The organism is Stenotrophomonas terrae, assembly GCF_039674165.1.
GTDB classification, from domain to species: Bacteria; Pseudomonadota; Gammaproteobacteria; order Xanthomonadales; family Xanthomonadaceae; genus Stenotrophomonas; species Stenotrophomonas terrae_A.
Window position 1 is genome coordinate 1 of the sequence record NZ_JBDJMY010000019.1, and the last position, 54927, is coordinate 54927.

Here is a 54927-nt window from a genome sequence, read left to right on the forward strand (position 1 = left end):
ATGCTCGGCAGAAGCTTTACCAGCAATGCCCAATGCCGAGCATGGCTCGGCACTACAGGTAACGCGCAATGCCGAGCATGGCTCGGCACTACAGGTGACGCATCAATGCCGAGCATGGCTCGGCACTACAGGTGCCGCAAAAAAGGGCCGCGTTGCGGCCCTTTTCATTCCTGCTGCGGCCGGTTACAGCCCGGCGGTGGTGCCGTCGTTGCGCAGCTCGCGGCGCAGCCAATCGTCGAGCATGCGCTTCTCGTAGCGCAGCGGGTCGGTGTTGCTGGGCAGGCTGCTGTTGAGCAGATAGCCGGTATCGGACAGCTTGCGCTCGCCCTGGCTGATGATCTGGCCGTTGGCGTCGGTCAGGGTGAACTGCAGCGAGATTCGCGGCGGGTAGATGTCGCGCATGATGCGCACGTCGTCCAGGCGTGGGCCATGCCACGGCTCGTAGTCACCGGCACGTTTGATGTCGGTGATGGTCACGTCCAGCTTCTGCCCTTCCGGCAGCATTTTGCTGGCCTGCTTGCGCAGGTGTTCGGCCAGGGTTTCCACCCAGTCGCCGCGCTGGGCATCCCAACGGTTGCGGCTGTGGCGCAGTTCGGTGAACTGTGCCGGATCTGTCCATTGCACCTGCACCGGGCCCTCTACGTTCAGCGCACGCGGGGCTTCGGGGTCAGCCACCGTGCGCGATTTGGCGTCGGCGCCGCCAACGGCCAGCAGGCAGGCCAAGGCAAGTCCGGTGATGGTCAGGGTTTTCATGACGTACTCCTGGGGACTTTGATGACTGAAGTGTGCGACTGATAAACAGGGGCTTCAATGCGCCCGAGCCGGTATTCTGCAGTGGATTGCGCGATGGTTCATCATCACGGTCTGTGGATCGGCCCTCGCCCACACTTGTGGCTCACTCCCGCCCCTTCCTGCCGTGCCCCCCTCCCTACAGACAATGCCTGCTCCCAACCTGGAATCCGCCCTGTCAATGATGTCCCTGGACGATGAGGATCTGGAAAACTCCGGTCTTTATCGGGAGGTGTTCAATGCGGTGGGCAGCGGCCTGTGCGTGATCGAGCTGGTGCTGGAAGAGGGTGTCGCGGTGGATTTCATCTACCACAAGGTCAATGCCGGTTTCCAGAAGGTCACCGGCCAGAGCGATGTCGTCGGCCGCCGCGCCAGTGATGTGGTGCCGGCGATGGGCGCGGACTGGTTCGCGGCCTTCGGCCGGGTGCTCAGCGATGGCGGCATCAGCCAGTTCGAGCGCGAGATGTCCGAGCCGGCACGCTGGTATTCGGTTGAGGCGGTGCGCATCGGTGAGCCGGACAAGCACCGGGTGGCGGTGTTTCTTTTTGACATCTCGGCACGCAAGCGTATTGAAACCGAGCTGGCCGAGAGCGAGGCGCGCTTCAGCGCCCTGGCCGACGGCCTGCCGATGCCAGTGTGGGTGGTGGATGACATTGGCCAGCTGCGTTTCGTCAATACCGCGTTTCTTACGTTCTTCGGGCTGCATGCCGATCAGGACCTCGGCCCGGATCCGTGGCGGCGGCTGCTGCATCCGGACGAACAGGCATCGTTCGGATTCCAGTTGCAGGCAGCGTTGAGCGGGCGCACCGAGCTGCACACCAGCACCCGCGTGCGCCGTCACGACGGGCAATGGCGTTGGTTGGAAATGAATGCGGTGCCACGTTTTTCTGCCGATGGGCGCTTCATCGGCCTGGCCGGCAACAGCCCGGATATCACCGAGCGGCGCGAGATTGAAATGGCCCGTGAGGACCTGCTCACCGCCGAACGCGTGGCCCGCAACACCGCCGAGGGCATGGCGCGGATGAAGGATGAATTCCTCGCCACGCTGTCGCACGAGCTGCGTACGCCGTTGACCACGGTGCTGGGTTGGAGCGAGCTGCTGCTGCAGCGCATGGAGCCCGATCACCCGATGCGGCGCGGCATGGAAGTAATCGCCAGCAGTGCGATGACCCAGAAAAACCTGATGTCGGACATGCTCGATCTGAGCAGCATGCTGCTGGGCAAGGTGCAGCTGGAAGTGGAAGTGGTGGATCTGGCCGAGCAGGTGCGCGAAGCAGTGCGCGCGCAGGAGCTGGTTATCGAAGGCAAGGCGCAGACGCTGCAGGTGCTGTTGCCGGAGCTGCCGCAGCCGGTGCTGGGTGATGCCACCCGCCTGCAGCAGATCCTGGGCAATCTGCTGTCCAATGCAATCAAGTTCACTCCGGTGGAAGGGCGGATCGAAATCAGCCTGCTGCATGAAAGCGGCCACCTGGTGGTGCAGATCAAGGACGACGGTGATGGCATCGCAGCGGAATTTCTGGAGCACCTGTTCAGCCGCTTCAGCCAGGCCGACAGCACCACCACCCGTCGCCATGGCGGCTTGGGGCTCGGCCTTGCCATCGTCCAGCAGTTGACCGAGCTGCATGGCGGCACCGTCTCTGCCGTCAGTGCCGGGCCCGGGCAGGGCGCCACGTTCCGCGTGCGGCTGCCGGAGTTCCAGCCGCAGAAGGCGCTGAGCCACCCGCGCCGGCGGGTACAGCGCGGGCGCATCGGCGAACAGGTGCTTGTGCCCCATGCCCTGCAGGGCGTGCGGGTGCTGGCGGTGGAAGACCAGGTCGACATGCTGGGTTACATCCGGCGTCTGCTGGAGGAACAGGGCGCGTCGGTGGTAACCGCCAGCACCGCCGCCGAGGCACTGGAGCTGCTGGACCTGCGCGGGCATACCGCGTTTGACGTATTGATCAGCGATATCGGCATGCCGGGCATGGATGGTTACGGCCTGATCCATACCCTGCGGCAGACCCTGGGCGTCGGCGCTGAAGAGCTGCCGGCGGTGGCGGTGACCGCGCTGGCGCGGGCTGACGACCGCCGCCGCGCGTTCTCCTCCGGCTTCCAGGCGCACGTGGCCAAGCCGTATAGCGTGGCGCAGCTGATTTCGGCCATCCGCGACGCGCGCCTGCCGCGTTGATTTCTTTGCGTGGGTTTCACGCGGAAAAACGGTAATGTGACGGCGTTCACCCATGGACGCTGCCATGCCCTTGTACGCGCCCCATGTTTATTCCGACCCGACGCTGATCGCTTCGCTGGAGGCCTTGCTCGGCCAGTTGCCTGAGCAGGCGCGGGTAATGCTGGTACTCAAGGACGGCAGCCGGGTGGCCGGGACGGTCACCACGCAGCCGGCACTGCAGCATTTTGCCGACCACAACGAGCAGCCCGGGGTGAACGCGACCGTGCGCCTGGAAGACCTGCTGCGGGCCTGCCAGCAGCATGTGATCTGGCTGGACAGCGTGCTGCAGGTACTTCACCTGCCGGCTGCCGAACCCTGATCCAACCCGGTTCGGGCAGGCCATTCAGCTGCGCGCGGCCGGTGGCAGCGGCCGGCCCGGTAGAATGGGCGGCCCTGCTAGACGAATTACCGGCATGCCTGCTCCGCACGACGCTCCGTTGGAAACCCTGTTCCTTCCGTTCACCAAGGCTGGCCTGCGCTGGCCGCAGGGGCCGGTATTGTTCCTGCGCGCGCAGGACGGTTGGCCGCTGCGCGAGCATGCCGACAGTGCCCAGCTGGTCTGCGCGCAGAGCTTCCGCCCGTTTGCCGATGCCCTGCAGCGCAGCGGCTGGGAAGTGCGCGATGAGCAGGCGCTGGAGCAGTCAGACGAGCGCTACGCGCTGGTGCTGGTGCTGCCACCGCGGCAGCGCGACGAAGCCCGTGCGCTGTTTGCGCAGGCGCTGAGCAAGCTGGCCCCGGGCGGCATCATCGTCGCCTGCCAGTCCAACAATGAAGGCGCGCGCTCCGGCGAAGGCGACCTGAAGCAGCTGGCCGGTCTGGGCGGCACGCTGACCAAGAATCACTGCCGCGCCTATTGGTCGGTACCGGCCGAGGGCAAGCATGACGAGGCGCTGCACAAGCGCTGGGCCGCGCTGGATGCGCCGCGCAAGATTGTCGACGGGCGCTTCCTGAGCCGCCCCGGCGTGTTTGCCTGGGACCGCATCGATCCGGCTTCGGCCCTGCTGGTGGAGCAGCTGCCGGCCGATCTGGCTGGCCGTGGCGCCGATCTGGGTGCCGGTTGGGGTTATCTGTCGTCGGAGGTGCTGGCGCGTTGCCCCAAGGTCACCGCGCTGGATCTGTACGAAGCCGAGGCGCGCGCGCTGGCCTTGGCCCGCCACAACCTGGCCGAGACCGGTACCCAGGCGAAGCTGGACTTCCGCTGGCATGACGTCACCACCGGCATTGATGCCCGCTACGATTTCATCGTGTCCAACCCGCCGTTCCACACTCCGGCGCGCGAAGACCGGCCGGACATCGGCCGCCGCTTCATTGCCATGGCCGCGCAGTCGCTGCGTCCGGGCGGGCAGTTGTTCATGGTGGCCAACCGCCACCTGCCGTATGAGCAGATCCTCACCGAGAGCTTCGGCCAGGTGCGTGTGGCTGCCGAGCGCGATGGCTTCAAGGTCATCGTCGGCACCCGGGGCCGTGCATGAAGCTGGTCAAGCACATCGCCAACCTGGGCTACGGTAGCCGCAAGCAGGTGCAGCAGCTGTTCCGCGAAGGCCGCGTCACGGATGCTGCGGGCGAGGTGCTGTATGCCGATGACAAGGTCGAGCACGACAACATCCGCATCGATGACGAGGTGCTGGACCCGCCGCCGGGTCTGATCCTGATGCTGCACAAGCCAGCCGGCTACACCTGTTCCACCAAGGACCATGGCCGCTTGATCTATGAGCTGCTGCCGGATCGCTTCCGCGACCGCGACCCGGTGCTGTCCAGCGTTGGTCGGCTCGATCGCGATACCTCGGGCATGTTGCTGATGACCGATGACGGCCAGCTGCTGCACCGCATCGTGTCGCCCAAGTCGAAGCTGGACAAGGTTTACGAAGCGCAGCTGGCGGAAGATCTAAGCGGCCGCGAAGCGGTGCAGTTCGCCAGTGGCACGCTGTTGCTGGAATCGGACGACAAGCCCTTGTTGCCGGCCGAACTTGAGGTGCTTGGCCCGCGCGCGGCGCGGCTGACCCTGCATGAAGGGCGTTATCACCAGGTGCGGCGCATGTTCGCTGCGGTGGGCAACCACGTGCAGGCACTGCACCGCTCGCGTATTGGCGGCCTGGGTCTGGATGACCTGGGCGAAGGCCAATGGCGGCAGTTGGATGCCGCTGATCTGACCGTACTGTTTGGAGAACAGGCCTGATGGAGTTGCTGGCCCGCCCGCAGGCGGTGGTGTTCGACATGGACGGCCTGATGCTGGACAGCGAGCGCGCGCTGATGGGCTGCCTGGAGCAGGTTGGGCAGGCGCAGGGCCATGTGCTGCCGCGCAGCCTGTTGTTGTCGTTGATTGGTTCCTCCGATGCCACCACCCGGCAGAAGCTTGCCGATGTGCTGGGGCTGAAGCGCACCGATGCGCTGCTGGCCGATTCCTACGCGCGTTATGCCGGCATCGTCGATGCCGGGGTGCCGCTGCGGCCGGGCATCATCGAGTTGCTGGAGTTGTTGCGCGAGCACGACATCCCGCGTGCGGTCGCCACCGCCACGCGTTCACCGCTGGCGCAGCGCAAGCTGGCGGCGGCGGGTCTGCTGCCGTACTTCCAGTTTGTTGCCACCAGCAGCGATGTAGCCCATTCCAAGCCGGCGCCGGACATCTACCTGCATGCCGCGCACGGGCTTGGCATCGCACCGGCGCATTGTCTGGCGTTGGAAGACTCACCCACCGGCGTGCGCGCGGCACTGGCCGCCGGCATGACCACGATCCAGATTCCCGACCTGCTGGAACCGGACGAAGAAGTGCGTGGCTACGGTCACCACATCACCGCCTCGCTGCATGACGTGCGCGAAATGCTGCAGCAATGGTTACCGGTAGGCGCAGCGTAGGCTTCACCTGTAGTGCCGAGCCATGCTCGGCAGAGGCCGTGCCAGCAATGCCAATGTAGTGCCGAGCCATGCTCGGCATGAGGTATTACCAGCAATGCCAATGTAGTGCCGAGCCATGCTCGGCAGAGGCCTTACCAGCAAAGCCAATGTAGTGCCGAGCCATGCTCGGCATGAGGCATTACCGGTAACGCTTCTGCCGAGCATGGCTCGGCACTACAGGTGCGGCCGGGCCGAGCATGGCTCCGCACTACAGGTGCAGCCGGGCCGAGCATGGCTCGGCACTACCGGTCATCTCTCAGGTATTGCCTTCACCACCGCCGAGCACGCGGTGCCAGCCTTCCACGCCGAGCTGGTCCAGCGTGGCGATATTGCGTTCGACAATCACGTCCGGGTCCGGGAACGCGGCTACTGCGCGCTCCACGCTGTCTTCGCGCAGCAGGTGCAGGGTGGGGTAGGGCGAGCGGTTGGTGTAATTGCTCACGTCGTCAACGGCCGCGCCGGCGAACTGGTACTGCGGGTGGAAGCTGGCCACCTGCAGGATGCCCTGCAGATCCAGCGCTTCCACCGCGGCATCGGCGTTTTCGAGGAAATCGTTGTAGTCCAGGAAATCCTCCAGCACCTGCGGGTGGATGATCAGCGTGGTGTCGATCTGCTCGGCGGGGGTGTCGCGCAACAGCAGCAGCTCTTCCGCCAACTGCTCCAGCAGCGCCTCCGGCGTGCTGGCATCGCTGAGCACGAAACGCACCTGCTGCTTGACGTAGACCGCCTTCGCAAACGGGCACAGGTTCAATCCGATCACCGCCTTTTCCACCCAGTTGCGGGTGACGGCGATGGGATCGGTGGCGGTGTGTTCGTTCATGGCTGGCGCTCGCGCTGGCAGGGCAGGCGATTGTAGTGGGCAACCGGGCCTGCTGCCGCGGGACTGTCATCGCGCGGGTGTTCACTGTCCACAAACTGGACACAGCGCATTGTTGAAAACCCCATGGTTTCAGCGGCTTGTGCTGATCTCGCCGATGGCTAATAGGCAGCTGCCGGGTGCAGGTATTCAATGTCGGCACCGACCACGCAAGGAGTACGGCAATGGCAAAAGAGGCGTTTCTTCCCCCGGAGTTGTGGGTGGGCAAGCAATTTGATGGTCAATGGCAGCGCGGCAGCACGCTGCAGGATGTGATCGAGCCGGCCACCGGCAAGACCCTGGGCAACATCGGGCTGGCGGACCCGGCGCAGATCGCACGCTCGGCCGCCGCCGCGGCAGCAGCGCAGCGCGACTGGGCCAACGCGCCCTATGAAACCCGCGCGCAGGTGCTGCGCCGCGCCGCGCAGCTGGCCGATGAATACGCAGCCGACATCATCGAATGGATCGTGCGCGAGTCCGGCTCTACCCGGCTCAAGGCCGGCTTCGAGAACAAGGTGAGCACCAAGGCCCTGCACGAGGCCGCAGCGCTGCCCTCGCGCAGCGTGGGCGAGCTGCTGCCGTCGGTGCCGGGGCGGCTCAATCTTGCACGCCGCCGCCCGCTGGGCGTGGTGGGGGTGATTTCGCCGTTCAACTTCCCCTTGTATCTGGCGATGCGCGCGGTTGCGCCGGCGTTGGCGCTGGGCAATGCGGTGGTGCTCAAACCCGACCCGCGCACGGCGGTATGCGGTGGCTTCGTCATTGCCCGCCTGTTCGAGCTGGCGGGGTTGCCGGCCGGGGTGCTGCATGTGCTGCCGGGTGATGGCGCTGCCGGTGCGGCGCTGACCAGCGACCCCAACATCGCCATGATCCAGTTCACCGGTTCCACCGCTGCCGGGCGCAAGGTTGGCGAGGCCGCAGGCCGGCATCTGAAGAAGGTGTCGCTGGAGCTGGGCGGCAAGAACGCACTGATCGTGCTCGACGATGCCGACATCGACCTGGCCATCGCCAACACCACCTGGGGCGTCTACCTGCACCAAGGACAGATCTGCATGGCGACCGGCCGCGTGCTGGTCCAGCGCGGCATCTATGACCGCTTCCTGGAGAAGCTCATCGCCAAGGCGCAATCGCTTACTGTCGGTGACCCGGCCGTTGCCGATGTCGCCTTGGGCCCGTTGATCAACGCCCAGCAGCGTGACCATGCCGCGCGCGTGGTCGCCGAGGCCGCGGCTGCCGGCGCAACGCTGGAAACCGGCGGCACCTATCAGGATCTGTTCTTCGAGCCGACCGTGCTCAGCGATGTGAGCCCGAGCAACCCGGCCTTCCATGAGGAGATCTTCGCGCCGGTGGCGGTAGTGGTGCCGTTCGACAGCGATGCGGACGCCGCCGCGCTGGCCAACGACAGCGAGTACGGCCTGTCGATGGCCATCGTCTCCAGCAACGTCGGCCGTGCCTTGAAACTGGGCGAACAGCTGCGTACCGGCATCCTGCACATCAACGACCAGACCGTGAACGACGAGGTCATCAATCCCTTTGGCGGCGTCGGTGCCTCGGGCAATGGCAGCAGTATTGGTGGCCCGGCCAACATCGAGGAATTCACCCAATGGCAATGGCTGACCATCAAGGGCGAAGCCCCCGCCTATCCGCTGTGAACAGGAGAAACCCATGAGTGCATCTGCAGAACTGCGTGACATCACCGTGGCGGTGGTGCGTGAGAAGGAGAAGCCTTTCAGCATCGAACAGGCGCGCATCCGCGGGCCCAAGGATGACGAGGTGCTGGTGCGGGTGGTCGCCACCGGGCTATGCCATACCGATCTGATCGTGCGTGACCAGTATTACCCGGTGCCGTTGCCGGCGGTGCTCGGCCATGAGGGTGCCGGTGTGATCGAGGCGGTAGGCCCTGCGGTCAAGGACCTGCGGGTGGGCGACCATGTGGTGCTCACCTACGGTGCCTGCGGTCACTGCAATCCCTGTAGTGGCGGCCACGGTGCGTACTGCAAGGACTTCTATGGGCTGAACTTCGGTGGCGGTGAGCTGGACGGCAGTACCGCCATCCAGGACCCGCACGGCCAGCCGCTGCATGATCATTTCTTCGCCCAGTCCTCGTTTGCCACCTATGCGTTGAGCCGCGAGAACAATGCGATCAAGGTGCCCAAGGATGCGCCGATCGAACTGCTCGGGCCGCTGGGCTGCGGCATCCAGACCGGCGCCGGTGCGGTGATCAATTCGCTCAAGGTCGGCGTTGGCAGCAGCTTTGCGTCCTATGGCGCAGGTGCGGTGGGCCTGAGCGCGGTGATGGCCGCGCGCGTGGCCGGTGCCACCACCATCATCGCCATCGACGTGGTGCCGTCGCGCCTGGCGCTGGCCACCGAACTGGGCGCCACCCATGTGATCAACAGCCGCGAGGTGGATGTGATCGAAGCGGTGCGCGGGATCACCGGTGGCGGCGTCGAGTACGCGTTGGAGTCCACCGGGCGTCCGGAAGTGCTGGAACAGGGCATCGCCGCGCTGGCCGGGCTGGGTGTGATCGGCGTGGTAGGCGCGCCCAAGCTCGGCACCAAGGCCGAGTTCGACATCAACGACCTGCTGCTGGGCGGGCGCAGCATCCGCGGCATCGTCGAAGGTGACAGCGTGCCGAAGGTGTTCATCCCGCAGCTGGTACAGCTGTACCAGCAAGGCCGCTTTCCGTTCGACAAACTGGTCAAGTTCTATCCATTGGAGCAGATCAACCAGGCCGCCGAAGACAGCACCAAGGGCATCACCTTGAAGCCGATTCTCAAGATCGGCTGATGGAACAAACCATCGCGGGTCATGCCGGCCCGCGATGGTGAACCAGTCAGCGGGCGCGGTGTAGGCTGGGGCCAGTTGTCTGGAGGATTCCCATGGCCACCACGCTCGTGCAACAGCAGCAACGTCTGGCTGCCGCGCGGCACCGTTTTGCCGAAGGCGGGCGCCTGCCCGCGCAGTTGCTGGCACCGGCGCTGCTGCGCTCCTGGGAACGGTCGCGGCAGGCTGGCGTCCGCCCGCAGCATGCGCCGCAATACGCACCGCTGGGGCAACGGCGGCTGCGCCTGGACGATCCATCCGACCGCCTGTTGGCGCGTTGCGTGCGGCAGGACATGGACGATCTATGGGCGGCCTTTGGCGGCCGCCGCTGGACCTTGCTGTGCGTCAACCGCGAGGGCCTGATCATCGCCCAGCGCGAACATGGTCTTGCCGATGAAGCGATCCTGCGGCCTATCCAGATCGGGCGGCGGGTACGCGAGATCGAGATCGGCACCACCGCGCCGTCCTGTGCGCTGGCCGAGGACGCCGCGGTACTGGTGCGTGGCAACGAGCACTACCTGGATGAGTTTTCCCGCGTCTATTGCCTGAGCGTGCCGTTGCGCGGGGTGGACGGTGAAGTGCTGGGCGCGCTGGACATCACCGGCATCGGCGAACGTGACAGCGAGTTGCTGCGCGGGTATTTCCGGCAGGCGGCGCTGTCCATCGAAAATCAGTTGATCCAGCAGCAGCGCAACTGCCACTTGCTGGCGCTGCAACATGACGCGCGCTGGTTGGGGACGCCATTGCAGGGTGTGCTGGCGGTGCGCGAAGACGGCCAGCTGCATGCAGCCAACAGCGTGGCGCGGCGCATCCTCGGCCTGCCGCGCAGTGGCGCGTTGCCGTTGACCAGCCTGGACAGCCTGTTTGCCGATGCCAGCGTGCACCAGCGCCGCCGCCTGCTGCAGGCCGGTCCGGTGCATCGGGTGCAGCTGCACGCCGATAGTGCCTTGCAGCTGCAATACCTGCGCGGGCCGGTGCGCGCACGTGCCAGTACCGCCAAGCCGGCGGTGATCAAGGAGACGGGTTCATTGCGGGCGCAGGGCACGCAGGTGGTACGCCAGGCGGTTGCGGCGCATGCTGGCAACCTCAGCGCGGCGGCGCGGCAACTGGGCATCTCGCGCACCACGCTGTACCGCAAACTGCAGCAGGCCGGTTGAGCCTGCTGCAGCAGCGGGGCTGCATCAATCGCGGAAGTTGTCGAACTGCAGCGGCTGTTCGAAGTCATCCTTCTTCAGCAGCGCCATCACTTCCTGCAGGTCATCACGCTTCTTGCCGTTGACGCGCAGCTTGTCGCCGTTGATCTGGGTGTCGACCTTGATCTTGGATTCCTTGATCTTGGCGGCGATCTGCTTGGCCAGCTTCTGCTCGATGCCTTGCTTGACCGTCACCTGCTGGCGCGCGCCACCCAGGTTGGTTTCGATGTCGCCAAATTCCATGCAGCGGAAATCGATGCTGCGTGCAGCCAGGCGCTGCTTGAGGATGTCGGCCATCTGCTTGAGCTGGAAATCGGTGGGCGCGATGAGCTTGATCAGCTTCTCGCCGTCCTGCTCGAAACTGGCAGCCACACCCTTGAAATCGAAGCGCGTGGACAGCTCGCGGTTGGCCTGGTCGATGGCGTTGGTCAGCTCGTGCTTGTCAACTTCGGATACGACGTCAAAGGAAGGCATGGGCCTGCTCCAATCAGAAAACAGCGGCCATTCTAGGCGATTGGCGGCAAGGGCATGCTGCAGGCGGCTACGGTGCTGAAGCCAGGGGCCGCTGTTGTCTTTGCGTCGCGGATTCCAGATGGGAGACGCGGCTGGAAGGGGCAGGCGCCGCTGCGATCCGCGCGCCCGCTCACATGCCCAGGCGCAGTTTCACTTCGGCGGCGATCCGGGTGGTTTCGCGCAGGGGCGCAACCGCCAGACTCAGATCAGCATCAAATGCCGCCAGCCCATCCAGCAACCTCCCGCGCTCACGCAGGGCGCGCTGGAAGTGCGCCATGCGCTCCTGCGCACGCTCGCCCAGCAGCACGCTGACCGGCACGCGGGTGGCGCAGGCCTCCGACAACAGGTTGACCGAGTCCGGCGTGCAGACAATACGATCGGCCCAGCCCAGCAGCCCTGCATAGGGATTGGAGCCGTCGCCGCCGTCGGCCCAGATCACCCCGGGCACGTCGTCGAAGGCACGCAGCAGGGCGGCCGTCGCCGCGCGCGGAGTGCGCCGCGAGGTGGTGGCCAGCACGCTGCCGCCTTCGGCACGGATGCGCGCGGCCAGCTGCTGGAACAGGGGTTGGATCTCGCTGTCCTGCCACGGCGCGTGATCGGTGGGGCCGCCGACCAGCAGCGCGGTGCGTGGCCCGGGCAGCTGTTCGAAGCTGGAGAACGCGGCGCGGCCCCAGGCCAGCCAGTCATCGCTGACCGGGTTGAGGCTGCCCAGCAGGGTGAGCACATTGCCTGCGCGCAGGCGATCGTGTTCGGGGACGACCAGCAGGTCCCAGTGGCGCGGTGCGATGCGCGGGTCGAGGATCTGCACGGTGCGGGTGGCGCGTTGGCCCAGCACCCGCAGTGCGCCTGCGGCCTGCCGGCCACAGCCGATCGCCAGTTCCGGCGGGTTGCCGGCCAACTGGGCGAACTGTGGGCCAAAGCCCCGCGCTGCGCCCGGCAACAAGCGCGGCGCCAGCCAGCGCCACGGCGCCTGCGGCCGCAGCTGCAGGCGCTGCTGGCCGCCCAGGCCCAGCGCAGACGCCAGCGCCACGGCCTGGCGCACGTTGCCGGCGCGGCCGTCGGTGATCGTCCAGGGGAGCGTCGATCGTTTCGCGTATGGCATTAATTCGTTTCAATAAGGCTGGGTGTTGCAACAGCCAGAGGGCTCTACACTGAGCCCTCTGATCGGGGGTCATTGTCCGGGGCTTTCCGGGGCAATGTCACGACCGTAGCCAATTCATCACGGAGTTTCCATGTCCGACATCTTCAACGATGCCGCGCTTGACCAGCTGTTCCGCACTGCCCGTACCCAGAATGCGTTCCAGGACCGTCCGGTCGAGGACAGCCAGCTGCGTGCCCTGTACGACCTGTTGAAGTGGGCGCCCACGTCCGCCAACACCAGTCCGGCGCGCTTCGTGTTCGTCAAATCGGCAGAGGCCAAGCAGAAGCTGGCGCCGGCGCTGTCCGAGGGCAACCTGGCCAAGACCATGGCGGCACCGGTCACCGCGATCATTGGGTTTGATCTGGATTTCCACGAAAAGCTGCCTTACCTGTTCCCGCACGCCGACGCCAAGGCCTGGTTTGACGGCCCGCGCGAAGGCCGCCACGAGGCCGCGTTCCGCAACAGCAGCCTGCAGGGCGCCTATCTGATCCTGGCCGCACGTGCGCTGGGACTGGATGCCGGCCCGATGTCGGGCTTCGACCCGGCCAAGGTGGATGAAGCGTTTTTTGCCGGCACCGCCATCAAGTCCAATTTCCTCGTCAATCTGGGCTATGGCGACTCGTCCGGCATCTTCCCGCGGCTGCCGCGGCTGTCCTTCGATGAAGCCGCGCGTATTGCCTGAGTACCAAAGCGTTCCACGCGGCGTCCGTCACATCGGCTGACGCCGTGCTTGTTGAAACTGATTGCATTCCGTCTATCACCTCCAAGGAGAGACCCATGTCCACCCTGTCCAAGCTGCTGCTCCCGCTGGCCCTTGCCGCTGCCATCACCGCCTGCTCCAAGCCGGCCGACACCGCTGCCCCGGCTGCCGCCCCGGCCGAAACCGCCGCTGCTCCGGCCGATGCCGCTGCTGCTGCCGCGCCGGCTGCCCCGGAAGCCGCTGCAATCCAGATCGCGGCCGGTACCTACAAGCTCGACCCGAGCCACACCGACGTGCTGGTGCAGTGGAACCACATGGGTTTCTCCAACCCGACCGCGCACTTCGGCAATGCTGACGGCACCCTGGTGTACGACGCGGCCGATGTCGGCAAGTCCAGCGTGGAAGTGACCCTGCCGCTGTCGGGCCTGAACAGCTTCACCGCCAAGTTCGACGAGCACCTGCGCAGCGCCGATTTCTTCGACGCCGCCAAGTTCCCCACCGCCACCTTCAAGAGCACCAAGGTGGAAGCCGCCGGTACCAACAAGCTGAGCGTGACCGGTGACCTGACCGTCAAGGGCGTGACCAAGCCGGTGGTGCTGGACGTGACCGTCAACGGCGCCGGCGAGCACCCGATGATGAAGGTGCCGTCGGTGGGCTTTGATGCCACCACCACCATCAAGCGCAGCGACTTCGGCATCGGCGCCTATGCCCCGGCCGTGAGCGACGACGTCAAGATCCGCATCACCACCGAAGCCTCGATCCCGAAGGCCGAGGAAGCTGCCGCCAAGTAATCGCAGCCGCGGTTTCTTCGTAGCAGGCAACAAGCACAAAGGCCCGCCATTGGCGGGCCTTTGTCGTTCCGGTGTTCCGGCTCTTTGTGGCTCTTTGTGGGAGCGGCGTAAGCCGCGAAGCTGGCACATCATCAACTCGCACAGATGCCAATGCTTTCAGCTGCCTCAGCTTCGCGGCTTACGCCGCTCCTACAGCAACCTCAGCTTCGCGGCTTACGCCGCTCCTACAAAAACGAGCGCGCAGGCATCCCGGCAAGCCGCACATGCCCGCTCAGCTGCCGCAGATAGCCGCCGGCAAAGCACAGCAGCGCAGCACCAACCGGCTTCAGCACGTGCCTGCCCCAACGCTGATGGCCATGCCGCGCGTATGGCAGCAGCACATCCGAAAAGATCACCATCAGTTGCGCGGAAAAAAGCGCGAGCAGCACTTCCAGCCCCAAGGCATCCAGCACAGGAACCAGCGTAGCCAGCTCGGGGTTGGAGACAATGCACAGAATCACGACGGTGGTAAGCAAGGCCGCCGCGCGGCCGCGCCAGTTGCGGGTTTTCATGCGGGCATCATAAGCGCCGTTTGAACACAGTGCGTTTCAATGCAGAGCGGTAGCCCGGGTAAGCGCAGCGCACTCGGGGAACGATGCTCGGCAGGATTGCGGCTGTGCTGAAAAAGCCCCCAATGAGCTGCGCCTCCCAGGCTTACGACATCCAGCGTTCTGGTGAAATGGCCTGATGGTTCTTGTGGGAGCGGCGTAAGCCGCGAAGCAGATACATCGTCAGCTGGCACGGGTTCCAATGGCTCCCGCAACATTAGCTTCGCGGTTTACACCGCTCCCACAAGGGCAGTAGCCCGGGTAAGTGCAGCGCACCCGGGGAACTCTGATCGGTGAGTAGTGTGGCTCTGCGAGAAATGCCCCGGGTGCGCTGTGCTTACCCGGGCTACCAAAGCGGGGCCATTGCCGGTTCACCGATTCGAGCAGGCATCGATTGCTCGGGGCAACTTCCGCGTCGGTTCGTCAGCTTGCCTGCGCTCACGCCCATCACGCAGTGGCTTGCCCGCAGTAGCGGTGTCCTCGCGGGCGGGGGGCGCGGCAGCGTCTCCGGCCAACTCCCTGGCCAGCGCCACATTGGTGATGTGGCCATGCATGAACAACAGATCGGTATAGATGTTCATTTTCCTGCTCCGTCTTGAGAGAGGTTGAGGTTAGTTCCGCGCTATAGTCCGTAAAAGCGAGCATTCCTCAAGCAAGGGTTGAGAATTACTAAAGGCATATGAGCGGGCCACCACTCCAGTTCCTGCGCGGCTTCGTGCTTGCCGCGCGCATGGGCAACATGTCGCGTGCCGCCGAGGCGATGAATGTCACCGTCAGCGCGCTCAGCCATCAGATGCGGCAGCTGGAACAGCGGCTTGGCTACCCGCTGCTGCTGCGGCAGGCGCGTGGCGTCGAAGTCACGCCGGAAGGGCGGCGCCTGCTCGATCAGGTCGGGCCGCACCTGGATGCCATCAACGAGGCCTTCCGCCCCTTCCAGGCGCGGCGCGATTGCGTGTTGTCGATCAGTGCGGTGCCGACCATGGCCTCGGCATGGCTGGTGCCGCGACTGGGTCGCTTCGTGGCGGCGCATCCACAGATTGAGATCAATCTGCAATCCAACCAGTTGTTGATCGATTTCGAACGGCAGCTGCAGTTTGATGGGGCGATGCGTATCGGCGATGGTCGCTGGCCGGGAGTGATCGCAGAACCCTTGATCGATGAGTGGCTGGTACCGATGGCCAGCCCGGCACTGGTGGAGCGCATGGGCGGCATCGGTGCGAAGCCGCTGGCGGACTGGCCGCTGCTGGGTGACCCGGATGGCGAATGGGACCGCTGGTTCGCATTGACCGGGGCAAACGCGCCCAAGCGCTATGTCGCGATCTTCGATGATTCCGAATCGCACCATCGTGCGGCCTTGGAAGGCGTGGGCGTGGCACTCGGGCGGGTGACGCGTGCACAACTGCTGCTGCAGTCAGGCCAGTTGCGGTTGCTGTCCGATCACCGTCTGAAGACGGCGTGGTCGCACTGGCTTGTCTATCCCGAACGATCGAAGAGCCATGGTGGCTTTCAGGCATTCCGGCAATGGCTGCATGCGGAAGCCGCCGAGTATCGAGTCCTGATGGGTGAACAACACCAACAGTGAGCCGCGCGTCGGAGCCTGCAATCGCAGCATGCCGTGAGCGACTCGCACGCCTAGCTGATCCACGGTGCCAGAACACGCAGGCGCTGTGGCCGCGACGACAAGGTGAACGCCACCAACAACGCGCCACCGCTCAAGGCCATGACCCATACCAGCACCGCCATGGTTGCGTGGTCCACGCTCAGGCACAGCACCAGCGCGGCGCCGATGCTGCAGCCGCCCAGGATACGCAGCAGGCGCAGGACCGCGGGCGAGGGTTGGCGTTGCCACACCTGCTGGGCATGTGCCTGCATCGACAACGCCAGCCAGGCCATGCCGCAGAAGCCGAGCAACAGCGCGCCTGTGAGCATCAGGTTGGCGGAGAGTGAGTCATGCATGGGCGTTCTCATTCTGGCTGTGGCTCAGCTGCTTGGCATGCGCGCGCTGGCCGAGCTTGCGCGCGGTAATCATCGCCACGGCTGCAGTGCCGAGCAGGAACAGGTCGATGCCGGCTACAGGCCAGTAGCCTTGCGACAAGGTGCGCAGCAGGTGGTCGCCGGTGGTGATCCAGTTCAGTGCAACCGCCACCACGGCCAATACCGCGATGGCCCAGGTCTGCTCGCGCCATGCCGGGTTGGTCAGCCCACGCGCCACAGGTGCGCCGCGTATGCCGGCATGCACCAGCGCCAGCGCCCACACTGCCCAGAACGCATAACGTTCCCAATCACCCCGGCCGGGCAGGGCGTCGGGTAGCAGGCGGTTGGCAATCAGGATGCCGAGCGTGGCCAGCACCATGCCGGTTACCGTGGTCACCGCCAACGCATCCACGATGCGCGCGCCCTGGCTGCCTTGCAGCGCGTGCTGGCGCTTGCGCTTCTCGACGAAGAAGACAAAGCCGGTAGCAATGCACACCGCCCCGGCCAGGCCGCCGAGCACGTACAGCCAGCGCAGCAGCCAATGGCGGAAGTGCTGCAGGTGCAGGCCGGTGAGGAACTCGCTCATGCGTGCCACCGGCGTTGCGGCCGGGTCCTCACGGATCAACTTGCCGTTGGCCGCATTGAAGTGGATGCCGTCGCCGACCAGTGCGATGCGGTCGGTGCCGGCACGATAGACACTGACGTAACCGTTGGCATCGCCCACGTGTTGCAGCACCAGGAAGCCGACATCACCGGCCTTGTCGTTGGCCTGCCAGCGCTGTTGTGCCTGCGCGACCATCGCATCGACCGATGCCAGCCCTGCGGCAACCCCGGCGCGCTGGTGTGGCAGGCCGGTTTCCTGCGCCTCGGTGCGTTCGTGCAGGTCATGCAGATCGTGCAGCTGGGTGTGGCCGACCGGGAAATAATAGGTGCCGGCAAAGATCAGCAGGCCGGTGAGCGCGAAGAAGAAGTGGAACGGCAATGCCACCACGCCGGTGAGGTTGTGCAGGTCCAGCACGCTGCGCAGCCGCGCCTTGCCAGGGCGGAAGGTGAAAAACTCGCGGAACAGCTTGCGGTGCATCACCACGCCGCTGATCAGCGCGGCCAGCATGACCAACGCGGAGAAGCCGACGATCCAGATGCCCAGGTTTTTCCAGTCCAGGGTCAGTCCATAGTGCAGCGGGAAGAAAAAGCCGCTGCCGATCTTCAGACGGTCATCGGGCAGCACGCTGCCATCGCGTGGATCGATGGTGGCGTAGGCCCAGATGAGTTCTTCCGGGTCCTTGGCGTTGGGCACCTGGTAGCCGGCATACAAGGCCAGGACAGGATCGCGGTGGGTGGTGTAGGCACTCCAGCTGGCGACCTTGTCGAAGTGTGTCGGCATTGGCCCGTTGACGCGTGGGCGCATCGCCTCGATGGCTTCCTTGTTCGGCTGCATGCGCTCGAAGGCCGGTTGCAGCACTTTTTCGAAAGAGGGCATGGCCTGCGGCTGGATGCGCGTGGCGGGAATGGCCCAGCGATCGATTTCCCGATCGAACACGGACAGCGCGCCGAAGAAGAACGCTGCCATCAGCACGAAGCCGAGCACCAGGCCGAACCAGGTATGCAGCCACGCCATGGCTTGCCGGAAACTATTGAACATGGGGTTCTCCGTTCACACCAACAGGGTTTGCACGAGCGAGGCCAGCCCCGCCATCAGCAGGCCGCCACCAAGCAATACGATGCCCACCCGCAGCAGTTGTCTGCTTGCGATGCTCCACAGGAACACCAGCACATAGGCGAGCAGGCCGATGAAGGCGCCGAGGAACTCGGCATCGTGGAAGTCCAGCTTGGCCGCGAACAACAGGCAGGTTGCCAGCGCCACCGTGCCCCAGGCAAAGACGTAGCCGCCGAGCATGGCCATCAGCACGCGCAGCACGATCTGCCGGCGGCGTGAGCGGGATGGAGCAGCGAGGGTGGAGGGTTGGGACATGGCGTGGGGTGGTCTCAGGTATCGATGAAGGGTGAAGCGGTGTTTGCAGCCCCTCTCCCTGCGGGAGAGGGGTTGGTGAGAGGGGGAGGCTCAGGGAGTGGGCAAGGTTGGCCGTGAAGTGCTACCCCTCTCCCGCCCGTTGGGCACCCTCTCCCGCAAGGGGAGAGGGGATGGAGCAAAAGCCAAAAGCTCAAAAGCAAAAGCCAAAAAGCAAAAGCCAAAAAGCAAAAGCCAAAAAGCAAAAGCCAAAAAGCAAAAGCCAAAAAGCAAAAGCCAACCTACGGCCGTATTGCCATCAGCCGCACTCAGAACCGCCAGTCAAAACTCAACTGGTAGTTGCGCGGCGCGCCGTAATAACCAATCTGATACAGGCTGTTGATGTACTTCTGATCGGCAAGGTTGTTGATGTTGGCGCGCACCGTGGCATTGGGCATTACGTCCCATGCTACGAAGGCGTTGAGCACCGCGTAGCTGCCCTGGCGGACCACCATGTTGGTGTAGCTCTCCTTGGTGGAGGTATCGCTCTGCCAGCGCCCGCCCAGACCGAATGACAGCGCCTCATAACCTGGCAGGCGTGAGGTCAGCATCAGGTTGGCAGTGCGGCGCGGTACCCAGGTATAGGTGCTGCCGCCGTCCTGGTTGCTCATCTTCAACTGCGTGTAACCAAGTACAAGGTTGGTGTTGTCGCTGAGCTTGCCGGTGGCTTCGAACTCGACACCCTTGGACTCCACGTCCACGCCGTAATACCAGTAGTTGGCTGTAGCGAAGTCATAGCCGCCATAGGTGGACAGGTTTTCCTGCTTTGCCTTGAACAAGGCCAGCGTGGTCAGCAGGCGCCGGTCCAGCCATTCGGCCTTGACGCCGACTTCGTAGTTCACGCCCTTGGTCGGATCCAGGTAGACGTGCTTGATGTCGTACTGATCCTGCGGCTGGTAGATGTCGGAGTAACTGACATAACCCAGCACGCTGTCGTTGAAGTCCCAGGTCAGGCCGGCGTACGGGCTGACGTTGTCCTCTGTCTGGCTGAAGGTCACACCGTTGTTGCCGTCGCGGTGATACTCGGCCCAGTTGACGCCGACCACGGCCTTGAGCCGATCGGTAAAGCTCAAGCGGGTGGCGCCGTAGCCGCGCTTCAGGCGCTGGTTGGTCCAGCTGGCCTTGGTGCGCGCGCCCCATTGCGGTTCGGCGATGACGTTGCCTGCATACGGGAATGCCGGCAACGCACCGAACGAGGGATCGCTGCCATCCACCGGGTGATCCCAGGTGGTCTCCGCGCTCTTGGCGATGCTGAAACCGAACATGGCTTCCTGCTCGCGCCCGAACAACTGGAAGCGGCCATTTACGGTGATGTCGCCCAGATGCGAGCTGCCTTCGTCGATGCCCTTGTACGACCAACCCACCAGTCCTTCGCCGGTAAGCGGATCCAGGCCGGTGGTGGTGTAGGCGAAGAACAGCTGGTCATCGCTGCCGATCTTGCGGTAGTTGTACGAGGCCTTGACCTGCCAATCCGCACCGAGCTGATGGGTGTATTCGGCGAACGCGGTTTCGGTCTTGGTATCCCAATACGTCCAATCCTGGGTGGTGGACGCGCTGCGTCGCCAGGAGGCCTGGCTGCCGTCGGCGTTGACGAAGGTCAGCGCGCCCCACATGTTCTGGTCGCTGTTGGCCTTCTGCCACGAATAGCCAAGGGTCAAGGTGCCGTTGTCACCTATCTGGCCATCGACCACGCCGTACAGGAAGTTGCGGTCGGTGTTGAAGCCGCGCAGATAGGAGTCGCCGTCTTCGTGCGCGGCCACCACCCGCCCGGCCCAGCGGCCGTCGTCGGTGAACGGGGTGGCGTAATCCACCTCAATGCGGCGCTTGCCCCAGGAACCCACGCTAACGCCCAGCTGGCCCTTGGCCTCGTTGGTGGGGCGCTTGCGCACATAGTTGATGGTGCCCGAGGCGTTGCCCACGCCGGTGAGCAGGCCATTGGCGCCGCGGATGACTTCCAGCTTCTCGTAGCCGTAGGCGTCCATCGCACCGGTGACGATGCCCCAGTCGTTGGGCAGGCCGACGCCGTCAATCTGGGTGTTCTTGATGTCGAAGCCGCGCGCCACGTAGTTGGTGCGGTTGGTTTCCCACTCCTCCACCTGGATGCCGGTGGCCAGGCGCAGCGCATCGTTGAGGTTGTCGATGCCGAACTGCTGCATCTGCTCGCCGCTGACCACGCTGATCGACTGCGGGGTTTCCTTGATGTCCAGGTCCAGGTTGGTGGCGCCATTGCTGACCCGGTTGGCACGCTGGGACACCACCCGCACCGTATCCAGTTGGGTAGCGGTGTCATTTTCCACGCCGGAAGCGCTGCCAGTGGCGGCCTGTGGCGCCGCCAGCACGGCACCGCAGCTGCTGAACAGAGCCAGGCAGATGGCCGCTTGCAGGCGGCGGCGGGTGAGCCGGGACGGGAACGAAACGCCTGCGGCAATGGCCGGGCGGAGGGAGGTGCGGTTGCGGTGCATGAGTGGGCCTGAACGGAAGAAAGCAGGGGATTAGCCACGTGCGGGGCGTTGCCCGCTTCCGGTGCGGGGCATGACTGCGCTCAGGCGGGCGGCAATGTTAGTGCGAAATTAAATGCGAATGATTTGCATTTTGCAACTGTTCCCTGAGTCAGCTAGCGCTGCAGGGTGCGTTTCGCACGGTTCCGGCAGGCTGTGACTGGCGCGATTTTCTCAGCGAAGGACCGTCCCGGACCCTTCGCTGGGGCGATCCAGGCGTCTGCAGCGCATTGTCAGCGCCCGTGGAACCAAAGCCCCTCTCCCTTCACGGGAGAGGGGTTGGGGAGAGGGCGGCGAGATCAGCGTTGCTGGCTGCCGCAGGTATTCCGCCTGGCCCGAGTACCCCGCGCGATATGCCCTGCTCAAGCCACAGGCAGGAAGCGGGTCACCTTGTGCTTGAGCAGCCGCACCAAGACCGGGTCCATATAGTCGTAGTCATCCGGGATATCCAGGCAGATCACGCGCTTGCCATCCAGGTGCGCCCGGAACTTCTTCGACAGCTTGTTGCGATGCGCTTTTCCCATCACGAAGATCAGGTCTGCCCAGTGCAGCAGTTCGGGCGATACCGGCGTGTTGGCATCGTTGCCCAGCCCGGCCGATTGCGTCTCGATGCCGGGCCAGTCGGCGAACACCTGCTCGCCGGTTGGGCTGCGCAGGCGATTCTGGCTGCAGATGAAAAGCACGTTGCGTGGCATGGTGACGCTGGCTCGGGTTGGGCGATTGATCAGGCATGCGGCGCTGAGCGCTCGCCTTGGCGGCAACGCGTCAGCAGCGGAGTGAACACGGCGACGCCAAGCAGTGGCCAGCCGAAAAACAGAATCCGGAAAAGCAGCGATCCGTTTGTATTCCCGATCAGCAGCAGCGACACCAGGCAGCCACAGCTGAAGCCGATCCAGACCAAGGTCTTGTTGAAGACCAATTGATCGCTGCTCAGCACTGCATATGCGCGCCATAACGCGACGATGCCCAGCCAGCCGCCGGCAATGCACAGCAAAAGCTGGACGGCGTCAGCCACATGCTCACCAGCCTGGAGTGACTCCAGTGCAAACATCACACCGGGCACGCTGTAGAACAGCGCCACCAGCATGGTGGGCACAATTACGCCGATGCCAACAAGCTGCGCCAGCACGCAGGCTCGCATCTGATTGCTCATGCGCGAGCAGGCGCTGCTGCCAGCGACGTTTCTGTGGGCATCATCGGCAGGGGGACAGCGCGCTCCATCGCTGTGCTCAGCGCGGCTGCGGCTCGACAACCACGGCGGTGCCATAGCAAAGCACCTCGGTGAGCCCGGTCATCAACTCGGTGGCGTCGTAGCGCACGCCGATGATCGCGTTGGCGCCCAGCTGGCGGGCGTGGGTCACCATGTCGCGGTAGGTCTCATCACGGGCCTGCTCGCACAGCTCCGTATAGATGGTGATGTTGCCGCCAAAAATGGTCTGCAGCCCACCCAGGAAGTTGCCCACGATGGAACGCGAACGCACGGTGATGCCGCGCACCAGGCCGAGGTTGCGCACGGCGCGATAACCCGGCAGTTCCAGCGCAGTGGTGATCATCGAATCGTTGAGAACAGCGGCTGCCGCCGAGCGTGGTGAGGACGAGTTGTACGGGTCGGACATGGGCTGGCCTTGGCGGATGGTGGAGTGATGAAAGCGGAGTATGGCGCAATGCTTTTACGCAGGTGCCTCGGTAGCGTCCTGCGTCCAGACCTGCCCTGAAAGGGCTGAGTGAAAAGCCGAACAAAAGGTAGCCCGGGTAAGCGCAGCGCACCCGGGGTTGTTGGCACGCATTCGGTAACATCATCGGCCAGCTGCTTCCCGGGTGCGCTGCGCTTACCCGGGCTACGGTGATGCGATCTGCCAAGCCCAAAGAACCAACATGTAGTGCCGAGCCATGCTCGGCAGGGCTATCAAACGTCTCTACCGCGCGACTATGGAGACGGAGACTCCCCAACCAGTTCACGCAGTTCGCTTACCCGGCTGATGTTCAACTGCATCGGGCAGAACGAATACATCGGTGAACCCACGTAGGAACCGGCAAGCTGGCAGTGCAGGTCGCGGTATACCAGCCAGGCCTTCTGTGCCCGCTCCAGTTGTGCGGCATCCTCCGCGTTCTCGGCCAGCAGCCGGCTGTAAAGCGTGCGGTACAAGCGGGTCATCTCCGCCTTGGCGCTGTCGGAGGCAGCGCTGGAGCACGCATCAACTGTGCCGTTGTTGATGCCGCCGGCTTCTGCAAGGCAGTCGTTGTAGACCTGCTGATGATCCGGCCGCGCTTGCGGCGCTGCCCAGACGATGGCGGGTGAAAGCAGCAGGGCGATAGTCAACGAGCGGATCATGTGAACCTTGATGTCAGGAGGGCAGCGACGCTGCCGTGATGATCGTCAGCCTGCGGGCTCAACGACGCGTGAGTTCCTGACCATCGACGGTCATTTTCCAGCTGCCGTCAACCTGGTGCGGCGGCACCGACACCACGAAGCGCGTGGTCAATGGGCCAACCCCGGCGATGAAATCGTTGCCTTCATAGGCCTTGATGGGCGCATCCAGAGACTTGCTTGTCGACGGGCTGGGCTGGTGTTCGTAGACCACACGGCCGCTGGCGTCGATAAGCAGCGAGGTGGTTTCAGATTCCCAGCTGCCGATATAGGCCTGTTTGTCTGCAGGCACCGGCTTGCCGCAGGCCACCAGCAGGCAGGCGAGCAGTATGCCGAGCAGCGCAGGTACGCCGCGCCGCAACTGCGAGGGTTGCGGCACGTTGCTGCTGGCGGTGATGTGTGAGCGAGTGCTGCGCATCCTGGGATCCTTCCTGTGAGCGTGGGGAGCAAGTCCGTCAGATCTGCGCTGATCGGATGAGTGAAGCGGCATCACTCTGCCAACGAATACGACCGCCGGCAAGCAGGCGCAGTCCGGAAGTGCCGGCCGAGTTGCGGGTCAGGTGAGAGCCTTCGGTCACGAGCGTTTTCCTTTATTCGCAACCGCTGGCCGGCGCAATACGCAGCTTATTCCTGCGCGGAGAACGCGGCGTGATAGGCAACCATTCCCTGTGGCAGCGTGCCGTCAAACGAAAGGGCCTGGAAATACTCGGCGGGTACGTCCGGCAGCACCAGCGAAGGCGTCGCTTCGAAACCAAACCGTCGGTAATAAGCGGGCTCCCCCAACACCACGCAGCCTGACGCGCCGTGCCGACGAAGCAGATCAAGCGCGGAATCCACCAGCTGCGTGCCAATGCCTTGGCCCTGCAGTGACGGAATTACCGAAACCGGGCCCAAGCCATACCAGCCAACGTGGGCATCGTTGATGGTGACCGGCGATGCAGCGACATGGCCAACAACGACACCGGCGCTTTCGGCAACCAGGGAAACGCTGAGTTGCCCTTCGCGGCGCAGCGCGGCCACGATGAACTGCTCGGTATGGCTGCTGTACGCGGCGTGTGCGAACGCGGCGATGGTCACCGCTTCAATGGCGGCGCTGTCATTGGCTGTTTCATGGCGGATCTGCAGGTTCATGCTTGTCTGGCTTGGGTGGTTGTGAGCGAATGATGCACGCAGTGCGGTCACGGCTCGAAATTAGTTGTGAGATCAAGATCGATGCGCGAACGAAGCTTGAAAGCGTGCACGGCGATGAAGGAAGAGCGTGCGGATAGGATTGACGTTGTGTCAGCGGGTTTGGTCACGAACGTACGCTGCGCGTTTGAACGCAGCGAAAGCATCATCTGCAACTCAACGTCACTATCGGCTCAAGGTATGCCGGCAGCGTGCCTTGCGCATCCATCGCCGCCAGCGCATCAAAGCGGGGAATGCGGGCATTGGCGTCGGCGGCGAGCAAGACCTTGTAGGCCTTGAGCATGCTGCGCATGCCGGCGAGCTGGGAGGGCTGCAGCGCGCCCTTCTGCGATGGATTGGCCACCTGGAAGGCCGCACTGCCAAAAATGAACTGCGCCAACAGCTCGGGGCCATTTGCTATGCCCTTGCCAGGTACCGGTGCCAACACATCCGGGCAGACGTAATCCACTGCGTCGTTGGTGCTGTCCTCCCACTCAAGCAGCAAGGCGCGGATGCTGGTTGCCTCCGGATGCCTTGGCTGTGCTTCCAGCAAGGCGGTCAGGCCGACGACCTGAGCGCTGTCGACCTTCAGCGCGGGCTCGCCCTGGGCGACGGCGCAGAAGGGCAGGAGCAGCGCGAGGATCAGTGTTCTCTTGAAGGAGTGGCTCACGGACTCTCCTGCACGGGTAGGCAAGGCAGCGGCGACATCGGGAGCGGTTGCTGGCTCAACGGCTTCGGTCAGGCCGCGAACCACGCGGCGCCAGCGTACATCAACGGCAGGCGGCGTCGACCTGCTGGTCCAGGTTGCCGCGCATTTCGGCGCTTGCCTGCGCGCCGGCCGCTCCCAGCGCTGCAGTGCGCAGGGCCTTGGCGCTATCGCACTTCTCGTTGGCCGCAGTGGTGGTGTAACGCACCTGCACACGCTGCTGGCCCGGGCCGGCCGGGGCGGCGGAGATAGCCTGGGTCGGGTTGGAGGCCGAGGGTGTCGCGTAACGGCGCAACGAGGTTTCGCCTTCGCTGCAGGGGATGGACTGGTAGCTGGTCTCACCCTTGGGGCCGGTGCACTTGTACACAGCCTGGGCCTGCGCCGAGGGCAGAGCAAAACAGGCAAGCGTGGTTGCCAGCGCGAGCAGACAGGCCTTTGTCATCGAAGCTCCCATAAATATGAATAGGCGAAAGAGGGGGCTGATTATGGCGGCTTCGGAAGCGCGAATCCGGAACGGGCACAGCGTTTCAGGGCAAAGGCTGCGCCCGGCCAGATCGTGGTTTCGGTGATGGGCTCAGGGAAGCCCAGGGCAGCTCACCAGGGCTGCGAAGGCTTTATGGCGGGCACGCGATTGCGGAATGTGCTGCAGGCCAGGAGCAGGCTAAACGCGAAGCAGACGAGGAAAGGAGGAAGGTAGATTCCCATGTTGTTCGACCCAACCCCCATGATCGATAGTCAAACGTCACCCAGCCACTCCATCTGCATGAGCGTGAGAACGAGCCCGGTGATGGTGGGAAGCGGAACCCCGCCGTGGCCGGCCACCAAAAAGGTGGGGGCAAACGACGCGATCAGTGCCGAAAGCACCACGCGATACAGGATCGGCCAATTCGCAAAGCGCGCCCGAAACTTGAACAGCGCAATGGCTGCGAGCAGCACCAGCAGCGTCATCAGGATGGGGACGGCGAAGAGTTCAAACATGCAAGGCACCGAAGCGTCGAGGTTGGGCGATGTATACCGCCAACGGAGTGCCGCTGACCGAGGTCAGCGGCAGGCTTGTATCTGATGATTGAGTGGCGGGCTGCAGGACCTGCTCAGCACTGGAAGCCGAGCACAAGCTCGGAGTTGTCGGCGCTGCTTCGATCCAGATCGCTGCGCCGCTCCAACGGCTGCGTGCAACCGCGCGGCTTGATGTACTCGCTGGCCATCTCCACCAACTCGGCGGCCTCAAGCGGTTGCTTGTCCTTGCTGCGGACATGGATGTAGTACGGCTGCTGAAACATCACGATGTAGGTATCCAGCGCATAGCCGCGACCGGCGTGCTCCAGTTCCGCATGGTTCTCGTCGACCTTCACCCAGCTGCGTTCAATCAGATTGCTCTGCGCAGCCATGCCGGGCAGCGCAAGCAGGGACGCTGCGACGAGGGTGGTGGTGATGATTCCTTTCATGGATGACTCTTCTATTGGGGTTTGATGTGGGTGTAGCAAGTTTACTGTCCCGCTGTGTTGATCTCATCTGCCAAGACACCGCGGCGTGGGAGAGCGTTGGCCCGAGTGCTTCGGCTCTCGATGTTTGGGTCATGCGGTGCGCAATAGCCGGCAAGGTCATTGTTGCGGCTGATGAAGGTTTCGCCGAGTGAGCGGGAGATGCCTTTCAGATGACGAGTGCTTGCCATGCGCCCTCCAGGGTTGGCGCTGGGCCAGATCGCAATCTGCGGATTGCTTTAGCATGGTCAGGCCGCACCTCTTGCTGCCTCCAGGGCCAGCGGAAGGTAGTGAGCCAGCTGTTTGGTGTTGATGTCCTTTGCCGAATGCAGCTTGATGTGCCGCCGGCCTTTGCCTGCACCTTCAAGGTGGCCTAGCGTGTCCGGGATCCTGGCGCCGCTGCCGAACTCGACCGAGACGTGGTGCTTATAGGCAAAGACCCCACAGAACGACTGCCCTGAGCTGAAGATAATGCCGCCGTACTTGACCTCCTCGGTCACTGCCGGGATGGCTTTCTTTACAAGCGCGCGGACAGATTCGAGCAAAGAGAATTGCTCCTCGCCAAGCAGGCGGACGTCATCCAGAAGGTCTTGAATGGATTTTTTAGCCATGACGTTGGTATCCAATGCAGGAACTGAGCCCGCCGATGAAGCAGCCCGGCTTAAGTGATTGTTGGGTGGCGCGCTTACGCATGAAGGACAGCGCCGAACGGCGAGCAGGCCAACGCTGGTAGACGCTATCGGGGCAGCCCATGAGCAGAAAGCTTCTCCCGCGTGGCGATTCTCTCTACCAGCGCATCGATAGCTGCTTCCATGGCATGTGCGGTCTGGTCGCCACTCTGGTTGGTGATGACGAAGATGCCAAGATCATATTTCGGCATGATGTAGATGTAGCACTGCGAGCGGGGAACACCGCCATGATGCGCGTAGTAGAGGCTCTTCAGGCGGTTGCCGCTGACGATGTTCCAGAAGTAGCCGATGCTGAGCTCGGAATCCCAATTTGACCAGAGGACGATGCGATTCCGTCACTATGGGCCAGATCTTTCGCCGGGACGTTCTTACCCATGCATCCCGCGCTCAATAGCGCGACGGACAACGCGATGCAGTTGAACCACCGCCGGTTCCGAACAATCATCGAAGTCGCTTGCATGCGTCGGCGCTTGAAAGCAAGTAGGGAAAGGGTTCGTAACATAGCCGATCGCCGAGGCTCACGCCTGTGGCCTTTCTCGTGCTTGCATCTGTTGAAATGATCGCCATCAGTGGGTTGCAGAATGCTCGAAGGGTGGAGCGTACGCGCCGCTGCCGAGTCGCTGCTCTCGCATTACCATATCGCAGGCAGCTTGCTGTGCTTGTTGGTGTCTAGATCCAGCCGAACCGCACGGCATGTTCGGTTGGATCGACCTGTCGAGCGGTGCCAAAATCTTCAATAACTTACGTCTTGGCCGAATGCGCTGCGTCGAGCTGCACGTTCCTTTCCGCAGCGGCGTCATATATCTCAAATAGTGATGTTCTGTAAGACCAGGCGCCCATGCATAGCAGAAGAAATGCCAATGACAATAACTTGTAAATGCGCTTTTCAATCATGGGAATTACGTCCTTTGTAAAAATTTGATTGAACCACCTGATGCCCAAGCTGAGCCAAATTCGTAGCGGGGCGATTGGGTGCTGGTGCGGCGGAAAGTGCTAGGGAATGGCACTGTGTGGCTTCGGGGCGTGGCGTCGGCCTGAACGTATTGTCAGGACCCACCGCTCATGGCTGATTTGCACTGCTCAAACTCTGGACGCAAGGTCTTCTTGAAGATTTCGCTACTTCCCGTTTCGAATTCATGCGCAAGGGTTTTTGCGGATACTTTCTTTAGGGATGCCTCAAGAAAGCACGAGCAAAATCTGCTTGCGCGCTCCGGTGTCACGCTGGCCCGGTCGCCGAGGCGTCTAACACAGGTCTCGTTCAATTCAGCAGGACTCACGGGACGGTTGCAGCCAGCAATACCAGCGATGGCGAAAAAGAGCGCAAAGGGAAAAATCCGCACGTATCTATCTTCCTTGAACGATGAGGTGTGTGTTGGTTCCAGCTCTGGAATCAAGCCGCAGCTTGCGGCGGGTTCGACATGAGCGAAATGTCAGCTGTTGCGCACTAGAACTCCTTGCCATTTACCGGGACGCGCTTGAGCTCCGTCAGGTCGATTCCATCCACGCAGCGAACATTGATTGCAGCCATCTTGGTTCCGTCAGGCTTGGTCCCAAGGCCGAAGGCCTGGCAGCCACAAACCGAGCAGAACTGGTGGAGGATGTTGTGCGTATTGAATGTGTAGGTCGTGAGTTTGTCTGCTCCTGATGTGACCGCAAACGCTTCGCGCGGCACGAACCAGAACAAGAGTCCCTTGATGCTGCAATGTGAGCAGTTGCATTCAATGGCTTGGTCAATCTCACCTTGAGCGGTGAACTTCACTGCTCCGCAATGACAGCTTCCCGATTGCATGTGTGTCTCCTAAGGCGTGAGTTGAGCCTTGCCGCGAGGCGGCGTTGGCTTGAAGGAATCATCAGGCATCAGTCGACACCAAAACGCCAGTGAGTACCTGCCCATGTCGATTGACTCCCAATCAGAGGACTCATGGATTGGCATCTTAAGGGTGATTGTTTTGAGGTCAACATGTGGAGGAAACTCCGAAAGAACAATGTCCGCTACCTCGGGCCCGAGCCTGTGAGTGATGTTGAACACAGGGAGCGAATCTACGAGTTCGGCGGCGCCGATGCGGAACGTGCCTCGGGTCAGCATTTCGTCACCGTCAAAGAGGGCTAGGTCAACCCGCATAGATTTGTCCTCTGATGCCTGACGCCCGCATTAGGGCGAGCCGAGCAACGGTCTCGGTTTGAATGAATTGTGCGGTGTTTGATATGGATCCAGCAATCTGCACCGGGCAGCCTGAGCCGGCTCATGATATGCGTTGTAGCTGACGATTCCCTGGAAACACGCATGCCAACAGCCGCCGCCGATCTGACGCGCTTGACCCGAAACCAGGCAGCTTATGAGACAATCGTTCGCTGGGCTGCATTGTTTGGATAGCTCGGTGACAAAGCAGCTCTCATAGTCATTGAGCGCGACAGGATTGATGTTATTGGCAAGGCATTTTCCGTCCAGCAAGTCCCGGAAGTCTGGGCCTGGAGGAGCCGCCGGAAGCGCCTCGCCGCGCGAATTTTTGTGACTCTCCGAACTTGGTGATTCACTACATGCCGTCAAAATAACTAGTCCAATTATCAGGATTAATTTTGACATGGCACCTAGTTCTGGATATTTAAGCCGCGCCGCGAAGCGGACTAGGCGGAATGAACTGTTAGGCGCCACCAGTGCCACTGAAGTAGTTGTAGCATCCAATGGCAACGATAGCGACTGCCAGTGCGATCAATCCCACGCCCTCGATATCCAGCTCGGCCTGCAGTATCCGGCGACGCAAAGTGGGGAACAACAGGCAGGGCGAAATGACCACTAAACCAGCGCAAAGACTGGCGAGACCTAGCCAGAAATTGAACTGCCAGGTATCAGAAATTTGGCTAAGCATCCGTGTTGCACCTAACACCTGAATTAAGCCGCGCCGCGGAGCGACGTCGGCTTGGACGAGTAATTAGCGCCTATCCGGAAGAGCGCCATATGAGTCGCTTGGTCGTTTCGTTTTGAGAAACCGCCGGACCTCGTGAAGCACGACAAAATCTCTTGCGTGCAGCCTTTCCAAGCGTGTGCGAGCTTCCGCGATAGTCTGGTAGTGTTCCTTGGCGAACGCAATGGCTGCCGCCGGGTGGGATGGGCATTGATAGAGAAGCCGATTGAGCTTCACGGTTTCGTCTACAAGTTCGTCAGTGAGCCACATTGACTGGGCAGAGATAAGGAAGAGGGCTTTATGCGCCCGGCTGACATCCCCCTCCGCAAAGAGAAAGTGATAGACCTTGCGGTCCTGATCGTCAGCTAGGCTGGTCTTTAACTGCGTGATCAGATCTTCAACGTGCTCATATGCGTCGATTCGCTTTTTGACGACAAGCTTGTAGTAGTCGTTGATGTACTGGTTGCGCGCGACGCGCAGCGTGACCAAGCCGCCTAGCAGGCCGCCAATCACAGCCGCAATGACGCTGCTTGTCAGTATCGACGTCCACGTTATGTCTGGCATAGACGCTAACTCTTATGTAGACCGCGCGGGAGCGGTGTAATGCTGAGTATTGCGCATCTTTCTGTTGTTTTGAACAAGGAGATGTACCTGCGCGATCAATGTTCTGTGGCATTGCATAAGCCGAGTCAGAGAGTGGCTAGCAAACAGCAGTTCCAATCGGTGATAGTGAATACACTCATGCGCTAACGGGGTAATGGCATCTTCGGCGCTTTGATCGGAGCCATTCGCCCAGTGCCCAAGTTTGAATAGCCCACCTGAGCTACTGGGACTTTCCGTCAGGTTTGACGCTGACGCCTATTCCACTTCCCGCGTCCGCGCCAACTCCGCCGCATTCCTCAATGCCTGCAGAAAACGTGCGAGCGGCGCGCTCTGCGGTTCGCCATCACGGGTGTAAACCATCACTGGTCGCTGCCAGGCAAACCCCGGCGCGTCCAGTTTTACCCAATGCCCGGCAAGCAACTCGGCCTGTGCCAAACGGCTGGGCAACAAGGTGAGGTAGCCGCCGTCGCGGATCATCGCGCGCATGAATTCCGGCGAGCCGCTTTCCATGGTGTTGAGCGGTGGTTCCAGGCCGGCCTCATGGAAGCGTTGGCGGAACGCGGCTTCCACCGCGCCCAAGCGCCGGCCGAAGATCCAGGCCTGTTCCAGTAGTTGTGCCGGGCTGATATCGCGTTGCCGCGCCAGCGGGTGGCGCACGCTGGCCAGTACGCGGTACTCGTCGTGCATCAGCACTTCGCTCTTGATGCGCGGGTCCGGGTCGCCGTCGCCAAAGGTGTGCAGGGTGACCACCGCATCCAGTTCGCGCGCCAGCAGGTTGGGTAACAGCTCGGGCAGGATGCCGCCACTGACGTGGATGCCGATTTTCGGCCAGTGCCGGCGCAGCGCCAGCACCGCCGGGGCGACCAGCGAGCCGGCCGTGCTCGGGCCGGTGCCGATGCGGACCTGGCCCTCGGCGCCGGTCTGCAGCTCCTGCAGGCGGTCCTCGAAGCGGCGCACGGCGTCATGGGCGGGCTGGGCGTGTTCCATCAGCAGGCGGCCGACATCGGTAAGCCGGGCTTCGCGGCTGCCGCGCTCGAACAGGCGCGCGCCCAGCTGCTGTTCCAGCGCCTGGATGCCCTTGCTCAGCGCCTGCTGGGTGCGGCCGGTCGCCCCAGCAGCGCGGGTGAAACTGCCGTGTTCAACCACGGACAGGAAATAGCGGAGCTGGCGGAGATCCATGGCGGCACGCGGTAACAACCAATGGTTGTGGATCGTACGCGAATTGGTTGGCGGTTGCCGGGGCCGGGCGCTGATAGTCGGCTGATCGCAATCTCCCGGGAGGGGAACCATGGCCAGTCGCAACGCCGTCAAACAGTGGGACCAGCAGTACGACCTCGTCATCGCCGGCTTTGGCCTGGCGTCGATGTGTGCCGCCATCGAGGCGCACGATCTGGACCCGAACCTGTCCATCCTCATCCTGGAAAAGGCCAATGAGGCCGAGACCGGCGGCAACAGCCGCGTGGCTGGCCAGTCGCTGCTGATCACCAAGAACGCCAAGGTGCTGGCCGAATACCAGCGCAAGATGAGCGTGGCCAACCCGATCCCGGAAGACATGCTGGTGCCGTGGTCCGAGGCGATGGAAGCGCTGGAACCGTGGATCCAGGAACGTGCGGCCCAGGCCGGCGCCCAGTTCATTCATGGCACCGGTTTCTCCGAGCGCGATGCGGTGCTGGAGTTCCCGGAGTTCGGCGCGCGCGAAGCCGTGCATTGCACCGCCACCATCCTGCCGATTCCGTCCGGTGTGTACCTGGCGTTCCGCGAGAACATCCGCCTGCGCCCGCGCATCCAGATTGCCTATGAATCGCCGCTCAAGGATCTGGTGCAGGACCCGGACACGCTGGAAGTGTTCGGCGTCATCGCCGAGCAGAACGGCCAGCGCGTGGCCATCCGTGCCAACAAGGGCGTGGTGATGGCCACCGGTGGCTTTGAAGCCAACCTGGACATGCAGCGCAACTATTTCGGTCTTGCCAACCCGGCACCGCTGGGTACGCCGCACAACACCGGCGACGGCATCAAGATCCTGCAGAAAGCCGGCGCCGATTTGTGGCATATGCGCAACCAGGGCCAGTCGGGCGGCATCTGGCCGGGCTTCAAACCGGAAGGTTTCGTCAACGGCTTCCTGCGCAACTTCTTCTGGCAGAGCTTCAGCTGGATTGAAGTGGATGCAAACACCGAGCGTTTCTACAACGAAACCGCCGAGTTGCAGCTCACCCATTACAAGGAAAAGAAGCACGGCCATTGGGTGGACACCCCGCATTACCGTGCGCAGCCGGTGCACATGATCTTTGACGCCATCACCTGCCAGTACAACAAGCTGGTGGTGGAGGTAATGAGCTGGAACCCGGTGGTGCGCGGCTACAAGTGGTCCGAGGACAACTCGGTGGAAGTGGAGAAGGGCTGGATCCAGAAGGCCGACACGCTGGAAGAGCTGGCAGTGAAGATCAACCGCGACCCGGCCAAGCTGCGCGCTGAAGTGGAACGTTACAACGCGGCGTGTGCAGCAAAGAACGATGCGGACTTCGGCCGCAACCCGGACACCTTGTTCCCGATCGCGCAGGCGCCGTTCTATGGCATGCGCGTGGACCCGGTGATCGTCTGCACCGGCGGTGGTGCGCGCCGCAACATCAAGTCCGAAGTACTGGACCACGATGGCAAGCACATTCCGCGCTTGTATGAAGCCGGTGAGATGGGCTCGATGTTCTCCGATCTGTACCAGAACGGTTCGTACCTGACCGAGGCGATGATTTCCGGTCGCGCTGCAGGCCGTGAAATCGTTGGCCTTGGCAACTGGGAGGGCTGAGCATGAAGGTTGCAACCCCCGCCATGAAGCTGGACGTGCGCATCAATGACGTGAAGGCCGAGGATGGCTTGCTGGTGATGGACGGCGTGGCCGGCATGTTGCCGTGCAAGACCAGCCTGACGCCGGCCGAGTTCCGGCAGATGATGAAGCTGGCGCTGCGCCCGAGCGTGTTGGCGCTGTTGTTCAAGAAATAAGCCAAGCGGGGCCGTGCAGCGCGCCGGCCGCGGCTCGAAGCCCCTCTCCCACCGGGAGAGGGGTTGGGGAGAGGGTAAGGCGCGAAGCGAGAAGCAAGAAGCAAGAAGCGCCGTACCTTGACGGCCCATCCAGAGTGCAGGAATTCACTCCGCTGCGGCTGGCCCCACATCCGCCACCCAGGCATCAATCTCGCCTGCTTTGAACGGCCCCAGCTTCTGCTTGAGCACGCGTCCGTGCGCATCAAGCAGCACGCTGTAAGGCAGCAAACCCTGCGAATTGCCGAGCTTGACGCTGGCGTCATTCGGCCCCGGTGTCTCGATCACGATCGGGTAATACACCGGCACGTTGCCGAGAAAATCCAGCACCGCCCCTGGCGTATCCAGAGCAATGCCAACCACCTGCGGGCCATCATCGGCATGACGCGCGGCAAAGCGCGCCAGCTCCGGCATTTCCTCGATGCAGGGCGCGCACCAGCTCGCCCACACATTGATCAGCAGCGGCTTGCCCTTGAAGCGATCCGGGAACTGCACCGGCATCCCATCCAGGTCGGGCAGAGTGAAGGACGGCAGCAACTCGCCGACCCGTACGCCCTGCACCGGCGTTGCCGATTCAAGTGGCGCGGCAGGTGCGTTCATTGAAGGAAGCGGCGGTGAGGTGGGGCGGGTCAGCCAAGCGCCAGCCGACAATCCGGCCGCTGCGGCAATACCCGCCACCCACCACACGGCGCGACGCATCAGCGTGCCGCGCGCAACAGCGCGTCTTCAGCGACGGACTGGGTCAGCACGGTCGGCAGCACGCGTGGCGGTGCACCTGGGCCGTAGACCACGTACAACGGCACGCCCACGGCTTTGTGCTGGTCCAGGAAGGCGCTGATCTGCGGATCGACATTGGTCCAGTCACCGCGCATGTACACCGCGTTGACCCGCTTGAGCGTGTCGCGGAACTTGTCGCGGTCCAGCACGTTGCGCTCGTTGGCCTTGCAGGTGACGCACCAGTCGGCGGTCATGTTGACGAATACCACGCGGTTGTCGGCGCGCAGGCGGTCCAGCATCTGCGGCGAGTAGGCCACGCTGCCTTCGCTGGCAACGGCGGCACCCGGCGGCGCCAGGCGGGTCACGCCCCACACCGGCACCAGCGCCAGCAGCGCGATCACCGCGCCCAGCACCATGCCGAGCGTGCGGCTGTGCCAGCGGCTGCGCTCGAACCACCACAGGCCCAGCGCCAGCATCGTCATGCCGACCAGCATCAAACCCATCGCATCGATGCCACGCTGCTTGCCCAGCACCCACAACAGCCAGATGGCGGTGAGGTACATCGGGAAGGCCATTACGTGCTTGAAGGTTTCCATCCATGCACCCGGCTTGGGCAGGCGCTTGGCCAGCGCCGGCACAAAGCCGATGAGCAGGAACGGCAAGGCCAGGCCCAGGCCCAGTGCCAGGAACACCAGCATCGCCAGCGCCGGCGGCGCGGTGAAGGCATAGGCCAGGGCCGGGCCCATGAACGGTGCGATGCAGGGGCTGGCCACTACGCAGGCAAGCACGCCGGTGAAGAAATCACCGCTGGGGCCGCTGCGGCTGGCGAGTTTCTGGCCGAGCTGGCCGGCGTTGCCCCCCAGGGTGAACAGCCCGGACAGGCTCAGGCCCACCACGAACATCAGATACACCAGCGCGGCGATGAACCACGGGTGCTGCAGCTGGAATCCCCAACCGGCCGCGTGGCCGGCGGCGCGCAGCGCCAGCACCAGGCCACCGATCATGGTGAATGCGACCAGCACCCCGGCCGTGTACCAGAGCGCATGGCTGCGCGCGTGCTGGCGGCTTTCGCCGCTCTGTGCCACGCCCAGCACCTTCAGTGACAGCACCGGCAGGACGCAGGGCATCAGGTTCAGGATCAGGCCGCCGGCCAGGGCCAGCAGCAGGATCCACAGCAGCGAGCCACTGCCCGCGGTGTCTGCCGGCGGCTGGCTGCGGCGGGTGTTGTCGGCCGATGCATCCGGCGCGGCTTCAGCCAGGCTGGCAGCCTCGGCAGCCGGGCGAACAACCAACGGCTGCGGTGCCGGTGGGTTGGCCGGGTCGATCAGCGGCATCGGCGTGACTTCGCCCTTCTTGCCAGCTGGCAGCGGCGGAATCACCAACGGGGCGACCGCCAGTTCTTCCTTTTCCTTCTGCGAAACCTTGCCGGCGGGCAACGACAAGCGTACCCGGCGGGTCATTGGCGGATAGCAGATGCCGTCGGTCTGGCAGCCCTGGAAGGTGACCACCAGGGTGGCCGGCGTGGCCTCGGGCTTGTCGCGGCGCAGCGGCAGCGGCACGTCGACCTGGTCGAAGTAGACCACCACGTTGCCGAAGTGTTCGTCGCGGTAGGGCTTGCCGGCCGGCCATTGCGGGCGGCCAGCACGCACGCCGTCGGCGCCTTCCAGCGCCAGCGAGGTGCGGTCGCGGTACAGGTAATAACCCGGCGCCGGCGAGAACCGCAGCAGCAGGCGGTTGCCATTGTCGACAATGGCCTCGAAGCCGAATGCCTTTTCCGACGGCAGCGGCAGGCCTTGCACGGCGGCCGTACCAGGCAGGTTGAGGCCGCCACCGGCGTTGCCGGCCAAGGGGTTGAACATCGGCGCTGCCGCCGGAGCGGCCGCTGCAGCCGGGGCCGCGTTGGCACCGGCGGCGGGCAGTCTTACTTCAACGGTGCGTTTCTGCGGCGGATAGCACACGCCGGCATCGGCACAGCCCTGGTAGCGGACTTCGAGGGTGACGCTGGTGGCGCCGGCATCGGCGGTGCCCGGCAATACCGAACGCAGTTGGCGGTGGTAGGTCTCCACGTCGCCGAAAAATTCGTCGTGTTTTTTCTCGCCCGGCGGCATCTGCAGGGCGCCGGCGGTGAAGCCCGGGCCAGTCTTGACGCTGGTGCGGTGGTGGTAAAGGTAATAACCCGGGGCGATGTCCCAGCGCAGCTCGATGCGATCGCGGCTCGGGGCCTCAACGCGCAGGGCGAAGGCCTGGTCAACCGGAAGCAGGTCTTTTTCACTGATGGCCAGCGCCGGCAGGGCGCTGAGCGAAAGCAGGCAGAAGGCGGCAATTTGTCGCAACAGCATCATTAATTACGTTTCCTCCCGGGTCTGCGCCCGGATCCAGTCCAGATACGCCGGCAGGCCGGCGCTGGGGGAGATCGCCACGATCTCCGGCAATTCATAGGGGTGGTGCAGCTTGATCGCGGCGCTCAAGGCATCCAGCCGATCAGCGCAGGTTTTGATAACAAGCTGAATCTCTTCAGCTTGTTCAATCTGTCCCTGCCAGCGGTACACAGACCGCATGGCAGGCAACAAGTTCACACAGGCAGCCAACCGCTGCTCCACCAGGTGAAGCGCCAACGCCTGCGCGGTTTGAGCGTCGGGGCAAGTGCAAAAGACCAGTCTTACGTCCATCCGGTCATTGTCGCAGAAGCGCTTGTAGCACTTTCAGTTGGAAGTATTGACATCGTTGTCATCGATTGTATATTGCGCCCGGTCACAGTTTCACCTGTTCGTCACCCGATCAGAGGGGACGGCCAAATCTTGCAAGGTGCCGTTCGACGACGTGTTCGCAAAGCTCAACAGGGGGGCGCATGCCACAACGCAACAGTCAGGGTTTCACGCTTATCGAGCTGATGATCGTCGTGGCCATCATTGCCATCCTGGCGGCCATCGCCATGCCGCTGTACGCGGACTACGTGCTGCGTAGCAAGATCCGCACGGCGCAAAGCGATTTGATGGCGCTGTCGAGCACGGTCGAGAATTTCCGCCAACGCACGCTGGGTTATCCGGGCAGCGATGCGGCGGCCAAGAAGGGTTGGAGCGCGGCCACCAAGGCCGGCCAGTTCAGCTACACCTATACCGCCACCAGTGCTGGCTACGAACTCAAGGCGATTGCCGGCGATGCGCTGGGCAAGGCCAGCGGCTGCACGCTGATGCTGGATCAGGGCAATGGCCGCACGGTCTCCGGCAACTGTGCTGGCGTGAGTGACTGGCCATGAGCCGGCGTGCCATGGGTTTTTCACTGATCGAATTGATGGTGACCCTGGCAGTGATGGCGATATTGGCGCTGGCGAGCATGCCGTTCGCGCTGCAGTGGGTCGACAGCAACCGCCAGATGCAGGCCCGCAACCTGCTGTGGGAAGCGGTTTCGCAGACCCGCGCGCTGGCATTGCGCAACCCCGAGCATGTCACCGGCAGCGCCATCGCGGCGCGGCTGCAGCAACAGGACCGCAGCTTGCGGGTGTTGCGCGGCGCCGGTAATGAAGTGCTGTGGCAGGGCGAACTGCCGCGCGGTGGCGACTACCGCTTGGCCGGCGCGGATGACTACGCCGATGCCGATGCGCTGCAGGCCTCGGCCAACCTGCTTTCCTGCGTGGCCTTCGACAACCGCGGCCAACGCCTGCCCGCCGCTGCCAGCTGCAGCAGCGGCGCCACCCATTCGCGTATTGCCATCGGCATGAACAGCCAGGATCCGCTCTATGTCGATCTGCTTTGATTCCCGCCGCCGGCAACGCGGCGACATGATGCTTGAGGCCCTGGTCGGAGTATTGATCACCAGCATCATCGGCGCCGGCCTGGCTCACGTGATGGCCCAGGTGATGAACAGCCAGCGCGACGCCAAGGTGGAAAACCTGATGGTCGAGCGCCTGCGCGACAGCCTGCACGGCCACGGCGTGAGCCTGTGCGGCAGTGACACACTGGAAATCAGCCTGCCCAATGGCGAGGCCCGGAACGCGGTCATCAGCTGCGAGCCGGCAACGGCAACCCTGGCAATGGCGGGCGTGACGCGCACGGTGGAAGCCCCGCAGCGAGTGGATCTGAAAGTAGCGGCCACCGACCTGGGCAACAAGGGCGCTGGCGAAGACGATCCCGATCTGCTGGTGTCCACGAGGCAATGAGCATGCACCTGCATTCCGCATCCGGAATTGGCCGCGCGCGACAGCGTGGGCAGAGCCTGATCAGCATGATGGTGGGGTTGGTGATTTCCCTGATCACCATCGCCGCGATGATGACGCTGTACAAAACCATGGTAGAGGTTTCCAGCAACGCTTCGCGCTCGGCATTGCGCGATGGCCAGGTATCGGCGGCATTGCTGTCGGCACAGCTGGAACTGCAGAGTGCGGGATTCGGTGTGCCCGCGGCCGACAGCTTGAACAGCAAGCTGTTCGTGAGCGAAGCAGGCAAGCAGCTGGTGTGGCGGTACAAGGCCACGCTTGCTGACAGCGGCCACCTCTGCTCGGGATTGCGCCTGGTTGATGGTGAAGGCCTGTACCGCTTCAGCCCCAAGGCCTGCAGCGATGCTGCGGTAGCGACATGGAACAGCAACGAGCAGCAACTGCTGGCCGGCAGTGCTGCGTTCTTCACGCCGCTGCAGAAGGACGGCAGCGCGTTTGCCGCGGACGAGCAGGAGTTGGCCGCGATGACGCTTGCGCCCGGCTATGTGTTCCTGCTCAAAGGCCAACGCCAATGCCTGCCGTACATGCAGCAGGACTTCAGTGCCACGCCCACGGCCGCCGTGGGGCAGCAACTGGCATTGGAGCGCGCTGACGGCAGTAGCCATCTGTTCATGGCCTGCCTGCCCAACCTGGCGGTAACCACCAGCTGATGACCAAGGAGCACGCGCGCATGGACAGGAATCGTTATTCGGCTTGGAAGCGACAACGCGGCGTCGCCACGCTGCTGATCGTGTTGATGGTGGGCCTGGCGGTATCGGTCACGGTGGCTGCAACCATCTATTCACTGCGCGGCACCCAATCGCAGCAGCTCACCACGCATTCGGCAACGGCGGCGCAGGCAGCGGCCTGGCGTGGCGTGGAAGCCCTGCGCCTGTACCTGCTGCAGGTGGAAACCAGCGTCTGGCCGGGTTGGGTAGGCAACGACGCCAAGCCGGTCACCGGTCTGGAGGCGCTGGGAATTCGCGCCGCAACGGTGACCTCGGTGGAGGCAACTGGCAGCGATCACTACCGGGTGAGCGCACAGGTCACCGGCACCGCCGGCGTTGGCAATGCATTGACCACGGCAACGGTGGAAGTGGTCTATGACGTGGTGCCGGGCAGCGGCACGCCGGGTCTGCCGCCGGTATGCGCGTCCATGCCCAAGGCGCCGATGGTCTTCAATGGCAACCTGGATTACAGCGGCGGCAAGCTCGACGTCACCAATGCGGTCAACTACGAGAACATCGTGGTGGCAGGCAACCTGACCATCGGCGGCGGCTCCACCGCGCGCATCTCCGGCTGCGTAAAGGGAGATGTTTCCTTGACCGGCGGTGGCATCACCGACAATGGTCATCTGTATTCGGAAGGCAATATCCGCATCCATGGCATGGGCAACCCCAGCGGCACCACGCTGTGGGCGCGCAATATCGAAATCGGCAATGGCGTCAGCGGCGGCAACTACAACGCGATCAAGGCCGGTGCCTATGCGGTTGCCGTTTACGCGGGTACCCAGATGATCGGCACTGCAGAAGTCGGTGGCCGCTTGATTCCCTCCACCGTGACCGGCGGAACGCCGTGGGTGACCGGCACCGTTGCGCCGTTGGCCACTGGCCACGTGCTGATCACGCTGACCGACCAGAGCCAGTTCCTGCTGGATTTCAGCAGACAGGACACTGCCGGCGCGGCGATGTTCAAGGTTGATCCGGCCACCGGCCTGGTGACCGGCACGGCAAGCGCCGAGCGGCTCAAAGGTGCGGAAGATGTGGCCTTGCCGGAGGGACTGAGCTTGCGTTCCACCCGCATCGCCGGCGGCACGGTAGGGCTGGCAACGCTGACCGTCGGCCAGCTGTGGGGCTACAACGTCAACGTGACCGGTTGGAGTGGCAAGTACGAGACGCTATGGGCCAGCGGCGCCATCGCAATGACGTCGGGTACGGTCAAGAATCTATTGGGCGGCGGCAACATGACCGTCAACGATGTTGCGGTCAGTGGCTCGGGCCGTATCGCCGGCAGCCTCAACAAGAACCTGAGCAACGTGCAGGCCAACCAGGCTGGCACCAGCCCGGGCCTGCCGGGCATCCCGTACTGCGAAGCGCGGGTCAAGCCGGTGGATGCCGACAATTTCCTGGGCATGGCCAACTATGCCTTCAGCAGTGCTGGCGGTGTGGCGCAGCTGACCATCCGCAACGTCAAACGCGCCAACGGTGAGTCCATCGACGGTGTCTACCCGTTGCAGAATCCCAATGCCGCACAGCTGGCGATCCTGCAGGAGCTGATGACCTGCAACAACAGCAATGACAAGGGTTGTCGGAACGTGCTGCAGCGCGACGGCAGCTGGCTGCTGCACGGTGTTGGCAAGATGCCGGCCGGGGTGTTGTGGTTCGATCAGTCGGTGAAAATCGACGGTACCAGCACCGACATGCTCAACAGTGTGGTGGTGCGCGGTTGTGATGATCCCAGCCAGACGACCTGCGGGGGCAATGTCACCTTCACCTCGTCCGGTCACCGCGATTTCATCGCGCCGAATTTTGCCGGCGCCGCGCGCGTCTGTGGAGCTGAGTTCTACCCGAGCAATCTGTGCGCCAGCCGTTCGCAGTTCGTTGAATGGGAAGGGCCGGGCGCCGATGGCAAGCCGCAGACCTACCAGGGCCTGCCGATTGCCAACACCGCCGTCATCGCCGAAGGCGGCGCCGATATTGCCGGCTGGGAACTGCGTGGCAGCGTGATGCTGGGCAAGCAGCTGGCCACCAGCGGTGCCACCGTCACCATCCACGGCAGCTTGACCGTAGGCAGTAACCAGACCGCCGATACCACCATTTCCGCCGGTGGCATCTCGGTCGATGTTCCCAGTGGCGGTGGTTTGAATCTGATCCCCGTATGCAGTGGTGGTAGCGGCGGCCTGCCGGCCAGCCCTGCCAGTGCGTCGGTGCAGTGGTCGCGGTACCTGTGATATTCCAAAAAAAGTAGTTCAGCCTGCGGTCTGGGCGACTCTCTCTTGGCATGGCGTGTCCCGTAATCCCCCGGGGCGCGCCATTTTTTTATGCGTTGGTTTAAAGCGTGAAACCAAAATTCGAGCGCGCACGAAAGAAACCACTGTTTGCGCTGCGCTTTCAGATGAATCCCGGATCATCCTGGCGGCAATCTGCCTAAAGTCGAAGGAATAACCCTTCGCCTTGTGCCGTGCGCGGCAGGAAGCTGCATGCCAGAAAAATTCAAGAGTTCACCGCCCAAACACGGCGTCGGAACTTCGACGTTTGTGGCGACGAAAACCGCAGCCGACGTGCTGACACCAGCCAACGCCTTGAAGGCCGCCGACGCCGCGCTGCAATCCATTGATGGTGAAATCGCCGCCAAGGCGCATAAGGCAGTCGCGGTGGTTTCCTCTGCGGTGGGCGTGGTACAGGCGCTGCAAGGTGACAACGTCGCAGCGATGATTGCCGCCGGCGCGCCGCTGGCAGGTATCGCTGTTCCCGAGCTTTCAGCGCTGACTGGCGCAGCGCCTGCCGTGACCGCCCTGGCACAGTCGTTTGTGGCCGCCCCACGTCTGCCAACGTTTGGCACGCCGCCGTTTGTCGCTGCCACGCAACTGCCAGCACTCGCGACACCGCCGTTCGTACCCGCCACCTTGATTCCCGACGAGCACCCGCTCGGCGGGCAGGCCGTGCAGGATTTCATCCGCAAGCCCGAGTTCTACGCGCCGCCGATGACACGCCTGCGCGACGCGTTCGACGAGGAGCGTGGCGTACTCGAGGACAAGGATCGCCTGCTGCGCCTGCATGCTCCGCTAAGCGGGGACAAGCGGCTCTATGCATCGTCGATGGCAGGCAGCAGTGCGCTGTCGGACCTGTACTGCTATCGCCTGCAGTTGCTGTCGCGCAACGCGGGCATCGATCTGCAGGAAGTGATGGGCAACAACTTCACCGTCGGCATCAAGCTGGCCGATGGCAGTGAGCACCCGGTCAATGGCTACGTCACCTCCTTCGGCTTTGCCAGCACCGATGGTGGGCTTGCGGTGTACAGCGCCGAGCTGCGGCCGTGGCTGTGGTACCTGGGCACGCGTATCAACAGCCGCATCTTCCAGGACATGTCGGCATTGGATGTGCTGGACGTTGTGTTCAAGGACTACGGCGGCCTGCCGGACTATCAGGTGCGGGTCAACCGCAGGCCAAGCGCGGAAACCTATATCGTCCAGTACGACGAGAGCGACCTGAATTTCGTCAGCCGGCTGCTTGAGCGGCACGGCCTGTTCTACTACTTCGAACACCGCGCCGATGGCCATCGCCTGGTCATCAGTGATGACTCGGCCGACAGCACGTTCTGCCCACCGCAGGGCAATCACGCCGTGGTCCGCTACAACGCCGGCGATCATGTGGATGCGCAGGACACGCTCACCGCATTGGCGGCCTACCGCAACTTCCAGCCCAGCGCGGTGGCCTTGAATACCTTCAAGTACGCCGATCCGTATGCGGTGCAGTACGTGGAGCAGCCCACCGTCGCCCAGCAGGGCGAGGTGCCGAAGTTGACCGTCTATCACGGCAATCCGGCCTACGCCTTCCCCGACAAGAAAGCCGGCAGCCGCGACGCCCAGCACCTGATGGAGGCTTACGAGTGGCAGGCCAAGCTGTTCATGGCGCAATCGCAATGCCGTGGCATGGAGGCCGGCCACACCTTCCAGTTGAGTGGCCACCATTGGTTTGAAAGCGAGGCCGATGCCGACTTCCTGGTGGTGGGTGCGCAGATCGACGCACGCAACAACTTCAATCTGGACGGCAACAGTGCAGATGAGGCGGATGTATATGAAAACAGCCTGACCTTGATCCGCCGCAAGGTTCCTTACCGGCCGGTGCGTCATCACGCCAAGCCCGCGATGAAAGGCCCGCAGACCGCAACGGTGGTTGGACCGGCCGGGCAGGAGATCCACACCGACAAGCTGGGCCGCATCAAGGTGCAGTTCCCGTGGGACCTGGAAGGCAAGCACGATCAATCGAGCTCATGCTGGATACGTGTTTCACAGCCGTGGGCCGGGCGCGGCTGGGGCACGGTATCGATTCCTCGCATCGGCCAGGAAGTGCTGATCGACTACATCGAAGGCGACCCGGACCGCCCGGTCTGCACGGGACGACTGTTCAACGCCCAACAGACCATGCCGTTCGACGGCCCGGATGGCGGCAACGTGATGGGCTTCATCAGCAATTCCACGCCCGGTGGTGGCGGCCAATGCCGCATGACCATCCGCGATACCGCCGGCAAGGAACTGATTGATCTGTATTCGCAGAAGGATATGAACATCACGGTGCTGGATGCGGAAACGCACGTGGTGGACAAGGGCAATCGCTCGGTCACGTTGAAGACTGGCGATGAGTCGAAAACGCTGGCCCAAGGTGGGCTGAGCGAAACCATCGCCAAGAAGCGGTCTACCGATGCTAATTCGGTTCAGGTCAAGACCAAGGGCAAGACCGATAGCCCAGGTACGCAGCTGTACGAGGCGAGCGATCAGATTGAGCACGTCGTAGGCAAGGGCAGGATCACCATGACCACGGAGATGATCAAGCTGTCGTTTGGTCCATCCAGCATCGTGATCAGCAAAAAAGGCATCTTCATCGATGGCCCGGTAGTTCATTTGAATAAAGACAAGGTCTGATAAGTATGTTCGCAATCAATGAAGGCACGATCAGAATTCCCTCCGCGTGGAAGGATGAAAGCATCAACGTGCTTACCACCGCGCAAGGCAATGGCACCGGGTTGAGTTTCACCATTTCCCGAGACACGTTGCCATGGGGCATGGCGTTTGAGAGCTTCGCGAAGAAGGAGATTGCGGCAATCGCCAGCAGTCTGAAAGATCACAAACAGCTGGAACTGCTGCCAATGCAGGTAGACGGCCGTGAGGCGATGTTGTCCGAGTTCAGCTGGTCATCGGCGCAAGGGCCAATCCATCAATGCATGGTGCTGACTGCCGAACAGCAGCGGGCACTGATCTTCACCGCCAGCATGCCGGGGCTTATTTCACAGGAGCAGAAGCAGCAGATTCTTGCCTTGGTGGAGACCTTTCGCTTTCGCACCAGCGAAGACATGAATGCGGCCGTAGTGCAGTAAGTTTTTCTCAGGGAGAGACCAAGCCATGACGGTGCAAACAAGCGCTGCGGTTGGTGCGGCCAACAGTGCCCGGCGCAATGAGATCATGGATGTGGTGCGCCAGCCAGCGCAGGAGAGTTACAGCATCCCCAACCCTGATGTCAGCGACTTTGACCGGGGTAACAATACCGTTCTGGATGTTCTCGAAAGCGAGGAATTCAACTACGGGTTGATGGGGGCATCCGCGCTGGGTTCTGCTGGCGTGGCCGCGGCCGGTGCAGCAAGTGCTGGCGTTACCGCTGCGGGCGTTGCTGCGGCAGCCTCGCTGGGAACGTTCGCCATCGCCGCAGGTGCGGGCATGGCCGGCGGCTACCTGGGCAGCATGGCTGGCACCGGGCTGGCTGATTTCTACTACGGCACGCTGTGCGGCGAGAAAAAAGTCGCCACAGAAGGGGATACCCCCGCGCGCATGGGCGACCCCATCGCCCACATCGACAAAAACGCAGCCCTGTGGGGGGCGATCATTGGCGCGGCAGCTGCGATCGCCATCGTCGCAGTGACCGTGGCAACCTGCGGTGCCGGACTGCTTGTGCTCGCGGCGGCCGCTGCTACTGCAGGTTTTGTCGGCGCCGGTATCGCTACCTTTGCATCAACCGCTGGGCAGTACGGCGACAACAAGGGCGTCATCGCTGAGGGCTCAGGAAATGTGTTCTTCGAGGGCAGACCAGTCGCACGGGTTGGCGATCTGGTGGTTTGCTCCGAACATCCAGGGCCAAGCATGCTGGCCGAAGGCGCCAAAACCGTATACGCCAACGGCCGCAATATCGTGCGTGTTGGTCATCGCAGCACCTGCGATGGCAACGTCAATGATGGCTGCAAGACCATCGTTGAAGCCATCGAAACGGCCGTGGTCCATGAGGTCAAAGACAGCCGCTCACCTGAGCTGCGCTGGGCTAACATCATTGCGAATCTGCTGCCATTGCCACGCGGAAGAAAGCCAAAGCCTGGCGCCGATGCAGCACCACAGCAGCCGAAGCCGAAGCCGAAACCCGACACGCCGCCACAACAAAAACCGAAGCCTGACGCGGCGTCGCAAACAAAGCCGAAGCCAGACCCTGCTCCGCAACATAAGCCGCAGCAGGAGTCGAAGCCGAGTCAAACAACGGCTTCAAAGCAAGATCCCGCACCTGCGCCCAATAATTCAAAACCCGCTACCACCTCGTCCAAAGGCAAAGGCTGCGATACAGGGGAATGTACTAAGGTAGGTGAGCCTGTAGACATCGGCACCGGCGACTTTCTGCAGCAATGGCCGGCGCTGGCGCTGCCGGGAACCCTACCGCTACAGCTCACCCGCAGCTATCGCTCGACGGCGTCTTTCAGTGGTGCATTCGGCGACAAATGGATGGACGAATGGTCCCAGCGGCTGGAGCTGGACGCCGATACCGCAACCTTGCATACGCCGCACGGCGCGACGCTCGTATTCCATACGCCGGATGACGAGGTCCAAGCAGTCAATCTGCGCGAACGCCGTTACTGCCTGTTCGGCAAGCGCTCGAAGGTGCTGCGGCTGTTCGATCGCCGGACCCGTACCGTGCTCAGCTTTGGTCAGGAAGCTGGCCGGCAGCGATACCTGAGCGACATCGAAGATCTCAACGGCAACCGCATCCGTTTTCAATACGAAAATGGCGCACTCGCCCGCATTGAGCACAGCGACGGCTACGCTTTGCTGGTGCAGTGTCAGGGTCGCCGAATCACATCGGTGCAGGTGCAGGGCGGGGCAGAAGATGGCATGGAGCTGGTGCGCTGCACCTATGATGCTGATGGACGCCTCGCGCAATGCCGTAGCCATCAGTTTGGAACCCTGTTCCACGGCTATGATCGCGACGGCCGCATGCTGCGCTGGCACGATACCGCACTCACCGGCGCACACGTCACGTACGACGCCAAGGGAAGGGTGCTCAGCACGCGCACCGACAGTGGTCACTATGAAGACCGCTTCGTCTACGACGACGCGCAGAACTGTGCCCTCTACTACGACGCCGAAGGCGGCTGCAGCCAGTACTTCCATAATGCAGAAGGCCTGATCAGCTGCCTGATCGATCCGCTGGGCCATCACTGGCTGACGGAATGGGACGAGAACAACCGAAAACTGTCGCAAACCGATCCGCTGGGTCGTGTGACCCGCTTCCAGTACAACGATTTCGACGAACTGATCGAGGTCACCCATCCGGATGAGTCATGGGAGCGTTATGGCTACAGCAGCCTTGGTGCCATTACGTCAGCGGCCAGTTCGGAAGGAACTAAGTGGACGTTCCGCCATGATGCGCGCGGAAACCTGATTGCTGCGATCAATCCGCTCGGTCGACGTATAAGCTATCGCCTAAGCGGGAACGGACAGCTGCTGCGGCAGGAGAATCCAGATGGCACGCAGCTGCGCCTGGACTACGACCGCTACCAGCGGATCAACAAGCTGACCCGTGCCGACGGCAGCCACCACACCCTGCACAAGGATCTGTTCGGCAGAGTAGTGGAGAGCCAGGACGCACTCGGCCAGCAGACCCGCTATGAACATGCCGGTCATGCCAATCCGCGTGGCTCGGTAAGCAAGGTGACTCTGGCTGACGGCAGTACGCAGCAGATCAGCTACGACAGCGAACGCCTGCCCATCCGTCATAGCGACGGCGAAGGCCGCACTACCAAGTACCAGTACGGCGCCTTCGATCTGCTGGAGAGCGTCCACTATCCGGCGGGCGGCGGGTTGCAGCTGGGCTACGACAAGCTCACCCGGCTGGTCTGCGTGACCAATGGCGCCGGCGAAAGCTATCGCTATCAGTACGACGCTGCCGGGCGGCTGGTTGCCGAGACCGATTACGGCGGCGCGCGTACCCGCTACGAACACAACGCCGCAGGTTGGTTGCATACAACCCACCGTCCGGATGGCTCCACGCTGGGCTACGACTACGACCTGGCCAGTGGTCGCTTGCTTGCCATCCGCCGTTGCTCGGCCAATGCAGACAACCCGAGCGTCGATACCGAACTCGACTACGACGATGACGGCCGCCTGATCCGCGTTACCCATGGCGATAGCGTGCTCGAATACGAACGCGATGCCGTAGGCCGCCTACTGGCCGAACGCAGCAACGGCCGCGAGGTGCGCTGGAGCTACGACGAACTCACCGGTGCTCCCAATGAACTGAGCGCGGGCCATCAGGTGCAGTGGGCGTACGACGTCAACGGCGCCCTGAGCACGCTGGGCATCGAAGGCCACGCACCGCTGCAGATTCAGCGCGATGCCTTGGGCCGCGATGTGCAGTGGCAAAGCGCAGCAGGCTTTCAGTTGGCGCAGCAGTTCAATCCGCTGAGCCTGCTTACCAAGCAAACTGCCGGCAGTACGCCAAGTGCGGATGCTTTGTCGTACCCATCGCAAACCTATGGGCTGCACGCGCAGGCAACAGTGGTGCAGCGTGGCTACCAGTACGACCGTGCCTTCAATCCCGTGCAGATTGACGACCAGCGCTGGGGTAGCAGTCGTTTCCGCTACAACGGCAACAACCAGATCATCGGCCAGCATCTGGACGGCAGCGGGCAGCAGCCATCGCTGGACGAAAGCTTCGACTACGACGGTGCCCTGAATCTGGTCAGCCGCACGTTGTCGAATCTGCCAGGGGTAGAGCGCCACAGCGTGCAGCAGCGTGCCGGCCGCACGGTCCGCCAAGGTGGCACTACGTATCGCTACGACGCGCAGGGCCGCCTGCAGGAGAAGGCCGAGCAACCCAATGGCTTCCGACCGCAACACTGGAGCTACCGCTGGGATGCCGACAACCGGTTGATCGAGTTGACCACGCCCAAGGGCGAGCGCTGGCGCTATGCCTACGATGGGCTTGGGCGGCGTATCCGCAAGCTCAAAGTGATTGCGGGCGGGCTGCGGGATTCGGCGCATGCCGGCGGCGAAGCAACAGGCGGAGGCGGTGGATCAGCAGCAGTTCGATCCGCGCATACGCGCCGCGTTGTAGTGGGCGAGGAATACTTGTGGAGCCGTGACCAGTTGATTGAAGCGGCGCCGATCTACGCCGACGGCACCGTCGCCTATGACCAAGCCACGCAATGGGCCTACGCACCCGGCGGCCTGACCCCGCTCGCACAGAAGCGGGCAGACAAGCTCTGGTATGTCGTCTCCGACCACGTCGGTACGCCACGCGAACTTCTGGACGAAACCGGCGAGTTGGCATGGAGCAACAACCCCAAGGCCTGGGGCCAGCAGCGTGTATGGAGCCGAGCAGCCGCCAACGACGATGCAGTGGACTGCCCGATCCGCTTCCCCGGCCAGTATTACGACGCCGAGAGCGGACTGCACTACAACCGGCATCGCTACTATGATCCGGACAGTGCGCAGTACTTGTCGCCTGATCCGCTGGGTTTAGAAGGTGGATTCAGGCCGCAAGGGTATGTTGATAACCCGAATACGCATGTTGATCCGTTGGGGTTGAATAGTTGCGAGCTTACCGGCAACGGCTGGAAGTTTGATAGCGCAAAGGATGTAGACCTGAGAGGGACGGGGAAAACGTATAGAGATGCTCTAAATGAGGCATTTCAACGCACTGGGGTGCCGAAGGAAGACTTTGAGATAGTTGCTTGGGGGAAGGATCAATACGGGAAAACTATTCCCGTTGAATGGAGTGGTCCAGGCGGCGCTAGCGTAAACATGGACATTCCAGTATGGAATAATGTGAAGACGAACGGTGAGCTTGGTATGGGGCCGCATGCGCCTCATATCGGCTACCAGACTCCGGGAAAGCCAAAGCTGGTCGGGCACATTTTCGTAGACGACGTTCCGTCGACGAGGTAGCAATGCATAAATTCAGTAAAGCAAGAGAGTTGATCAACTCCGCGAGACAGCTTGGCTTGGATGCGGAATTGGCCGAGCCGGGTTACGCAGGCGAATATATTCGAAAGGTGCTTGGAAAATTCAAGCCATTTAGAGTCAGTGGCCACCTGCAGATCGGTGGCGGCGCGATGTCCGTCCCTACGGAAGGAAACGAGTACGCGCTTTCGAAACAACTCAAAGAGGAAATGGGTTGTGTCTTCTTTGAGCAGGGAATTTTGGATAGAAACAATTTGGTTGTCTTTAAAAATGCCACGGAGATTTCATTGGCAATAGAGCACAGCTTCGGTATGGAGTATTTTATCTCTAACGAAGGCGCGAGCTATCTGATTGCAGTGAATTTCTACGGAATTGAGTTTGCTGGCGATATCGAAATTCGTGATATGACGACGGGGTGAATGCACGTCAAGCTCATGGGAAATTCTGGATTTGATTTTTATGCGGTTGTCAGAGTCAAGGTTGGGGCGGATCGCCCTGTTCTGCAGGCCATTGATGGGCGAGTCGGCGCAGTCTTAGGCATGGCTCAAGCCGAAGACGGGTCATGGACCTATGCGGTTCATATTATTGATCTGGACGAATCGTGGAGTATTGGGGAGTCGGAGCTTGTTGCGACCGGCCGCACTATGAAACGAAAAGACTTCTACGGAGGCGAAGTGCTCTCTGTCGAAGTTGATAGAAAATGGAGAGGGGAGCGTTCGCCTGATGAGTAGGTAAAGGCCAGTAAGTTCAGTCATCAGGGAAAGTGCATCAGATGTTCATTTTTGAGAAGTATCGCTTTGACTATGCTGGAATTTCAAAAGTGATTGCAGCGGGAAATGAGCTGCGCGTCACCTATAGCGATTGGCGTGAGCAAGAGTGCACTCTTATTTTTACACGCGCCGCTGGGTATCAGTGGTTTAGTCCTGAAGGCCGTGCACTCAGTCATGGGTCGGTCGAAGCTGAAGATCCGTTTATCGCTGGCTTGTGAGAAGGCTGATGAGGACTCGATTCACAACGATGTTGAAGTTACGCTGCTCCTCGACCGCTGGATATCGCCGGCGCGGTGAGTATGTTTAAGAAGGGCGCTAATCTTAACGGCCAGGCTCAATGGGCAAGTGAACCTGACCCCGTTGATTGGATCTCAATTTCTATTTCGGCGGTGAAACGGCATCTCGCACTATCAGTACGGTGCCCTTGATCTGCTGGAGCACGTGTACTATCCGCCAAGCGGTGGCCTGCAGTTGGGCTACGACAAGCTGACCCGGTTGGTCTCCGTCACGGCAGCGGCTAAAGCTAGCACTATCACTACGACCCTGCTGGCCAGCTGGTTGCTGAGACCGACTACAGCGGGTACGTACCCGCTACGAGCACAACGCCGCAGGCTGGCTGCACACATCCCATTGTCCGGATAGCTCCACGTTGGGCTATGAATATGACTATGACTTGGCCAATGGTGGCTTGCAGGCTATCCGCCACCACTCAGCCCATGCAGACAACCCGAACGTGGATATTCTCTCCCATTGGGAAAGTCACCCTTCTGGCCCGTAGGTAATTGACTGAACTATGAATCTCGAAGACGTTCTGCTCGCTTCTAAACACGAGGTTAGTCACAGCGTCGACGGAAGACTTTCTCTGTCGACTCGAAAGAAAGTTTTAGTGGCTCTTGGTACTAGTGGCGGGTCGCCTGATTTGGAGCAGACTGGGTTTAGGCGACGCGTACTGCTGGACGCTCTATGCGTGCGACATGTTATGCGCGTGTGGAGTGAACACTTTCCCGGACATGATGGTCCTGAGGTGATGCTTTCGACGGCCTTTAGTGTGGCTAATGAGGCCATGTCTCTAGATCGGGCGCAGAGGTTACGGGACAGTTTTTATGTCGATGCAATCGATGGCAGGGACTACTCGGTTGATCAGGCTCCCGCGATGTTCGTCGCACATGCTGGGTGAGGAGCATCGAAGACTCTCTGCCAGAGGAAAGTGAGGATGAGGACCTCGATCCTGAAAGTTATTTGCCCAGCTACCTTTGCGCATCGGCTTGCGCCGGCGGCCTCAACGGTGATCATGCGGCGAGAGTGGAAGATCGGCGCTCCTTCTGGATGTGGTACCTCGATGAAGCGGTACCCGCTGTGATGTCCAGTGAGATCTGACGTCGCATCATGGTCGAGCGCGGAAATCTGGTTGGTGCACGCGGTCCGCTGGGATAACGACGTCCACCCAAGATTGAGTAACACAGTTGCTTGGAGTCCAATCCTCAATGACGAGGAGATTGAAGGTCTTACTATCGCTTCGCCTCAGGCCAAGCGGGTAACGCGCAGGCGCTGCTAAAAAAAGAGCAGCGTCCTGCGCGCCATTGGCAGATGCTGCGACGATCAGCTCTCGCTTGCTGCCGGGTCTTCGACGTGGGACAGGTTGATGCGGTGCTTCCTGGCGTAGGCATCCTGCATCTGGTCCAGCTCATCGGTGAGCTTGTCGAACTTGGTGCCGGTCGCATCCATTGCTTCAAGCAACGGTGCTGCCTGTTCGTCGCTGAAACCATCCGGCAGGTCGGTCAGCTTGAGCATGGCGTCGTACCAGACCACCGCCTCGTCCAGCGAGGTCACCAACTTGGCGTGCAGCTCGGTGGCATCGTCCGGGGTCTTCAGCGCCTTCATCCGCTCGCGCATGTCCACCGCTTCCTGGCGCGCATTGCCCAGGCGGGACTTGAAGTTGGACAGGCCTTTGCGGTCCGCCATGGCCTGGGTCAGGCGTTCGGCATCGTTGCCGCCGCTCCATTGGTTGACCTTTTCAATCAGGCCGTTCCAGGTACTGATGTTGCTGTCCATGTATTCGCTGGCGGACGGGCCGGTCAACTGGCTGCAGGCGGCGAGCAGAACAAGCAACAGCGGGGCAAATCGATACAGCACTTTCATTGATTTCTCCTTTGACATTGATAGTGGCATCCGTACACAAGCCATGGATCATAGCGTCATGATGGCTACAGTCGCTGTAGATCGCCCTGGGGCTTGAGCGGGAGCGAGAAAGTCGTCTATGCCCGAGAGCGGCGGGCAGAAGAAGCCGAAACAGACCGGGGCGGCGTCTTGATCAGCGCTATCTGCGTACCTACGCCTTTGAAGTAACGCTATCAGCAGGCGGAGACGTGCAAGGCGCCGGTATCCGCCCTGCGGCGGTGGCCGGTGGGACGGCGGTCGATTGCAGCGGGCGCAGCAGCATCACCCGCCGGTGCCGGATCACGCGATTGGCGGCTGGTGATGGCTGGCAGGGAGCGAGGTGCCCGCTGGCGGCTGCCCGGCCAGCGGTGCCAATCAATTTGCCGGCCGGCCCTTGAAAGGCCCCCAGCCAGCCCCATCTCCCAGACAAGCCCGTTCGACGGGTCTTTTTACGCGTGATGCCGGCATCCCCTTGGTTTTACCGCCGGTGTCGCCGGAATTTCAGGCCAATCAATTACTTAAGAGGTCTTTCATGAGCATCAAGCCGCTTCACGACCGCGTTGTGGTCAAGCCGATCGAAGCCGACGAAATCTCCGCCGGCGGCATCCTGATCCCGGATTCGGCCAAGGAAAAGTCCACCAAGGGTGAAGTCGTGGCCGTGGGCCCGGGCAAGCCGCTGGACAACGGTTCGGTGCGTGCCCCCTCGCTGAAGGTCGGCGACAAGGTCATCTACGGCCAGTACGCCGGTTCGTCCTACAAGGCCGAAGGCGTCGAGTACAAGGTGCTGCGCGAAGACGACGTGCTGGCCATCATCGGCTGATTGCCTTTGCAGCGGTGATTCGCGATTGGGAGTGGCAAAGGCGCGTTGCGCCGACCTTCCCCCCGTCCTCGAAGCACCGCTGCTGATTTACCCCTTTTCTATTTTCCAATCCCCATTCCCGAGGTTTCAAGACAATGGCTGCCAAGGATATTCGTTTCGGTGAAGACGCTCGTTCGCGCATGGTGCGCGGCGTCAATGTTCTCGCCAATGCCGTCAAGGCAACCCTGGGCCCGAAGGGCCGCAATGTCGTGCTCGAGAAGAGCTTCGGCGCCCCGACCATCACCAAGGACGGCGTGTCCGTCGCCAAGGAAATCGAACTGGCTGACAAGTTCGAGAACATGGGCGCGCAGATGGTGAAGGAAGTTGCTTCGCGCACCAATGACGACGCTGGCGACGGCACCACCACCGCCACCGTGCTGGCCCAGGCCCTGATCCGCGAAGGCGCCAAGGCCGTTGCTGCCGGCATGAACCCGATGGACCTCAAGCGCGGTATCGACAAGGCTGTCATCGCCGCCGTCGCCGAGCTGAAGAACATCTCCAAGCCCACCACCGACGACAAGGCAATTGCCCAGGTCGGCACCATCTCGGCCAACTCGGACGAGTCGATCGGCAACATCATTGCCGAAGCGATGCAGAAGGTCGGCAAGGAAGGCGTGATCACGGTTGAAGAAGGTTCGGGTCTGGAAAACGAGCTGGACGTCGTCGAGGGCATGCAGTTCGACCGCGGCTACCTGTCGCCGTACTTCATCAACAACCAGCAGTCGCAGACCGCTGACCTGGAAGACCCGTACATCCTGCTGCACGACAAGAAGATCTCCAACGTGCGTGAGCTGCTGCCGGTGCTGGAAGGCGTCGCCAAGGCCGGCAAGCCGTTGCTGATCATCGCTGAAGACATCGAAGGCGAAGCGCTGGCTACGCTGGTGGTCAACACCATCCGTGGCATCGTCAAGGTCGTGGCCGTCAAGGCACCGGGCTTCGGCGACCGTCGCAAGGCGATGCTGGAAGACATGGCCGTGCTGACCGGCGGCACCGTGATCTCCGAAGAAGTTGGCCTGTCGCTGGAAAAGGCCACCATCAAGGACCTGGGCCGCGCCAAGAAGGTGCAGGTTTCCAAGGAAAACACCACCGTCATCGACGGCGCCGGCGATACCGCTGCCATCGAGTCCCGCGTCAAGCAGATCAAGGCCCAGATCGAAGAAACCTCTTCGGACTACGACCGCGAGAAGCTGCAGGAACGCGTTGCCAAGCTGGCCGGCGGCGTTGCCGTGATCAAGGTCGGTGCTTCGACCGAAATCGAAATGAAGGAAAAGAAGGACCGCGTTGACGACGCCCTGCACGCTACCCGCGCAGCCGTCGAAGAAGGCGTGGTCCCGGGCGGCGGCGTCGCCCTGGTGCGCGCTGTCACCGCACTGGCTGGCCT

Annotated in this window: 59 protein-coding genes (1 of these 59 only partly in view); 29 read left to right on the forward strand and 30 right to left on the reverse strand. The window is 62.5% G+C overall.

What is annotated here, in order from left to right; genetic code table 11:
* Nucleotides 1–183 precede the first annotated feature (183 nt).
* Entirely contained in the window at nucleotides 184–753 is a 570-nt protein-coding gene (locus ABE493_RS10365; RefSeq protein ID WP_346498839.1) for a DUF3016 domain-containing protein, read from the reverse strand.
* A 217-nt stretch (nucleotides 754–970) separates the two neighbouring features.
* Between ABE493_RS10365 and ABE493_RS10370 the strand changes: the two genes are divergently transcribed.
* The 5 genes from ABE493_RS10370 (at nucleotide 971) to ABE493_RS10390 (ending at nucleotide 5848) form a co-directional block, all read left to right on the forward strand.
* A complete protein-coding gene (locus ABE493_RS10370) occupies nucleotides 971–2956 on the forward strand; it encodes an ATP-binding response regulator (RefSeq protein ID WP_430980758.1) in 1986 nt (661 codons plus the stop codon).
* A 52-nt stretch (nucleotides 2957–3008) separates the two neighbouring features.
* A complete protein-coding gene (locus ABE493_RS10375) occupies nucleotides 3009–3314 on the forward strand; it encodes a DUF3247 family protein (protein ID WP_346498841.1) in 306 nt (101 codons plus the stop codon).
* A 94-nt stretch (nucleotides 3315–3408) separates the two neighbouring features.
* Complete coding sequence (locus ABE493_RS10380) at nucleotides 3409–4467, forward strand: class I SAM-dependent methyltransferase (protein ID WP_346498842.1); 1059 nt, start codon at nucleotides 3409–3411, stop codon at nucleotides 4465–4467.
* The gene (locus ABE493_RS10385) at nucleotides 4464–5171 is read left to right on the forward strand and encodes a pseudouridine synthase (protein WP_346498843.1); all 708 of its coding nucleotides are present in this window, start codon (nucleotides 4464–4466) and stop codon (nucleotides 5169–5171) included. Before ABE493_RS10380 ends, ABE493_RS10385 begins: the two co-directional genes overlap by 4 nt.
* On the forward strand, nucleotides 5171–5848 hold the full coding sequence (locus tag ABE493_RS10390) for an HAD family hydrolase (RefSeq protein WP_346498844.1): 678 nt from the start codon (nucleotides 5171–5173) through the stop codon (nucleotides 5846–5848). The genes ABE493_RS10385 and ABE493_RS10390 overlap by 1 nt, the downstream gene beginning before the upstream one ends.
* Nucleotides 5849–6143: 295 nt before the next feature.
* On the opposite strand, the gene ABE493_RS10395 is transcribed toward ABE493_RS10390, so the two are convergent.
* The gene (locus tag ABE493_RS10395) at nucleotides 6144–6707 is read right to left on the reverse strand and encodes a DUF1415 domain-containing protein (protein WP_346498845.1); all 564 of its coding nucleotides are present in this window, start codon (nucleotides 6705–6707) and stop codon (nucleotides 6144–6146) included.
* A 221-nt stretch (nucleotides 6708–6928) separates the two neighbouring features.
* On the opposite strand from ABE493_RS10395, the gene ABE493_RS10400 reads away from it, so the two are divergent.
* The 3 genes from ABE493_RS10400 (at nucleotide 6929) to ABE493_RS10410 (ending at nucleotide 10723) form a co-directional block, all read left to right on the forward strand.
* Nucleotides 6929–8392 carry a benzaldehyde dehydrogenase gene (locus ABE493_RS10400; protein WP_346498846.1) on the forward strand — a complete coding sequence of 488 codons (1464 nt, stop codon included), beginning with the start codon at nucleotides 6929–6931 and terminating at the stop codon, nucleotides 8390–8392.
* Nucleotides 8393–8405: 13 nt separating this feature from the next.
* Nucleotides 8406–9530, forward strand: coding sequence for an NAD(P)-dependent alcohol dehydrogenase (locus tag ABE493_RS10405; RefSeq protein WP_346498847.1), 1125 nt, complete (start codon nucleotides 8406–8408; stop codon nucleotides 9528–9530).
* 92 nt (nucleotides 9531–9622) lie between these two features.
* Nucleotides 9623–10723: a helix-turn-helix domain-containing protein gene (locus ABE493_RS10410; protein ID WP_346498848.1), complete on the forward strand. Its 1101-nt coding sequence runs from the start codon at nucleotides 9623–9625 to the stop codon at nucleotides 10721–10723.
* Between the two features lie 24 nt (nucleotides 10724–10747).
* Here the strand turns inward: ABE493_RS10410 and ABE493_RS10415 are convergent, their stop codons facing one another.
* Both ABE493_RS10415 and ABE493_RS10420 read right to left on the reverse strand, forming a co-directional pair.
* Nucleotides 10748–11233 carry a YajQ family cyclic di-GMP-binding protein gene (locus ABE493_RS10415; RefSeq protein WP_346498849.1) on the reverse strand — a complete coding sequence of 162 codons (486 nt, stop codon included), beginning with the start codon at nucleotides 11231–11233 and terminating at the stop codon, nucleotides 10748–10750.
* 169 nt (nucleotides 11234–11402) lie between these two features.
* Entirely contained in the window at nucleotides 11403–12374 is a 972-nt protein-coding gene (locus ABE493_RS10420) for a mitochondrial fission ELM1 family protein (RefSeq protein ID WP_346498850.1), read from the reverse strand.
* 130 nt (nucleotides 12375–12504) lie between these two features.
* Between ABE493_RS10420 and ABE493_RS10425 the strand changes: the two genes are divergently transcribed.
* On the forward strand, nucleotides 12505–13095 hold the full coding sequence (locus tag ABE493_RS10425; protein WP_346498851.1) for a malonic semialdehyde reductase: 591 nt from the start codon (nucleotides 12505–12507) through the stop codon (nucleotides 13093–13095).
* 95 nt (nucleotides 13096–13190) lie between these two features.
* Entirely contained in the window at nucleotides 13191–13904 is a 714-nt protein-coding gene (locus tag ABE493_RS10430; RefSeq protein WP_346498852.1) for a YceI family protein, read from the forward strand.
* Nucleotides 13905–14128: 224 nt separating this feature from the next.
* On the opposite strand, the gene ABE493_RS10435 is transcribed toward ABE493_RS10430, so the two are convergent.
* Together ABE493_RS10435 and ABE493_RS10440 are read right to left on the reverse strand one after the other, a co-directional pair.
* Nucleotides 14129–14455 carry a hypothetical protein gene (locus tag ABE493_RS10435; RefSeq protein ID WP_346498853.1) on the reverse strand — a complete coding sequence of 109 codons (327 nt, stop codon included), beginning with the start codon at nucleotides 14453–14455 and terminating at the stop codon, nucleotides 14129–14131.
* A gap of 407 nt (nucleotides 14456–14862) precedes the next feature.
* A complete protein-coding gene (locus ABE493_RS10440; RefSeq protein ID WP_346498854.1) occupies nucleotides 14863–15072 on the reverse strand; it encodes a hypothetical protein in 210 nt (69 codons plus the stop codon).
* A 98-nt stretch (nucleotides 15073–15170) separates the two neighbouring features.
* Between ABE493_RS10440 and ABE493_RS10445 the strand changes: the two genes are divergently transcribed.
* Nucleotides 15171–16073, forward strand: a complete 903-nt coding sequence (locus ABE493_RS10445) for a LysR substrate-binding domain-containing protein (protein WP_346498855.1) — start codon at nucleotides 15171–15173, stop codon at nucleotides 16071–16073.
* Between the two features lie 50 nt (nucleotides 16074–16123).
* Here ABE493_RS10445 and ABE493_RS10450 read toward each other — a convergent pair whose 3' ends face one another.
* From ABE493_RS10450 to ABE493_RS10525, 16 genes are all read right to left on the reverse strand, one after another.
* A complete protein-coding gene (locus ABE493_RS10450; RefSeq protein ID WP_346498856.1) occupies nucleotides 16124–16447 on the reverse strand; it encodes a DUF3325 domain-containing protein in 324 nt (107 codons plus the stop codon).
* Complete coding sequence (locus tag ABE493_RS10455) at nucleotides 16440–18107, reverse strand: PepSY-associated TM helix domain-containing protein (RefSeq protein ID WP_346498857.1); 1668 nt, start codon at nucleotides 18105–18107, stop codon at nucleotides 16440–16442. The genes ABE493_RS10450 and ABE493_RS10455 overlap by 8 nt, the downstream gene beginning before the upstream one ends.
* 12 nt (nucleotides 18108–18119) lie before the next feature.
* Nucleotides 18120–18437: an iron uptake protein gene (locus tag ABE493_RS10460; RefSeq protein WP_346498858.1), complete on the reverse strand. Its 318-nt coding sequence runs from the start codon at nucleotides 18435–18437 to the stop codon at nucleotides 18120–18122.
* A gap of 305 nt (nucleotides 18438–18742) precedes the next feature.
* Complete coding sequence (locus ABE493_RS10465; RefSeq protein WP_346498859.1) at nucleotides 18743–20935, reverse strand: TonB-dependent siderophore receptor; 2193 nt, start codon at nucleotides 20933–20935, stop codon at nucleotides 18743–18745.
* A 398-nt stretch (nucleotides 20936–21333) separates the two neighbouring features.
* Nucleotides 21334–21666 (reverse strand): low molecular weight protein tyrosine phosphatase family protein, encoded by a 333-nt coding sequence (locus ABE493_RS10470; RefSeq protein WP_346498860.1) that lies wholly within the window; start codon nucleotides 21664–21666, stop codon nucleotides 21334–21336.
* Between the two features lie 29 nt (nucleotides 21667–21695).
* Nucleotides 21696–22124 (reverse strand): hypothetical protein, encoded by a 429-nt coding sequence (locus ABE493_RS10475; protein WP_346498861.1) that lies wholly within the window; start codon nucleotides 22122–22124, stop codon nucleotides 21696–21698.
* A gap of 76 nt (nucleotides 22125–22200) precedes the next feature.
* Entirely contained in the window at nucleotides 22201–22587 is a 387-nt protein-coding gene (locus ABE493_RS10480) for a YbjQ family protein (RefSeq protein ID WP_346498862.1), read from the reverse strand.
* 311 nt (nucleotides 22588–22898) lie between these two features.
* Nucleotides 22899–23303, reverse strand: coding sequence for a lysozyme inhibitor LprI family protein (locus tag ABE493_RS10485; protein WP_346498863.1), 405 nt, complete (start codon nucleotides 23301–23303; stop codon nucleotides 22899–22901).
* Nucleotides 23304–23361: 58 nt separating this feature from the next.
* On the reverse strand, nucleotides 23362–23757 hold the full coding sequence (locus tag ABE493_RS10490) for a hypothetical protein (protein ID WP_346498864.1): 396 nt from the start codon (nucleotides 23755–23757) through the stop codon (nucleotides 23362–23364).
* Between the two features lie 37 nt (nucleotides 23758–23794).
* Nucleotides 23795–23917 carry a hypothetical protein gene (locus ABE493_RS10495; RefSeq protein WP_346498865.1) on the reverse strand — a complete coding sequence of 41 codons (123 nt, stop codon included), beginning with the start codon at nucleotides 23915–23917 and terminating at the stop codon, nucleotides 23795–23797.
* Nucleotides 23918–23963: 46 nt separating this feature from the next.
* Entirely contained in the window at nucleotides 23964–24470 is a 507-nt protein-coding gene (locus ABE493_RS10500; RefSeq protein WP_346498866.1) for a GNAT family N-acetyltransferase, read from the reverse strand.
* A 202-nt stretch (nucleotides 24471–24672) separates the two neighbouring features.
* Nucleotides 24673–25176, reverse strand: a complete 504-nt coding sequence (locus tag ABE493_RS10505) for a hypothetical protein (protein WP_346498867.1) — start codon at nucleotides 25174–25176, stop codon at nucleotides 24673–24675.
* A 100-nt stretch (nucleotides 25177–25276) separates the two neighbouring features.
* A complete protein-coding gene (locus ABE493_RS10510; protein WP_346498868.1) occupies nucleotides 25277–25654 on the reverse strand; it encodes a DUF4124 domain-containing protein in 378 nt (125 codons plus the stop codon).
* 293 nt (nucleotides 25655–25947) lie between these two features.
* A complete protein-coding gene (locus ABE493_RS10515; RefSeq protein ID WP_346498869.1) occupies nucleotides 25948–26190 on the reverse strand; it encodes a hypothetical protein in 243 nt (80 codons plus the stop codon).
* A gap of 113 nt (nucleotides 26191–26303) precedes the next feature.
* Nucleotides 26304–26657 (reverse strand): hypothetical protein, encoded by a 354-nt coding sequence (locus ABE493_RS10520; protein WP_346498870.1) that lies wholly within the window; start codon nucleotides 26655–26657, stop codon nucleotides 26304–26306.
* A gap of 284 nt (nucleotides 26658–26941) precedes the next feature.
* On the reverse strand, nucleotides 26942–27304 hold the full coding sequence (locus ABE493_RS10525; RefSeq protein WP_346498871.1) for a DUF1801 domain-containing protein: 363 nt from the start codon (nucleotides 27302–27304) through the stop codon (nucleotides 26942–26944).
* 140 nt (nucleotides 27305–27444) lie between these two features.
* On the opposite strand from ABE493_RS10525, the gene ABE493_RS10530 reads away from it, so the two are divergent.
* A complete protein-coding gene (locus tag ABE493_RS10530) occupies nucleotides 27445–27696 on the forward strand; it encodes a hypothetical protein (RefSeq protein WP_346498872.1) in 252 nt (83 codons plus the stop codon).
* A gap of 1130 nt (nucleotides 27697–28826) precedes the next feature.
* On the opposite strand, the gene ABE493_RS10535 is transcribed toward ABE493_RS10530, so the two are convergent.
* The 4 genes from ABE493_RS10535 to ABE493_RS10550 all read right to left on the reverse strand — a co-directional run bounded on the left by ABE493_RS10535 (nucleotide 28827) and on the right by ABE493_RS10550 (nucleotide 32067).
* Entirely contained in the window at nucleotides 28827–29171 is a 345-nt protein-coding gene (locus ABE493_RS10535; RefSeq protein ID WP_346498873.1) for a GFA family protein, read from the reverse strand.
* Between the two features lie 853 nt (nucleotides 29172–30024).
* Entirely contained in the window at nucleotides 30025–30249 is a 225-nt protein-coding gene (locus ABE493_RS10540) for a hypothetical protein (protein WP_346498874.1), read from the reverse strand.
* Nucleotides 30250–30312: 63 nt separating this feature from the next.
* A complete protein-coding gene (locus tag ABE493_RS10545) occupies nucleotides 30313–30849 on the reverse strand; it encodes a hypothetical protein (RefSeq protein WP_346498875.1) in 537 nt (178 codons plus the stop codon).
* Nucleotides 30850–31143: 294 nt separating this feature from the next.
* Nucleotides 31144–32067 (reverse strand): LysR family transcriptional regulator, encoded by a 924-nt coding sequence (locus ABE493_RS10550; protein WP_346498876.1) that lies wholly within the window; start codon nucleotides 32065–32067, stop codon nucleotides 31144–31146.
* Nucleotides 32068–32176: 109 nt separating this feature from the next.
* On the opposite strand from ABE493_RS10550, the gene ABE493_RS10555 reads away from it, so the two are divergent.
* Both ABE493_RS10555 and ABE493_RS10560 read left to right on the forward strand, forming a co-directional pair.
* Complete coding sequence (locus ABE493_RS10555; protein WP_346498877.1) at nucleotides 32177–33688, forward strand: FAD-dependent oxidoreductase; 1512 nt, start codon at nucleotides 32177–32179, stop codon at nucleotides 33686–33688.
* A gap of 2 nt (nucleotides 33689–33690) precedes the next feature.
* Nucleotides 33691–33882, forward strand: a complete 192-nt coding sequence (locus ABE493_RS10560; RefSeq protein ID WP_057626798.1) for a hypothetical protein — start codon at nucleotides 33691–33693, stop codon at nucleotides 33880–33882.
* 144 nt (nucleotides 33883–34026) lie between these two features.
* Here the strand turns inward: ABE493_RS10560 and ABE493_RS10565 are convergent, their stop codons facing one another.
* From ABE493_RS10565 to cutA, 3 genes are read right to left on the reverse strand one after another with little or no spacing between them, the layout of a single operon-like run.
* Nucleotides 34027–34617 (reverse strand): TlpA disulfide reductase family protein, encoded by a 591-nt coding sequence (locus ABE493_RS10565; RefSeq protein WP_346498878.1) that lies wholly within the window; start codon nucleotides 34615–34617, stop codon nucleotides 34027–34029.
* On the reverse strand, nucleotides 34617–36977 hold the full coding sequence (locus tag ABE493_RS10570; protein WP_346498879.1) for a protein-disulfide reductase DsbD family protein: 2361 nt from the start codon (nucleotides 36975–36977) through the stop codon (nucleotides 34617–34619). The genes ABE493_RS10565 and ABE493_RS10570 overlap by 1 nt, the downstream gene beginning before the upstream one ends.
* A gap of 3 nt (nucleotides 36978–36980) precedes the next feature.
* A complete protein-coding gene (gene cutA, locus ABE493_RS10575; RefSeq protein ID WP_346498880.1) occupies nucleotides 36981–37304 on the reverse strand; it encodes a divalent-cation tolerance protein CutA in 324 nt (107 codons plus the stop codon).
* 179 nt (nucleotides 37305–37483) lie between these two features.
* Here cutA and ABE493_RS10580 point away from each other — a divergent pair, with 179 nt between their 5' ends.
* The 13 genes from ABE493_RS10580 (at nucleotide 37484) to ABE493_RS19440 (ending at nucleotide 51907) form a co-directional block, all read left to right on the forward strand.
* Nucleotides 37484–37891, forward strand: a complete 408-nt coding sequence (locus tag ABE493_RS10580) for a type IV pilin protein (RefSeq protein WP_346498881.1) — start codon at nucleotides 37484–37486, stop codon at nucleotides 37889–37891.
* Complete coding sequence (locus ABE493_RS10585; protein WP_346498882.1) at nucleotides 37888–38388, forward strand: pilus assembly FimT family protein; 501 nt, start codon at nucleotides 37888–37890, stop codon at nucleotides 38386–38388. Before ABE493_RS10580 ends, ABE493_RS10585 begins: the two co-directional genes overlap by 4 nt.
* Complete coding sequence (locus ABE493_RS10590; protein ID WP_346498883.1) at nucleotides 38372–38791, forward strand: type IV pilus modification PilV family protein; 420 nt, start codon at nucleotides 38372–38374, stop codon at nucleotides 38789–38791. The genes ABE493_RS10585 and ABE493_RS10590 overlap by 17 nt, the downstream gene beginning before the upstream one ends.
* Nucleotides 38792–38793: 2 nt before the next feature.
* Nucleotides 38794–39498: a PilW family protein gene (locus ABE493_RS10595; RefSeq protein ID WP_346498884.1), complete on the forward strand. Its 705-nt coding sequence runs from the start codon at nucleotides 38794–38796 to the stop codon at nucleotides 39496–39498.
* Between the two features lie 20 nt (nucleotides 39499–39518).
* Nucleotides 39519–41777 (forward strand): hypothetical protein, encoded by a 2259-nt coding sequence (locus ABE493_RS10600; protein WP_346498885.1) that lies wholly within the window; start codon nucleotides 39519–39521, stop codon nucleotides 41775–41777.
* A gap of 249 nt (nucleotides 41778–42026) precedes the next feature.
* Nucleotides 42027–44468, forward strand: coding sequence for a type VI secretion system Vgr family protein (locus tag ABE493_RS10605; RefSeq protein WP_346498886.1), 2442 nt, complete (start codon nucleotides 42027–42029; stop codon nucleotides 44466–44468).
* Nucleotides 44469–44473: 5 nt separating this feature from the next.
* Nucleotides 44474–44920, forward strand: a complete 447-nt coding sequence (locus ABE493_RS10610) for a DcrB-related protein (protein WP_346498887.1) — start codon at nucleotides 44474–44476, stop codon at nucleotides 44918–44920.
* Nucleotides 44921–44945: 25 nt separating this feature from the next.
* Entirely contained in the window at nucleotides 44946–49745 is a 4800-nt protein-coding gene (locus ABE493_RS10615; protein WP_346498888.1) for a polymorphic toxin type 47 domain-containing protein, read from the forward strand.
* Between the two features lie 2 nt (nucleotides 49746–49747).
* Nucleotides 49748–50179: a hypothetical protein gene (locus tag ABE493_RS10620; protein WP_346498889.1), complete on the forward strand. Its 432-nt coding sequence runs from the start codon at nucleotides 49748–49750 to the stop codon at nucleotides 50177–50179.
* The gene (gene imm31, locus ABE493_RS10625; protein ID WP_346498890.1) at nucleotides 50180–50491 is read left to right on the forward strand and encodes an Imm31 family immunity protein; all 312 of its coding nucleotides are present in this window, start codon (nucleotides 50180–50182) and stop codon (nucleotides 50489–50491) included.
* A 41-nt stretch (nucleotides 50492–50532) separates the two neighbouring features.
* Nucleotides 50533–50748 (forward strand): hypothetical protein, encoded by a 216-nt coding sequence (locus ABE493_RS10630; protein ID WP_346498891.1) that lies wholly within the window; start codon nucleotides 50533–50535, stop codon nucleotides 50746–50748.
* Between the two features lie 575 nt (nucleotides 50749–51323).
* Nucleotides 51324–51707, forward strand: coding sequence for an Imm5 family immunity protein (locus tag ABE493_RS19435; RefSeq protein WP_430980759.1), 384 nt, complete (start codon nucleotides 51324–51326; stop codon nucleotides 51705–51707).
* Nucleotides 51704–51907, forward strand: coding sequence for an Imm5 family immunity protein (locus ABE493_RS19440; RefSeq protein ID WP_430980760.1), 204 nt, complete (start codon nucleotides 51704–51706; stop codon nucleotides 51905–51907). Before ABE493_RS19435 ends, ABE493_RS19440 begins: the two co-directional genes overlap by 4 nt.
* A 222-nt stretch (nucleotides 51908–52129) precedes the next feature.
* On the opposite strand, the gene ABE493_RS10635 is transcribed toward ABE493_RS19440, so the two are convergent.
* Nucleotides 52130–52669, reverse strand: coding sequence for a hypothetical protein (locus ABE493_RS10635; RefSeq protein WP_346498892.1), 540 nt, complete (start codon nucleotides 52667–52669; stop codon nucleotides 52130–52132).
* A gap of 550 nt (nucleotides 52670–53219) precedes the next feature.
* On the opposite strand from ABE493_RS10635, the gene ABE493_RS10640 reads away from it, so the two are divergent.
* Both ABE493_RS10640 and groL read left to right on the forward strand, forming a co-directional pair.
* Complete coding sequence (locus tag ABE493_RS10640; protein ID WP_057631623.1) at nucleotides 53220–53507, forward strand: co-chaperone GroES; 288 nt, start codon at nucleotides 53220–53222, stop codon at nucleotides 53505–53507.
* Between the two features lie 134 nt (nucleotides 53508–53641).
* On the forward strand, nucleotides 53642–54927 hold the 5' portion of the coding sequence (gene groL / locus ABE493_RS10645; protein WP_346498893.1) for a chaperonin GroEL. The gene runs 361 nt beyond the window's last position; only the first 1286 of its 1647 coding nucleotides appear in the window; it begins with the start codon at nucleotides 53642–53644; the stop codon falls past the right edge of the window.

Excerpts from the sequence above, each read along its gene's own strand:
- ABE493_RS10365 (WP_346498839.1), bottom strand. The coding sequence starts at position 753 with ATGAAAACCCTGACCATCACCGGACTTGCCTTGGCCTGCCTGCTGGCC.
- ABE493_RS10370 (WP_430980758.1), top strand. The coding sequence starts at position 971 with ATGATGTCCCTGGACGATGAGGATCTGGAAAACTCCGGTCTTTATCGG.
- ABE493_RS10375 (WP_346498841.1), top strand. The coding sequence starts at position 3,009 with ATGGACGCTGCCATGCCCTTGTACGCGCCCCATGTTTATTCCGACCCG.
- ABE493_RS10380 (WP_346498842.1), top strand. The coding sequence starts at position 3,409 with ATGCCTGCTCCGCACGACGCTCCGTTGGAAACCCTGTTCCTTCCGTTC.
- ABE493_RS10385 (WP_346498843.1), top strand. The coding sequence starts at position 4,464 with ATGAAGCTGGTCAAGCACATCGCCAACCTGGGCTACGGTAGCCGCAAG.
- ABE493_RS10390 (WP_346498844.1), top strand. The coding sequence starts at position 5,171 with ATGGAGTTGCTGGCCCGCCCGCAGGCGGTGGTGTTCGACATGGACGGC.
- ABE493_RS10395 (WP_346498845.1), bottom strand. The coding sequence starts at position 6,707 with ATGAACGAACACACCGCCACCGATCCCATCGCCGTCACCCGCAACTGG.
- ABE493_RS10400 (WP_346498846.1), top strand. The coding sequence starts at position 6,929 with ATGGCAAAAGAGGCGTTTCTTCCCCCGGAGTTGTGGGTGGGCAAGCAA.
- ABE493_RS10405 (WP_346498847.1), top strand. The coding sequence starts at position 8,406 with ATGAGTGCATCTGCAGAACTGCGTGACATCACCGTGGCGGTGGTGCGT.
- ABE493_RS10410 (WP_346498848.1), top strand. The coding sequence starts at position 9,623 with ATGGCCACCACGCTCGTGCAACAGCAGCAACGTCTGGCTGCCGCGCGG.
- ABE493_RS10415 (WP_346498849.1), bottom strand. The coding sequence starts at position 11,233 with ATGCCTTCCTTTGACGTCGTATCCGAAGTTGACAAGCACGAGCTGACC.
- ABE493_RS10420 (WP_346498850.1), bottom strand. The coding sequence starts at position 12,374 with ATGCCATACGCGAAACGATCGACGCTCCCCTGGACGATCACCGACGGC.
- ABE493_RS10425 (WP_346498851.1), top strand. The coding sequence starts at position 12,505 with ATGTCCGACATCTTCAACGATGCCGCGCTTGACCAGCTGTTCCGCACT.
- ABE493_RS10430 (WP_346498852.1), top strand. The coding sequence starts at position 13,191 with ATGTCCACCCTGTCCAAGCTGCTGCTCCCGCTGGCCCTTGCCGCTGCC.
- ABE493_RS10435 (WP_346498853.1), bottom strand. The coding sequence starts at position 14,455 with ATGAAAACCCGCAACTGGCGCGGCCGCGCGGCGGCCTTGCTTACCACC.
- ABE493_RS10440 (WP_346498854.1), bottom strand. The coding sequence starts at position 15,072 with ATGAACATCTATACCGATCTGTTGTTCATGCATGGCCACATCACCAAT.
- ABE493_RS10445 (WP_346498855.1), top strand. The coding sequence starts at position 15,171 with ATGAGCGGGCCACCACTCCAGTTCCTGCGCGGCTTCGTGCTTGCCGCG.
- ABE493_RS10450 (WP_346498856.1), bottom strand. The coding sequence starts at position 16,447 with ATGCATGACTCACTCTCCGCCAACCTGATGCTCACAGGCGCGCTGTTG.
- ABE493_RS10455 (WP_346498857.1), bottom strand. The coding sequence starts at position 18,107 with ATGTTCAATAGTTTCCGGCAAGCCATGGCGTGGCTGCATACCTGGTTC.
- ABE493_RS10460 (WP_346498858.1), bottom strand. The coding sequence starts at position 18,437 with ATGTCCCAACCCTCCACCCTCGCTGCTCCATCCCGCTCACGCCGCCGG.
- ABE493_RS10465 (WP_346498859.1), bottom strand. The coding sequence starts at position 20,935 with ATGCACCGCAACCGCACCTCCCTCCGCCCGGCCATTGCCGCAGGCGTT.
- ABE493_RS10470 (WP_346498860.1), bottom strand. The coding sequence starts at position 21,666 with ATGCCACGCAACGTGCTTTTCATCTGCAGCCAGAATCGCCTGCGCAGC.
- ABE493_RS10475 (WP_346498861.1), bottom strand. The coding sequence starts at position 22,124 with ATGAGCAATCAGATGCGAGCCTGCGTGCTGGCGCAGCTTGTTGGCATC.
- ABE493_RS10480 (WP_346498862.1), bottom strand. The coding sequence starts at position 22,587 with ATGTCCGACCCGTACAACTCGTCCTCACCACGCTCGGCGGCAGCCGCT.
- ABE493_RS10485 (WP_346498863.1), bottom strand. The coding sequence starts at position 23,303 with ATGATCCGCTCGTTGACTATCGCCCTGCTGCTTTCACCCGCCATCGTC.
- ABE493_RS10490 (WP_346498864.1), bottom strand. The coding sequence starts at position 23,757 with ATGCGCAGCACTCGCTCACACATCACCGCCAGCAGCAACGTGCCGCAA.
- ABE493_RS10500 (WP_346498866.1), bottom strand. The coding sequence starts at position 24,470 with ATGAACCTGCAGATCCGCCATGAAACAGCCAATGACAGCGCCGCCATT.
- ABE493_RS10510 (WP_346498868.1), bottom strand. The coding sequence starts at position 25,654 with ATGACAAAGGCCTGTCTGCTCGCGCTGGCAACCACGCTTGCCTGTTTT.
- ABE493_RS10515 (WP_346498869.1), bottom strand. The coding sequence starts at position 26,190 with ATGTTTGAACTCTTCGCCGTCCCCATCCTGATGACGCTGCTGGTGCTG.
- ABE493_RS10520 (WP_346498870.1), bottom strand. The coding sequence starts at position 26,657 with ATGAAAGGAATCATCACCACCACCCTCGTCGCAGCGTCCCTGCTTGCG.
- ABE493_RS10525 (WP_346498871.1), bottom strand. The coding sequence starts at position 27,304 with ATGGCTAAAAAATCCATTCAAGACCTTCTGGATGACGTCCGCCTGCTT.
- ABE493_RS10530 (WP_346498872.1), top strand. The coding sequence starts at position 27,445 with ATGAGCAGAAAGCTTCTCCCGCGTGGCGATTCTCTCTACCAGCGCATC.
- ABE493_RS10535 (WP_346498873.1), bottom strand. The coding sequence starts at position 29,171 with ATGCAATCGGGAAGCTGTCATTGCGGAGCAGTGAAGTTCACCGCTCAA.
- ABE493_RS10540 (WP_346498874.1), bottom strand. The coding sequence starts at position 30,249 with ATGCTTAGCCAAATTTCTGATACCTGGCAGTTCAATTTCTGGCTAGGT.
- ABE493_RS10545 (WP_346498875.1), bottom strand. The coding sequence starts at position 30,849 with ATGCCAGACATAACGTGGACGTCGATACTGACAAGCAGCGTCATTGCG.
- ABE493_RS10550 (WP_346498876.1), bottom strand. The coding sequence starts at position 32,067 with ATGGATCTCCGCCAGCTCCGCTATTTCCTGTCCGTGGTTGAACACGGC.
- ABE493_RS10555 (WP_346498877.1), top strand. The coding sequence starts at position 32,177 with ATGGCCAGTCGCAACGCCGTCAAACAGTGGGACCAGCAGTACGACCTC.
- ABE493_RS10560 (WP_057626798.1), top strand. The coding sequence starts at position 33,691 with ATGAAGGTTGCAACCCCCGCCATGAAGCTGGACGTGCGCATCAATGAC.
- ABE493_RS10565 (WP_346498878.1), bottom strand. The coding sequence starts at position 34,617 with ATGCGTCGCGCCGTGTGGTGGGTGGCGGGTATTGCCGCAGCGGCCGGA.
- ABE493_RS10570 (WP_346498879.1), bottom strand. The coding sequence starts at position 36,977 with ATGATGCTGTTGCGACAAATTGCCGCCTTCTGCCTGCTTTCGCTCAGC.
- cutA (WP_346498880.1), bottom strand. The coding sequence starts at position 37,304 with ATGGACGTAAGACTGGTCTTTTGCACTTGCCCCGACGCTCAAACCGCG.
- ABE493_RS10580 (WP_346498881.1), top strand. The coding sequence starts at position 37,484 with ATGCCACAACGCAACAGTCAGGGTTTCACGCTTATCGAGCTGATGATC.
- ABE493_RS10585 (WP_346498882.1), top strand. The coding sequence starts at position 37,888 with ATGAGCCGGCGTGCCATGGGTTTTTCACTGATCGAATTGATGGTGACC.
- ABE493_RS10590 (WP_346498883.1), top strand. The coding sequence starts at position 38,372 with ATGTCGATCTGCTTTGATTCCCGCCGCCGGCAACGCGGCGACATGATG.
- ABE493_RS10595 (WP_346498884.1), top strand. The coding sequence starts at position 38,794 with ATGCACCTGCATTCCGCATCCGGAATTGGCCGCGCGCGACAGCGTGGG.
- ABE493_RS10600 (WP_346498885.1), top strand. The coding sequence starts at position 39,519 with ATGGACAGGAATCGTTATTCGGCTTGGAAGCGACAACGCGGCGTCGCC.
- ABE493_RS10605 (WP_346498886.1), top strand. The coding sequence starts at position 42,027 with ATGCCAGAAAAATTCAAGAGTTCACCGCCCAAACACGGCGTCGGAACT.
- ABE493_RS10610 (WP_346498887.1), top strand. The coding sequence starts at position 44,474 with ATGTTCGCAATCAATGAAGGCACGATCAGAATTCCCTCCGCGTGGAAG.
- ABE493_RS10615 (WP_346498888.1), top strand. The coding sequence starts at position 44,946 with ATGACGGTGCAAACAAGCGCTGCGGTTGGTGCGGCCAACAGTGCCCGG.
- ABE493_RS10620 (WP_346498889.1), top strand. The coding sequence starts at position 49,748 with ATGCATAAATTCAGTAAAGCAAGAGAGTTGATCAACTCCGCGAGACAG.
- imm31 (WP_346498890.1), top strand. The coding sequence starts at position 50,180 with ATGCACGTCAAGCTCATGGGAAATTCTGGATTTGATTTTTATGCGGTT.
- ABE493_RS10630 (WP_346498891.1), top strand. The coding sequence starts at position 50,533 with ATGTTCATTTTTGAGAAGTATCGCTTTGACTATGCTGGAATTTCAAAA.
- ABE493_RS19435 (WP_430980759.1), top strand. The coding sequence starts at position 51,324 with ATGAATCTCGAAGACGTTCTGCTCGCTTCTAAACACGAGGTTAGTCAC.
- ABE493_RS10635 (WP_346498892.1), bottom strand. The coding sequence starts at position 52,669 with ATGAAAGTGCTGTATCGATTTGCCCCGCTGTTGCTTGTTCTGCTCGCC.
- ABE493_RS10640 (WP_057631623.1), top strand. The coding sequence starts at position 53,220 with ATGAGCATCAAGCCGCTTCACGACCGCGTTGTGGTCAAGCCGATCGAA.